General features: G+C 38.9%; 28 protein-coding genes and 1 pseudogene (1 of these 29 running past the window's edge). 3 read left to right on the top strand and 26 right to left on the bottom strand.

The window, feature by feature from the left end:
* From GJS45_RS18435 to GJS45_RS18305, 26 genes and pseudogenes are all read right to left on the bottom strand, one after another.
* Positions 1-5,626 (bottom strand): malectin domain-containing carbohydrate-binding protein (locus GJS45_RS18435; RefSeq protein ID WP_162343342.1); only part of this gene is annotated, 5,626 nt, incomplete at its 3' end.
* Positions 5,627-5,921: 295 nt separating this feature from the next.
* The gene (locus GJS45_RS18430; RefSeq protein ID WP_162343341.1) at positions 5,922-6,746 is read right to left on the bottom strand and encodes a methyltransferase domain-containing protein; all 825 of its coding nucleotides are present in this window, start codon (positions 6,744-6,746) and stop codon (positions 5,922-5,924) included.
* 96 nt (positions 6,747-6,842) lie between these two features.
* On the bottom strand, positions 6,843-9,476 hold the full coding sequence (locus tag GJS45_RS18425; protein ID WP_162343340.1) for a glycosyltransferase family 2 protein: 2,634 nt from the start codon (positions 9,474-9,476) through the stop codon (positions 6,843-6,845).
* Positions 9,477-9,572: 96 nt separating this feature from the next.
* Positions 9,573-10,844, bottom strand: a complete 1,272-nt coding sequence (locus GJS45_RS18420; protein WP_162343339.1) for an ABC transporter ATP-binding protein — start codon at positions 10,842-10,844, stop codon at positions 9,573-9,575.
* 5 nt (positions 10,845-10,849) lie between these two features.
* Positions 10,850-11,710, bottom strand: a complete 861-nt coding sequence (locus GJS45_RS18415; RefSeq protein ID WP_235954858.1) for an ABC transporter permease — start codon at positions 11,708-11,710, stop codon at positions 10,850-10,852.
* Positions 11,700-12,749: a glycosyltransferase family 2 protein gene (locus GJS45_RS18410; RefSeq protein ID WP_162343338.1), complete on the bottom strand. Its 1,050-nt coding sequence runs from the start codon at positions 12,747-12,749 to the stop codon at positions 11,700-11,702. The genes GJS45_RS18415 and GJS45_RS18410 overlap by 11 nt, the downstream gene beginning before the upstream one ends.
* Positions 12,750-12,762: 13 nt before the next feature.
* Positions 12,763-13,737, bottom strand: coding sequence for a glycosyltransferase family 2 protein (locus tag GJS45_RS18405; protein ID WP_162343337.1), 975 nt, complete (start codon positions 13,735-13,737; stop codon positions 12,763-12,765).
* A 9-nt stretch (positions 13,738-13,746) separates the two neighbouring features.
* Positions 13,747-14,577, bottom strand: a complete 831-nt coding sequence (locus GJS45_RS18400) for a glycosyltransferase family 2 protein (RefSeq protein ID WP_162343336.1) — start codon at positions 14,575-14,577, stop codon at positions 13,747-13,749.
* A gap of 38 nt (positions 14,578-14,615) precedes the next feature.
* Entirely contained in the window at positions 14,616-15,197 is a 582-nt protein-coding gene (locus GJS45_RS18395) for a putative colanic acid biosynthesis acetyltransferase (RefSeq protein WP_162343335.1), read from the bottom strand.
* A 65-nt stretch (positions 15,198-15,262) separates the two neighbouring features.
* Positions 15,263-16,453, bottom strand: a complete 1,191-nt coding sequence (locus GJS45_RS18390; protein ID WP_235954856.1) for a glycosyltransferase — start codon at positions 16,451-16,453, stop codon at positions 15,263-15,265.
* A gap of 11 nt (positions 16,454-16,464) precedes the next feature.
* On the bottom strand, positions 16,465-17,637 hold the full coding sequence (locus tag GJS45_RS18385) for a glycosyltransferase (protein ID WP_162343333.1): 1,173 nt from the start codon (positions 17,635-17,637) through the stop codon (positions 16,465-16,467).
* 429 nt (positions 17,638-18,066) lie between these two features.
* On the bottom strand, positions 18,067-19,032 hold the full coding sequence (locus tag GJS45_RS18380; protein WP_162343332.1) for a glycosyltransferase family 2 protein: 966 nt from the start codon (positions 19,030-19,032) through the stop codon (positions 18,067-18,069).
* Positions 19,029-19,982, bottom strand: a complete 954-nt coding sequence (locus GJS45_RS18375; RefSeq protein WP_162343331.1) for a glycosyltransferase family 2 protein — start codon at positions 19,980-19,982, stop codon at positions 19,029-19,031. The genes GJS45_RS18380 and GJS45_RS18375 overlap by 4 nt, the downstream gene beginning before the upstream one ends.
* Positions 19,983-20,027: 45 nt before the next feature.
* Positions 20,028-20,909, bottom strand: a complete 882-nt coding sequence (locus GJS45_RS18370) for a glycosyltransferase family 8 protein (protein ID WP_162343330.1) — start codon at positions 20,907-20,909, stop codon at positions 20,028-20,030.
* Between the two features lie 17 nt (positions 20,910-20,926).
* Entirely contained in the window at positions 20,927-22,153 is a 1,227-nt protein-coding gene (locus tag GJS45_RS18365) for a hypothetical protein (protein WP_235954855.1), read from the bottom strand.
* A 97-nt stretch (positions 22,154-22,250) separates the two neighbouring features.
* The gene (locus GJS45_RS18360; protein ID WP_162343328.1) at positions 22,251-23,486 is read right to left on the bottom strand and encodes a glycosyltransferase family 4 protein; all 1,236 of its coding nucleotides are present in this window, start codon (positions 23,484-23,486) and stop codon (positions 22,251-22,253) included.
* A complete protein-coding gene (locus GJS45_RS18355) occupies positions 23,480-24,283 on the bottom strand; it encodes a glycosyltransferase family 4 protein (RefSeq protein ID WP_202928122.1) in 804 nt (267 codons plus the stop codon). The genes GJS45_RS18360 and GJS45_RS18355 overlap by 7 nt, the downstream gene beginning before the upstream one ends.
* A gap of 290 nt (positions 24,284-24,573) precedes the next feature.
* Positions 24,574-25,716 carry a glycosyltransferase family protein gene (locus GJS45_RS18350; RefSeq protein WP_162343326.1) on the bottom strand — a complete coding sequence of 381 codons (1,143 nt, stop codon included), beginning with the start codon at positions 25,714-25,716 and terminating at the stop codon, positions 24,574-24,576.
* 102 nt (positions 25,717-25,818) lie between these two features.
* A pseudogene (locus GJS45_RS24135) lies at positions 25,819-26,148 on the bottom strand (GT-D fold domain-containing glycosyltransferase).
* Positions 26,149-26,159: 11 nt separating this feature from the next.
* Positions 26,160-27,128: a hypothetical protein gene (locus GJS45_RS18335; protein WP_162343323.1), complete on the bottom strand. Its 969-nt coding sequence runs from the start codon at positions 27,126-27,128 to the stop codon at positions 26,160-26,162.
* A complete protein-coding gene (locus GJS45_RS18330; protein WP_162343322.1) occupies positions 27,121-28,308 on the bottom strand; it encodes a glycosyltransferase family 4 protein in 1,188 nt (395 codons plus the stop codon). The genes GJS45_RS18335 and GJS45_RS18330 overlap by 8 nt, the downstream gene beginning before the upstream one ends.
* A 1-nt stretch (position 28,309) precedes the next feature.
* A complete protein-coding gene (locus GJS45_RS18325) occupies positions 28,310-29,233 on the bottom strand; it encodes a glycosyltransferase (RefSeq protein WP_162343321.1) in 924 nt (307 codons plus the stop codon).
* A gap of 1,043 nt (positions 29,234-30,276) precedes the next feature.
* Complete coding sequence (locus GJS45_RS18320; protein WP_235954853.1) at positions 30,277-31,173, bottom strand: polysaccharide pyruvyl transferase family protein; 897 nt, start codon at positions 31,171-31,173, stop codon at positions 30,277-30,279.
* A 26-nt stretch (positions 31,174-31,199) separates the two neighbouring features.
* Positions 31,200-32,996: an ABC transporter ATP-binding protein gene (locus GJS45_RS18315; RefSeq protein WP_162343319.1), complete on the bottom strand. Its 1,797-nt coding sequence runs from the start codon at positions 32,994-32,996 to the stop codon at positions 31,200-31,202.
* A 97-nt stretch (positions 32,997-33,093) separates the two neighbouring features.
* A complete protein-coding gene (locus tag GJS45_RS18310) occupies positions 33,094-35,454 on the bottom strand; it encodes a GumC family protein (protein WP_162343318.1) in 2,361 nt (786 codons plus the stop codon).
* A gap of 11 nt (positions 35,455-35,465) precedes the next feature.
* Positions 35,466-36,248 carry a polysaccharide biosynthesis/export family protein gene (locus tag GJS45_RS18305; protein WP_235954852.1) on the bottom strand — a complete coding sequence of 261 codons (783 nt, stop codon included), beginning with the start codon at positions 36,246-36,248 and terminating at the stop codon, positions 35,466-35,468.
* A 1,386-nt stretch (positions 36,249-37,634) separates the two neighbouring features.
* Between GJS45_RS18305 and GJS45_RS18300 the strand changes: the two genes are divergently transcribed.
* The 3 genes from GJS45_RS18300 to GJS45_RS18290 all read left to right on the top strand — a co-directional run.
* Entirely contained in the window at positions 37,635-38,114 is a 480-nt protein-coding gene (locus GJS45_RS18300; protein ID WP_162343317.1) for a response regulator, read from the top strand.
* A gap of 67 nt (positions 38,115-38,181) precedes the next feature.
* Complete coding sequence (locus tag GJS45_RS18295; RefSeq protein ID WP_162343316.1) at positions 38,182-41,679, top strand: chemotaxis protein CheB; 3,498 nt, start codon at positions 38,182-38,184, stop codon at positions 41,677-41,679.
* Positions 41,680-41,691: 12 nt separating this feature from the next.
* Positions 41,692-41,915: the 5' portion of a response regulator gene (locus GJS45_RS18290; RefSeq protein WP_162343315.1), read on the top strand. The gene runs 223 nt beyond the window's last position; the window shows 224 of its 447 coding nt (coding positions 1-224); it begins with the start codon at positions 41,692-41,694; its stop codon lies beyond the right edge, outside the window.

Below are 41,915 nucleotides of genomic sequence, written 5' to 3'. Positions count from 1 at the left end.
GGGCCACATTGTAGCTAAAACTTGCCCCTCCACCATGACGCTCTGATCGGTACATGGTATCGTCGGTGGTACCCGATATGTCTGCTATGTTGTTATTGGTATAGGTGGAGCCGCCCACAAAAGAATTATCGGCATCATACACAAAACCGGCACCGGAGGTGAATTGGGGACCTCCCGAATTAATCCCTGACAGGCCTGTGAAATTTTCTCCTTCCACTGTAAGGACGAACTCATCACTCCGATTATAGGTCCCGTCGGTAGCCGTCACCCTTATAGAAATTGTTCCAATACTTGAGATAGTAGGAATTCCGCTAAATGTGCGTGAAGTTCCATCAAATTCTAACCAGGTCGGCAGCGGGTTTCCATCAGAAAGGCTGGCAGTATAATTTAGTCCGCCCGCTTCTGAGTGATAAAAGGTGTTTTCTGCAAATGTAAAATTAAATGCCAGGTTTACCTGAGCACTTTGATCTGGTATTGGATTAGCTACTGTGATCGGATTATAATGGTCAATGGTTCCTGCCTTGATGGGGATGGTTTTGGTACTTGAATGACCAAATTCAATCACCAAATCAGCCTCGATGAGTTCTTCTGTTCCATTGTATGAAATGGTTAATTCATGTTGGGAATTAGCCCTAAGAAGGGAGTTGGTAAGGACACCTGAATGAATGACAAAATCAGTAGTGTTGATTCCAACAATTTTTATTGATCTAATAAAAATTCCGGTATTTCCATTCTCCACATTTAACGTCAAATTTTCACTGATACCAGATTTTAGAAACAGGGTATCCACTGTAGTGATTTCACTGGCTAAAAGAGGGGAGCCTTTTGGTTCATCAAAACCAAAAACTTCCATGTTTTTTTGATTTCCCCCACCACGGGTGGGGGATCCTCCCAGTACATACAGCCCCTTTCCGGAAACGATACCTTGAGTGCCATGCCTTTGGAAATTCATGGGTTTAAGCGATACCCATTCTTCTTTTTGAGGATCATACATTTCAGTGATGGCAAGTGCTGTGGAATTGTCCGGCACTTCCCCCCCGGCCACAATGATTTTGTTCAAATAATTATTTACCGTTGCCGCTGCCCTTGGGGTAGGGATATTTTGATTCACTGGCAAAGTAGACCAGGTATGGGTAGTAAAATTATATACATCCACTTCAGGAATAACCGGTCCGAAAACACCCCCATCACCACCTGATTGTCTTCCGGAGACCACATACATTTTATTTGCTACAACTGTAGAGAAAAAATGATCCCTCGCCCTGGGTGAATTCTCCAGGACAGTCCAGGTTCCGGTGAGTGGATCATATTCATCAAACAAATTCACATATTCTCCATCATGCCCCTTTTTATTTCCGTTTACGATGTAAAATTTATTGTTATACAAAACTACACCAGCAGATCCTCTTTTCCTGTCCTGAGGTATTTCAGGTCCTTGAATCCATTCCTGGCGTACAGGATCAAAAGCCCAAATATGATCTGTAGGAGATTCGACTGGGAAGTTATTGTCTTTAAAAGCTCCGATGACCCAAATTAGACCCTCATATTCGACTGCCTGAAAATGGTTAAAATCAAAAGGACTGCTGTTTTGTAAAGCCTGCCAGGTATCGGTCTGATAATCATAAACGTCCACCTTTTTGGGTTCTTCTCTTCCCCCCAATAAATAAAATTTATCCCCGGCTTGCACAAATGAGTTTTCATGCCTTCCGGTATAATCCTGAGACTCGTTTTTTACCTGCCAGGTCTGCAGGGTAAGCGGAGGAGAAACGGTCCAGGTAAAATCAAAGGATAGGGCGTCTGAATCGGTCCCATCTTCATCATCCAGGGTAATGGTAACCAAATACGGACTATTTGCATAAGCATCTTCGGCAATAGTTCCATACAACGTACCATTTGTTGGTTCGATTACAATTCCCGGAGGCAAACCTTGGGCACTAAAACTAAGGTTACCATCTCCCCCTGAGGCCTCAATAAACAAACTTCCATCCAATTCATCCCCCGGTAAATTGATTCGATTCTCAAGTGGAGTAAACAAAATAGGGGTATGCTCGATCAAGCCAAATAAACGGATGATTTCAATACCATTGATTAACGGGTTTTCAATGGATTTTTGAAAATCAATATTCAATTCGCCGTCTGTGACGGAAACTGGAATCTGTTCCATTCCTCCCACTTTATGTCCAAATTTTGCAGCTAAATCCAATTGACTGATGACAGTTTGACCTTCAACCAAAATATCAAACACCCTTTGGCCAGGTTGGGAGGTTCCGTCATATCCGTTGCCCATGTATAGCTTAACCAGATAATCACCATTTTCTATGGGTATTTGATATTGCATCGATTGAAGGCCACTATACCTTTCTGTACTAAAAATCTGGGCATAGAGCTGGTCGCTGATGTACGATGGAATGGAGGAGTGCCTATTAATGGGATCGAATGTGTTGTTGCTGATTTTACCGGTATTGACACTGAAAAATTCATTACTAGTAGCCCCGGCTATATTATTGGATTTCCAATCGGTGTTAGTAGATTCATCGGCAAGAATTCCCCCTCCAGCATTTATTCTTAAGATGACCTGCTCATCCAATTTGGTGCTGACCGTAAAGGATTGGTCCACGTAAAATCCGTCCTGATCGGTGGCCCTGATCGTTAATTCAGAGGAATTTACTTCATTTGGAAAACCCAGTGTCAAGAAATTGCCGGTAATTACTGCATCAAATACCGGGTTGGAATTATGTAGTATCTGATAAGTCAAATTTTCCACCCCTTTGTTGTCATCAAAGTGCTGATTAAGGTCAATAATTTCATCTGGATCATTGACAATTTTTTCCAGGTCGCCTAAAACCTTGGTGATATAAGGTCTTTCACTGACTACCTCAAAATAGTCCCACACAGCTATAAAATCCTTGGCCCAATCATTGGAAGTGCCAAATATTCCGATAGCCAAAGGAACCGTGGAATTTTGAATGGCTTCTTTGATTAAACCGGTCGTTTGAATCATACCGATGGATACTTTATCTGCATTTCCAAATTTGTAAAAGGGAATGACTGATCCATCTAATGGCTCCACATCAAAACCAATTTCCACCAATTCATCGGAAAGGGGTCTGTTTTCTATGGGAATAGCATACATGATTGGGCTGGCGTCTGGAACGTCCTCTATTTCCTGGGCAGCAACCAGGTGGGTTTCCGTAAACACCAATTTAATAAAATTACTTTGTGTACCATCTCCGATTTGAATACCCACTTCTCCAAGGCCATCAAAATCATACAGAGAGCCTGGGGCAGATAAGCCTAATAATCCGGAGGATATGGTAAACTTTCCTGATTCCAACCCTACATTGACCCCAAACTGGAATCCCTTTTCCTGGTTATTGATAGCCCCGTTGGCGGTTCCTCCTGTCATGGACACCTGAATGGCACCTGCTGCACCGCCATAGATATCTGCAGGCCCGGGTCTTTCCTCTGGTTTATCGAGCCAATCGAGCCAGTTGGGGTTAGGGGCGCCATTATTCATCAATCCCGTTAATCCCAAGCCCAAATATCCGCTTTCCCTGCCCAGGTTGTCTTGTTGAATGGTAAACAATTGGTTATCTACGGGCAAATTCATGGGGTAACCTAATTGAAAAGGATCATTCTCATCCAATATACCATCTCCATCATCATCCAAATCATTCAAATCGGAAATAAAGTCATTGTCATAGTCATTGGGAATGGAAGCTCCTGAACAATAATCGGTACCGTTGTCCAATTCATCTTGATTCGAATACCCATCAAAATCATAATCTGCCGAAGGATCAAAGTTTGGATCTTCCGGTGATAAACAAGACAAATTATCAGTTGGTGTCAATACCATGATACGGCCATCGAAAGTGGCCACCCAAATGGTTCCCGGAAAAATATCATTGTCTCCATTGCAGGAGATACCCAGTGCATTTCCTCCATTGAGATTCCATTTATTGGTTTCCATACTTTCAAGGGAACCATCGGGATTTAAGTTTACCAAATGAAGGGTTCCACCGCTTTTTCCTGCTATCAGTGACCCTTTAATGGCACCTCCAAAATTCGATGCCTTGTATTCATCTATACCGTTACTATTGATTGGAAGAATAGCGACTACACTGGGCTGTGGTCCATTTGGGTTATATAAAGTGGGTGCTATAAAGTCGGCTTCTGCGCCATTAGCCAAAGATAATGGCACGGGAGGCCAATTCACAGGTAGGCTATTGGAGGCATATTCTTCGAAGCCTTCCGTTCCCGGGGCTATGGGCTGTAAAATTTGTGTTCTAAAGTGATCCGTGGGTGAAAAGTCAGGAGTTATATTGGACCAGTTACTATCATCCCCAATAAACTTGGTGTAGAGGCCTGCTCCCCCGGGATTGAAAGGAAAAATGGCTCCCGGTTGATAGGGTTGACCGGGATTAGCTCTTACAGGCGTAGGATGGCCCCCATAAAATGACCCGAATGTATAGGTGTTTAAATCTGAGGTGATCAATATCAATTGATCCTGATTATCCACATACTCTCCGGACGCACTTGGTGTCAGGGAACTGCCTCCCGGCTCATCAGGCAGGTACCGGTTGCTTACCATTTCAGCATTTCCCTCATGTTCTGGTAATCCCCCCCAATTGGTATTGGCACCATTATCCGTGACATATAGGCCATTATTTTCAGTCACTACCAGGTCATACGAATTGCGGTACCCTGCAGAAAAAATCTGTACGGGACCTCCCTCTACCAACATGCCCATATTCAATCCATCATTTCCACCAAATGGGTCGTTTATATCTATGCCATCATAACTGGGATGGTTGGGGTCATAAACAAAATTTTTATTAGGCCTGGAAGGATCGTCTAAGGTGGGTATATCGTATTTAAACATTCGATCAGTGACCGGATCAATTGCTGTAGGGATTGCCTCAATAGCGTCAAGATCAACGCTTAAAATCGCAGCAGAAAGGGCATATTCTGATATATAAGCAAAGTTTTTAGACGGCGCACCGGCATTGGTGAAGCCGCCGCTGGTAACCAAAAGGTAAGGCTTCCCATTGATCATGGTAAATTCCAATCCGTTGGTAGAGTGATTTTCTTCTGATCGGGGAAGTCCCCTGACCAAGTCTATGACTTCCCATTCCGTGCCTGTCCATGTCAATCTGGTGATTACCCCGGAATTGGTATCGAGGACCTTATCTCCACTTGGGCCGCCCCATTTTGGGTCGCTGGAACTGGCATAAATAACGGGGTTGGTAGCTGTGCCTTCTACGGTGATACCGGTAATTTGCCGGTTATTCCTATTGTCAAAGGCTGCTTTCCCATTGTCATCATGGTTGGGGATTTGCTTCACACCATCCAGGACCTCTTCTCCGATTACTTCGTACTTATTAAGCCCCGTTTGATTAATGGTTAAAATCTTTATGATCCCATTTAATTGAGCCGCATATAACCTGCCATCAGGTCCGAATTTTAAGGAAGTCCCCTGGTTTACGGCTGGGAAATTCTTAAAATCCAAAGCAGATTGGTCAAAACTGATATTTTGACCTTGGGATTGCGTTACCACTACTAATCCGAATAACAAAGAGGATAAAATAGTGTAAAAATTCGAGAATAGATTGTTTTTAGTTTTCACTTTCCAAGGAGGTAAAATTTTTACATAGATAGCTGATCAGGTTGGTAGGCCATTGATTTTAAGTCAAATACAGTGATAAATATAAAGAAAATATAAAAACAAAAAAACTTTTTATGTATTTTAAATTCGTTTTTTTAGGTTTAAAAAATATAGTTGATTTATCGGTAAATTTCATGCCAATAACCGGATCCAATTACTTTATAAGTCGGCACCAGGCAGGAAATTACGACTGGGATGCGAACAGTACCAGGATTGGATCATTGTCAGCATCCCTCGAATGAGGTTTCAGCCGGTTTTAAAGTAAGACCCAGCTAAAAAAAAGCGTTTTCCGTATCTTATTGAGGATCGCCTTTCCTAATTGGAATAAATAAATTCTTATACCCATATTTCCATTTCTCCAATGATTTAAATGTTCTTCCAACCACCATAATGAATCATTTAAATGGTCTATTTCATTTTTACATTTTTTTATTTCTTCTTCTAAATTATTAATTCTATAATTCCAGTATTTTGGATGGATTGGATCGTTTCCAAGGTACTTTGGATGGTCGAAATTCATAGACTCGTGTATAACTAGAAATATATTTTGCTTATACCATAAGTCAACCTTTTCATTTTCCCAGATGTATGGACGAATCATATCGTAATACACATACCCGAGGGCTTTAAATTTTTTTTGCCAGTAACCCGGCCATTGCTCGTTGATATGATTTTGGCCTCCCTGATTAGGGATGGCAGATGAGAATAAAATAATGTTACCATGGCTTGTAATGGATCTAATAAAAATATCTGCCGCACTTTCGGGTAAATGCTCCGCTACTTCCAAACAAACTACCAAATCAAATTTTCTTTTGAGATTTAAGGGTTTTTGTAAATCATGTATGATTACCTTGTTTTTTGAAATTACTAATTTTTCCATGTCCATATAGGCGCTTTCAATTCCAAGAACATCTTTAACGCCTGATTCTTGAAATATTTTTAGCCAGGTACCCAAACCACAACCAATGTCAAGTACCGAAGAAGTTTTAAATAGTGATGATAATATCGGAACAATTATTTCTGCAGACCCTGTATTGTAAACCTCTTCCTGGTGAACAAATATTTTTTCTTTTATAATCAATCTAAGGCTTTTTTATATACTATTTATTGATTTTACCATCTTAATTTAATTCCTCCAACTTATTGTAAACTAGTTTATTGTTACTAAACCATATTCTTAATTTAAATCTGGAACTTTATCCAGGTTCGATTCAGAAGTTATCATTTCATATGGTTCGCTTTTCCCCAAATGCTTTACTTTTAACCAAGAAAATAATAATGCCAGAGGACCAACCGTGTTTCCAACTATTTCAATTAAAATCAATACAATTGGGTAGTCGCTTCGACCAATTGCCCTTCGGATAATTTGGGCCAAATGGTGTTTCGGTAGTGTATATAAAATTCGGGGCAATCCCCTCCAATCCTTATCTTTAATTGCGGTCACTAAGTGATAAGAAACGTGACCTTTACTGTAATTATAAAGTTGTCTCCGTAATGCCTTATTGGTCTTTCTGTGCTTGTGCCAAACATATGCCTTGGGGTTATATATTATGGAAGCGCCTTCCTTCAAAATCCTGTAAAAAAGGTAAGTGTCTTCTCCTACCCCAGATGGCATTCCCGGGCCAAGCACCTCTTCTAGCATTCGGATATTTTTATTTTTAAAAACCTCCCTTCGAAACGCTGCATTTGCGCAAGCACCAATATCCCATGTTGGGACGGCCTGATTTCGGAAGCTACCAAACCAATGGGTGTCATATTCTTTTTGCACATATCCCTTGCCCAATCCTCCGTACAACTCAAAGTGGAGCTGGGCATCGTTTTCTAAGGAATGTGGAAGTACATTGCCGGTCACAGCCATTACATCCCCCCGGACAAAAGGTTTCAATAGATCTTCAACCCAGTGTTCAGGCAAAATTACATCATCATCGGTGGTAAGAATAAATTCCCCGGTGCTTGCAAAAATTCCTGCATTCCTTGCATAGGACAACCCTTTCCTTGCTTCATTGACCAATATCACATTCGGAAACTGAGCCACTACCGGAGGTGTCAACCCAGAAGCAGGTTGGTTATCCACCACGACTACCTCCAATCGGTGCGATGTTTCCTGACGACACAAGGAGGTCAAACATTCATACAGATCAGTAGGCCGGTCCAAAGTAGCGATGACTACGGAAGCAGTGGAAGGTGATAGAGGAGAATCGACTGGCCGTTTTCCATCCTCGCCCAGGTCAAAGTGATGAAGGAGAACCTCAGTGGCTTTTCCCCAAATTTCTGATGGGCTTAAATTTAGGGAGGGCTGCAACAATTTTAATTTGAATTCTTTGGCTACCAATTCTGCAATGCGATCTGAACCCAGGATGGTATAGTGGTTCGTTACATCCAGATGACCCAAAAAATTTTCTCCCCATTTAAAAAAAATCCTGGTCTTCGGATAATCTTCAATATCGATTAAGGGCTTAATTGGCTCACTAAGATCAATTATACGGACGGCGGTACCTTTTTTGGTGTTTTTGTTTGGTATTTTGGGAGTTTCATAGAACCGAAACCTTTCCGCACCTGACTGGGAGTCATATTGCTTCGCCACCTTTCTTGCCTTCTTATATAATCCAAATCTAAAGCAGCCACTTATTTCGGCTTTGACCAAGCTGGATGGAATACCTCCAGCTTTAATCTTGCTCACCAGGAGACGGCGAAGTAACCAATTGAACAGGTACCAAAACCAAATTCGGAAGAAACCAAAACGTTGTGCCGGGTATTTTAGAAAAGAACTGGAAATATATCCCAGCAATCCCTTGCTATTATTAGAAATCTGAGTTTTCAACTCCTGGTCGGTTTTTCGGTGGCAATGTCTCACCATAGCTGCAGGTTCATATACTAAGGTGTACCCATGTTTGATAACCCTAAAAAACATTTCCAGGTCTCCCCCACCATTAGTCAGGGTGCCGGCATCCAGTGCCGGATCGAATAGTCCCAACTCCTGAAATATGGATTTCCTGAATGCCATATTAGCCCCAGTCCCAAACTGCCCTGTTCCTAGCAACTGCCAGGGTACTACCTTTCCTTTCACCCTGTGCCATTTTCTCTCAAAGCCTCTCCCAAATCCTCCGTAAGTTTCGAACATTACCTGAGGCTGGGTTTCCAGTTCCGCAGGAACTACCAAGCCGGTTAGGGCCACCACTTCAGGATTACGGGCAAAAAGTCTCCCGAGGGATTTTACCCAATTGGCATCCACCAGAACATCATCATCCGTAAAAGCTAAAATTTCCCCTCTTGCCTCTAGAATGGCCCTGTTGCGGGCCCAGTTCAAGCCTGGATTTTGCTCTCTGATATAGCGAAAGTTTGGATGTTTTGTTTTTATTAAAATCTCTGTGGCATCTGTACTCGGTGCATTGTCAACCACCAACAAATCTAAATCAGGATAATCCAGTAGGCTCATGGCTTCCAGACATCGATCCAGTTGCTCTGTCCTGTCTTTTGTACATATCGCAACCGTTACCAGAGGAAGCTTTACAGCAGGTTCAACCGGTTCTAAGGCTAGTAGGCCTTCCAGACTTAACTCGCCTTGCCTAAGGGGGAATGCCAGACCCTTTTTTAATAAACATTGTATGATCTTTAATTGATGCTTTTCTAGGATATTGGCGATGATACACTTTCGGCTTATCTCATTATTCTTGATGGTCAGCGTGCAGTACCCGACTGGCTGCTTTTCAAAAGTAACCAGTAATTGAACTGCCTTATAATTCTCAAGGCCCTTAATGTCCAAAATTGGCAACGCTAAATCTATTTTCAATACCTTGACAGGATATATCATCGGGAGGGCCTGTTTGGATAATGTATATTCAATAGATAAATAACTGTTTTAATGAGAGTGGGATAGTTTGACTGGAGGTTTAATACCCTATCATATTTAAAGTGGATTTTTATTTGTCCTTTTCATTTTTGCTAATAATTCAACCTGAACCCTGGGACGAATGATACCTTGTCTTGATCCAAAATAAGAAAGCCTTTCCCTAAAATCCTGAATCTCAAAAGTGGTAAGATTTTTAAATTCTAAGATGGCAGGCGCATTGCTTTTATGTATCATCAAAGAAATCGTATATTTGTGCGCATTTAGCAAATCCTCTGGGATTTGCATGGTATAATAAATTTCCCCAACTTCTGCTTTTATAGTCGGAGAACCCAAATCAAATACGCATGTGCCGTCCTGGGTATTTAAAGCGAGACCGACCTCGATATTAAATCCTTCGGTAAAACAAGATAGCTCTATTTGGATTTCAATGGGATCATGTACTAAGATGACTTGGTCTTGTGATTTACCCAGGGCTGTTACGGCCATACTTTTAACTTGAATGGTTGACTCTGCGTTTTCTGGCCTAACCTGAGCAACCTCCTTTTCTTTTAAACTGGCCAGGTAACAGTCCACTACCCGTTGCGTTTCCCCGTTTTCCCGGATTTCACCCTTGTCCAGCCAGAGGGCTTTATGGCATAGGTTTGAAACCACCTGCGCATCGTGACTTACAAATAAAATGGTTCTACCCTGAAGATGGGAAGCCTCTTCCATTTTTTTAAGGCATTTGGTTTGAAATTCCGCATCGCCTACCGCCAACACCTCGTCGACAATCAGGATGTCAGGTTCCAGGTGGGCAGCTACCGAAAACGCCAGTCGCATATACATTCCCGAAGAATAATGTTTGACCGGAGTATCAATAAACCGCTCTACCCCCGAGAAAGCCACTATTTCATCAAAGCACTGTTGTATTTCCTGTTTCTTCATGCCCAGGAAATATCCGCTTATAAAGATATTCTCCCGCCCGGTAAGGTCCCAATTGAAACCTGTGCCGATTTCCAACAGGCTGTTTACCTTTCCTTTACCTCTAACTGTTCCTGACGTAGGCCTTACAATTCGGGATAGAATTTTCAACAAGGTTGATTTGCCGGAGCCATTGCTGCCTACGATGCCTAAAATATCTCCCTGATTGACCTCGAACGAAATATCTTTTAATGCCCATAAGGTATCGCTTTGCGTATTGTTAGGGTAACTTTCTATTGCGAAAGGGTCTTCCTTTTTTTGGACATTCACCGCCCACCACCGGTGCAGGTCTTTTTTAAGGGTACCGGTATTGGTCTGACCTAGTTGATATACCTTCGAAACGTTTTCAACCTTTAAAATAGCTGACATACTAATTATACCACATCAATAAGGTTGTCTCCATGCTTATTGAAGGATGCAAAGCCGATGAGCAGAAAAACAAACGCGCAAATCATACTGTAGGAAAGCTGTACCATGGTAAAAGTGCCTTCACCCAATAGGGCAAACTTAAAGGCTTCAAACAAGGGCGTTAGGGGATTCCAAAAGACTAGCCAGCGGAGGTTTTCCGGGGTGCCGGATACAGGATAGATAACAGGAGTAAGAAACATCAATAATCGTATTCCAGTAGGAATAATATTGCCGAGATCCCGGTACTTAGCGGTCAATAGGGAGCAACAAATACCAAAGGCCAATCCCATTACACCTGTAAATAGAATAATTACAGGAATAGAAAAGGTGCCTGCATTGAAATTAATACTTAGATCGTTAAAAAGTACATATCCCCCAATTAAAATTATCAGAAAAGTAAACTGAATCAAAAAACGCAAACCTTGCACGAATAACACAGAAAGGGGCAAAATGATCCGAGGAAAATACACTTTGCTGAAGAGCTGTATGTTGTCCTGAAAAATTTTTGAGGTGCCGGAAAAGCCCTCACTGAAGAAATTCCATAAAATGATACCAGAAAGGTAAAACAATATCGGTGGTATGGTACCAGTGGAGATACCCACCAATTTTCCAAAGACCGCCAAGTAGATCAACAGGGTCAAGATAGGCTGCAAAAGCATCCAGATAGGCCCTAAAAGGGTCTGTTTATAGTACAATAAAAACTCCCTTTGTACCAGCCCAAATAAGAGGTTTTGATAATTCCAGATTTCTTTCCAATCCCTTCCCCACCACTGGGTTCTGGCCGTGATCGACCATTCCGCCATTTTCTGCTTATCCTTATTGTCCATAATAAAAATAAGTTTTAATCTTTTCCGGAAGCTTTCGCCCCATACATTGCAGTTTATAGGAGGCGTCGGCCTTGATCATTTTGTAATAAATGTTTACCAAATGAGCCAGTATAAAAGGATGTATACTCATGGAAACTATTTTGCCCATATAAGCTTGAATGAAAGGAAAAGGCGGTCGATTTTCAAGGTTCCTATAGACGATTCCCAACAGGCTCTTGGCGGAATTGAATTTGGATTTTTTTAACACCTTTTTTCTGTCTTGCTCAGGCAAATGAATTCTGATCTTATCCAACACAAAAATTAAATCCGAGTGGATTTGGGAGAATGAAGAGTGGTTCCAGGAAATGGATTGAGGATGGGTTCGGTACTGGGCCAATACTTTTGGTGAATAAGCTACGGGATAGGATTTCGCAATCCGGACCCACATTTCCCAATCTTCCCCATAGCTGGTGCCATAAAAACCGCCTAGTGTTTCATACACCTCTCGTTTGACGACCATGGCAGCATATTGGATCCTTTGCTTTCCAGCAATTTTGGTTAACCAATTGGACAAAATTCCTTCCTGATCGGCTTCAGGTTGGTTGGTATGTGTTTTCACGCCAAACTCATTGATAAAGTCATAATTGCTGAATGCGGCACCAGCTTCCGGGTAATCTTTAAAAAGAGCTGTTATCTTATCATAAAAGCCCGGTTTTACCAAATCGTCACCATGCAATAAATGGATAAATTTTCCTTTGGATCTTTTGAAGCAGGTTTCGAAATTTCGCAAGCTACCTACATTTGCTGCTTGCCTGAAATAACCAATTCTTCCTTTTCCTAAATCACTGACGATATTTTCAATATCCGCGTCGGTACTGGCATCATCTACCACTTCTATTTGCATCAGCTCTTCTCCTAAATCCTGACGCAAAACACTTTCCAGGTTCTCTACCAAATAATCAGAACAATTATAGACCGGAATCATTACCGACCATACGGGCCGGTATTGTACTGAATCGAGGGGAGAAATTACGGGTGGTGAAATTGGAATCCTTTCCAAGGTTTAATTTGAATTATTGAATAATTTTTAACTTACTCATTAAAAGCCGTAAAAATCTTTTGTCAAAAATAAGGTAATTAAAAAACACTCCTAATAAATTTTGGTATTTTCTAAATCTTAACGCACTGTTAAAGGTCTCCACTGCCATTCTCGAAATCAGGTCATCTTTGAATTTTTTAAATTCCATCCTTCCATTTTTAGCTACTATTTTATCCGCCCACTTTTCAAGAAAAACACGGGTTCTTTCAAATTTTAATTTGTATTCATTGGAAAGCCTGTCCTCAGAATCAAAGCTGAAATTAGATAAAATTTCTGTGCAGTAACCAATTTTCAATTTATCTGCTGCCCTCAGCCAAAAATCAAAATCCTCATGGTGTCTTAACGTTTCATCAAAATAACCAATTTTTAAAAAACTGTTTTTTTTCACCATTAAGGTAGATGGATTGGTCGGTTTCCATCCAGTCATCAAATGTGACCAAATTTCAGCATCGTAAAAAATCGTATCCCGGATAACCCGCTTATTGTTGACCAAAAGATAGGTGTCACAATATACCATATCTAAACAGGGATTACTTTGAAATAGCTGCACTTGCCTTTGAATTTTTTCCGGTTCCCAAAAATCATCGGAATCCAAAAAAGCGATGAAATCTCCTTTTGCAAGGGAGATGCCTCGGTTTCTTGAATAGGAAAGCCCCTTGTTGACCGGATTTCTGAAGACTTTTATCAAATCACCACAAAAACCATTTGCTTCCAGATACTCTTTGTTTGAAAAATCAGAACCGTCATCTACAATGATAATTTCTAAGGCTTTGTAAGTTTGATTCAGGACAGATTGAATCGCTCTGATCAGTTCTGATTTTCTATTGAGGTTTGGAATGACTACACTTACCTTAGTGTGGGGTAAAACAGTTTTTATCTGAATTTGAGGCTGGAGCTCAATAGAAAGCAACGGTTTGATATAAAAAGTTGAGATTTTAGTTGTTAACATTCCCTGAAATTATTTTTCGATTTCCTTAATTTTACAATAAATTTGAGAAAAGTAAGCAGATTTTAAAATCGCAAATGCCACTCCCCTATACCCGTCTAAAAACCCACCCATTAGAAAAAAACTTCCTAAAAAATAGGACGGTGCAAACCAAAAATAATTTAAACAGCGGTACTTAATTCGTTGGTTAAAATCAAGCAAAGGATTCTCATATTTGTCTTTTTTAAATCTTAAAAACCTTCTTGCTTCCCAATCCGAATATACATTGTGTTTGGTGACATAATGGGAAACCCCTTGATAATCCAGATGATCTATTTTACTTTTTATTTTCCCAATCTTTCCTTCAATAATTGGATGTTCGTGGATTTCCATGTCAAATTTACTCCAATTTTCCTCTATAATCCTTTCGTATTTACCCTGGCCCACTTGAAAAAGGGCCAGTTTTTTTAGTGGGTACCCACCTTTAAGCTTCTTACCCATAAAATGAATATTGTAAGCAAGCAGAAACCCACTGTTAGTTGTTTTAGGGAGTTTTTTTCGAACTTCCATTTTAAATTTTTCATTGATATGTTCGTCTGCATCCAAAAACAATATCCACTTGGTTTGAGGTGTACGATGTTCCAAAAACCAATTTCTTTTTTTTGGATACCTACCGTTCCATTTAAACTCTATTACTTCTACATCTGCCTCTTTTGCTATTTGACTAGTCCTATCCGTACTTCCCGAATCAATTACCACTACATGCTTCGCAAAATCCTTCCCAATTGCTTTCAAACAGCCTGGAAGATTTTTTTCTTCATTTTTAACAGGGATGGCAATGGTAAGGTCAATGGTGCTACTCATTTTTGTTTATTATAAAAATCTGAATGAAAAATTTGTTTTTAAATTGCTTGAGTAGTAGGGTGATGGGTTTTCATTGCACGATTCTTAATGGGTATAGATGGATTACCACGAACAACTGTCCACGGGGCTACATCCTGAAACACAGAAGATCTGGCTCCTACCACACATCCCTGTCTTAGTTTTACTCCAGGTCCGATAAAAGCGTCAGCAGCCACCCAAACCTGATCCTCAATAAATATCGGTTTTAAAATCAGGTTGTGCTTGGGATCGGTGATGTCATGGCTGGACGCGCATAGATACGATTTCTGAGAAATTGCAGTATTTGATCCTATGGAAATTTTACCCTGGTTATAGCAATCCACATAGGGCCCTAAACTGGAATAGGCGCCCATGGTAAGGTTCCACGGTGCCCAAATCTGGACACTGGCGTATACTGTGGCATTCCAACTTAATTTGGCACCAAAGGACTTAAGTATTAATATCCTCCAGGGGTTAAAAAATCGAAACGTAAAAGGCCGAAAAAAAAGGAGATAGGTTATATTCCAAACCAATCGACCCAATTTGTTTTTCAGGCTAAAACTATGATCGTATTTGGAAAGATCAACCGTTATTGTATTCATAAAATTTTATTTTTTGTTTCGGTATTAATTATGTTTAAAAATGAAGATAACAAAAGAAAGCGGATTTAATTATCGGTAGAATTGCCAGTAACACCTTGAACAAATCTTTTTGCCGCAATTTCTATAGAATAGCGATTTTGGTATAACGTTTTGGCACTTAAAGAAATTTTGTTTTTTTCATCGGGGCTTAACCCTCCCCACTTTTCAAATAAGTTTTCTGCACCTTCCAATGTATCTTTTTCTACTATACCCCCTTCACCCATGCTTATTTCCCTCCAAATATTTACCTGGTCGGAAATCAACACCGGCTTACCGCAGGCTAATGCCTCCACGACGGCAATCCCAAAATTCTCCTGATGACTAAGTAAAAAAAAGGCTTCTGCTCCATAAAAAGCTCCCCATTTGGCATTTCCATCTAACATGCCTGGAAATTCTATATGTGATTCTACCTGATTTTTTTTAACCAACCGCTTGATTTTACTTCCGTATTTTGAATTGATACCTGGTCCTGCAACCACTAATCGGGGAATCCTGCCTATTTTTTTTTTATTTTTCTTAAACCAATTGGAATAGGCTATAATGAGTAAATCGACCCCTTTTTTCTCATGGATTCGGCTTAAAAATAGGATATAGTTATTGTTTTTTAAATTGGGACAGAAATTATTAAATGCGGCTTTCATCTCTGGGAGGAACGGTGGAGGGGAAATTATTCCGTAGCCAACGTTTATTTCATTCCTTGGATGATAGCGGGCAAAAGTCTTTCGTGCTAGAAGCAGTTCTTGCTCGCAGGTAAAAAGCAATCCGTCGGATTGATTAACTAATTTTGCTTCAATTAAATACCAATAAAACCAATTACGAATAGCTTTTAATTTTCTATTTGATGCCAACTGAAAATAGGGATCTAACATGCCATGAGGCATGACGAATAGCTTAGGAAGATTTGTTTTATTTTTGCGAATTTTTTGATAAAATTTTGAGACAGCAAATCCGTGATATAACCACAAACCATGGACAATGATGACATCAAAACGGTGATAATTCTTCAGGAGCCATGGGATTAGATCCTTATTATATGACCATGGATTATTTGCTGGTCCCAAGGCATGGAGCAAAAAACAGTCATTTTTTATAAAGTCACAATCAGGAGCATCTGAACTGACCACCTCAGTGTATATACCCCTTTCCATTAACGCTGGAATTGAATTTCTTATGCCTTGGCATGGCCCTCCACTCGCCGGATTCATGCTATCGATCACACGAAGGAACCTCATGATTGGGAAGTGGAAAGAATTTTATAATAAATCTTCTCAATTTTGTTTAAAGAAAGATCCGAATCAAACCTTTTGACATTATTTAACCCTATCTCCACCTGGTGTTTAAGTTCTTCATCATTCATGTTGACTACGTTTTCTATGGTCTTAGCGGATTCTTTTGCCCAAGTCTTAAAAACCTCTTTATTAATAGGCATACGAGAAATATAGTTTGCTGCGCTTCCACCTACCTCAGTCATTGGCAACTCACCGGTAGTAACTACTGGGCAACCTGAGGCCATTGCTTCAGCAATCGGCCAACCAAAACCTTCATCAAGCGATGGGAACAAAAAAAGCTTAGCAGCAATATAGGCTTGCCTGACAAAGAAATCGTTCTTTCCAGTTAAAAAATGGATATCATCTTTAAATTTAGATTTTAAGTAATTATTAATCAAATTAGAATTTGGTTGGGGCCCAATCATTAGCAAAGGCAATTTATGTCTGCTTTCAGCTCGCCAATAATTATATAATTCGATTACCCCTGCTCTGTTTTTATACCATTGATTTCCACCAACATGAAGAAGAAAGCCATTGTTAAGGTCAATCCCTAAATGTATTGACAATAATATTCTTTCCTGGCATTTATTTCCTGGTTTAAATATTGGGTTCAACCCATTATAAACCATATTGGATATAAATATTTTTTCCTCCATAAAATTACCCAAATCACTTTGTGTCTTTTTTGATACGGATATAAAATTTTTGCCTATTTTATATCCCTTTTTAATATATGCCTGGTATATTTTTCCGGTCCTACTGATAGGATTTTCTGGTATTTCCTTTAAGGCAGACCTTTGTGCAAGAAAATCATGACAATGGATAACATGAGGAAAATTTTTAACCAGTGGAACCCAAGGGCCCATTGCCTGGTCACAAAATACATAAAGCGCATTACCTGGAAAAGTCCAGATGCGGATCCTGACGAGGATAGGGAACAAAATATACTGATCTATATATCCTAACCATTTTTTAAATTTAGCCGGAAAGGAGATTTTATAAAAAAAAGGATTTGGCTTCCACACTTGTACAAAATGTCCTCTTTTTCTCATTCCGTCAATTAACATATTTGCAAATCGAGGCATGCTTTGAGAATTCAGGAAATCAGGATGTACAAAAAAAATAATTTTCATAATTTAAAACTATTCGTAACCATTCCATTTGGAAAAGACCTAGGTAATACTGAACTCAATGTAGTTTTGCATTATACTTGCTCCAAGGACCCAATACCTGATTAGTAAAAATACTAACAGTATCTATTTAAACTTTCTTATGGTACCACACCATAAAATAAACAGAACATTCTTGTAAATAATCTTTAACTATTTTTTACCAGATTTGTTCCTTGGCTTCGTAATGAGGGGATAAAACACAAGAAAGTTATACAAATTGAAGAATATGTTATAGCACCTAAGGAGTGAACTGGAAAGTGAGATGATGCGGCTGATGTTATCTGTCCCAACGTACTGTCCGACGCTTAAATATTAATACCTTTTAAGAAATTTAATATCTTTATCAGAAAAGGAAACAATATCCAATCAGAAAAAATTATTCTCAAAATCTCATAAAAATTTTGAAAATTTTAATCTATTCTTTAACGTAGCCAATACATAGTTTGGATCCAAAAAGGAGGCAGCAATAATTTTTAAGAAAAAAATTGGATAATTTTTTGTATAAAATGAGAAACCAGCCTCCCTATGAAACATTTTTGCATAAAAAGCTCTGGATCTGTTGAATTTAACCCAAGACGAATCTTTATTTCTAATGTTCATAAACTCATTGAACGTTATTTCTTCTTTTCCTTTTCGTCTTAATTTTATACAATAATGGACAAATCCGTTCATGTCTACGTAACTATGTCTTAAATTAGAATTGGTTATTGAAGAGGAATGGACACGGTATTTCATCAGCGTGTCCTGGATGATGACTAATTTAAACCCCTTTTCAATAATTCTATTAATGAACTCCACATCTTCACATGGCCAGTATTTTTGTTTAAGCCCACCTGTATTCAGATAGCATTCCTTGGAAGTCAATAACCCAGTAAATGCACATAATATTATTTTATTGTCTTTCAACATCTTATCACAATCCTCTATGCTTTTAAGAAACGGGTAGCGTTGATGTCCAATATTTTTCCCATTATCATTTATATAAAAACAATGACAACTGCTTGCATTTACAAGTGGGTTTTTCTTATGAAAGTCCATTTGCTTTTCTAGCCTTTTAGGCAACATGGGATCATCCGCATCTAAAAAAGCAAACCAATTACCTTTTGCCTTTTCAACCAATTTGTTTGTTGAATTGCATTTACCGGAATTTTTTTCATAATAAGCTTTAATCCTTGGGTCCTTAATAGAAAATGATTGTATGATTTTGGCGGAATTATCAGTGGAGCCATCGTCTAGAATTAAAAATTCAAAATTATCATAGGTTTGACAAAGAACACTTTCAATAGTTTCAACTAAAAATCTTTCTTGGTTATAAACTGGTAAGATAACTGATAAAAAAGGCTTAATCATTTTCATTTTCTCTTAACTTTTAATTTATTGCGTAAAGTGGCCCAAACGAATAGAGGATCTAAAATAACCGACACCAAAAACTGGAAAAAGAATTTTGTATAATTTTTTGAATAGAATGAATATCCTGCTTCTCTATGAAACATTTTTGAATAATAAGACGTCAATCTGATAAATTTTACCCACAGGGTATCATTTTTCCTGATTGCCAAAAATTCCTCGAATTTAATTTCTGGCTGATTTGACCTTCGTAAATAAATACAGTGTTGAACATATCCATAAACATTCACGAAAGTATGCCATCTTTTTTTTGAGGTAATAGAGGAAGCATGAATCCGGTATTTCATAAGGGCGTGTTGAATCACCACCATAATAAATCCTTTTTCAATCAATCGATTAAAGAACTCCACATCTTCACTGGGCCAAAATTGGCTTCTGAGACCCCCTGCCCTTAAATAGCAACTGCGAGAAGTCATTAATCCTGTAAACGCTGCTATTGCGACTTCATTTTTTTTCAATATATTTTTGCAATCTTCTATATTTTTCAAAAAACGAAATTTTTGAGGGCCCAAGAATTTCCCTTCTTCATTTATATAGTCACAGTGACAACTTGAAGCATCAATTTCAGGATTGTTTTTATGAAAGGCTATTTGATCATGGAGGCGATTAGGATACATTACATCATCAGCATCCAAAAATGCGCACCATTCTCCTTTGGCTCTTTCCACTAAAATATTTGTAGATATACATTTTCCCTTATTTGTTTCAAAAAAAGGCTTTATTCTTTCATCTTTTAATGCAAATTTTTTTATAATATCTTGTGAGCCATCTGTGGACCCATCGTCTAAAATTAGAAATTCAAAAATTTTATATTCCTGGTTAATTACACTTTCTATGGTTTCATCAAGAAACTTTTCCTGATTATATACAGGCATAATAACCGAAATTAGTGTTTCCATCGTATTTTTCTTCTTTTAAATATTTGATGAAATTTACTTATAAAATTATCCTCTAATTTTATTTATAACTGCCTTTGTGTATGATCTTCTTATTTTCCACATTCTACGAATGCTGGTTAATGTAAAGCTGCCAAATGCAGAATCCCAATCCTTCCTAGAATATTTTTTCCAGGTAGGATATCCGTTGTGAATGATTGAACCCATTAAATCCCAAGGTTTAGGAGATCCTACAAAATGATAAATCATTTTATCTGATAAACTAGGTTTTGCTTTATGGGCATACCACACACAATTAAATCCATCAGGTAGTTTGGAAAAATTACCGGCGAAATAGGCATTTAAAATTGTCTGATCACATGATAAAAGTTCCATTGGATAATTGCATCCTATTTGGATGCAATTATCCTTTATATTGTTCAGTCGCCACTCTTTTAAGTTAAATAATAAAACCCCAGAATTAAATGAATTTAAATGAGGGGATAATCCTAATAAACCAATGTAAAAATTATTCTCCAAAGTATTACTTAAAGGTCCTCCAATAACTGCTGCTAAAGCATGTCCGTTAAATTCAAATCCTATTAATTCTAAAACATCTAACTCTACTACCAGATCCGAATCCAGATAGAGAACCTGATCTTCATATATCAAATCAGGAAGTAGTAAGCGCCCATATGCTGTCCAGTCTCCATGAAGGGACTTAAACTTCCCAAAATTAGCCTTAGGGTCAAAATCAATAAATTGGCATTTCCCTTCAAATTGTTCTGATAATAGGAGCTTTAAAATTTGATTTTTATCCTTTTGTAAAAGGCCAGCACAAAGAAAATAGAGAATCAAGCAATCTGGTTTGGAACAATTACGGATCAAAGATGTCAAAGTTGTTCCAAGTCCTAATAAACCCAAACGGTTAATACAAAAGGCTATATTCATGTATGTCAGTTAACTTATTATTTTTTTTCCGAATTTCTCAATGAAGCAATCATCAATCCTCCTATCAAGGTTGAAAAACCCAATGAGGTTGGTTGAGCCCATTGGCCTTGGGGAATAATTAACAAAGCAAAACTTAAGAGCATCCATGGCAAATAATTTCCTTGGAACATTTGATTAAATGATGCTAAAGTCAGTTTCAACGCAAACATGATTCGGACTAAGATTATAATAAAACCCATCAGAAAACCTATTTCTCCGATTAACCTCCCCCATTCCCCTTCGGCAATCAAAAAGGTCATCTCTCCAGTCAATAACATACTTCCCACATTGGTACCCATTCCAATGCCATATCCAAAAAAAGGCATGTCTCCTTCTGCACCTTCTAAAATGGCCCCGGCCAAACCGCCCAAATACCTGTCTAATAATACCCCTTCTACGCCCCCCTCAGATGAATTGGCATTTTCGAAGCGTGCCGTAAAAACCTCAGTGGCAGTTTGAAATAAATTTACTTGAGCAAGTATCAATAATAGTAGTGCTAAGCCAATTAATGCCCCTATTGTTTTTCCCAATTGGTTTGGATTTACTAAAGTGATTATAACTGCAAATAGCAGCGTCACCAAAAAAGAAAAAAACAGTGATCTGCTAATGGAAAGGGGAATGGCTACCATCAATGCGAAAGTAGCCCCAAAAAGTACTACGCGATTTATTTTAGCTGAATCAAACCAAAAATACACCAGGTAGGATCCTACAAGGCCATAGAACTGGGTTACACCACTTGTAAAAGAAAAAGTTCCGGGTGGCCTGGAATAGCCCAGGGCACCACTGAAACCGGCCCCTTCAATATCTCCACCCACACCCCTGTTTACCCAAGCGGATTGGGAACTGTAAAACTGCAAAGCGATAAGTACTGCCATGGGAATGGCAATTAATAAGGATATTTTTCCCACTTTGATCACATCTTCCCGGCAAAATACAGCTCCCATCACAAACATTAATGGAAAATGAACGATTAAAATTCTTGCTCCAAACACTGCAACCGGTAAGTTGCCATGTCCCAAAAACAGCGCCGTATAAAAAGAAAAAATGGCAACAATTATTGTTACTCCGATATAAATATTAGGCAATAGGATACCTCGTTGCCAAGCTTTAAAAAGGATAAATATTGCAATGGGATCACGAATCACTAACAACGGTGCGGCTAATCCTGGTAAAAACCATTTTCTTAAAGCACCTTCAAATATCAAAAGAAGGAAATAAGCCCATATCCCATTTTTAAGCAAAACGTTTACATCATCCTTTTTTTGGACTTGTTGTACTACTTTTACCTGCATTTTAAGAAAATCAATAATGATTCAGTATGGCTTGGCTGAGTTCCTTTCCATAAACTTCCCACGGTCTTTTTTTTGCCGCTTCCCTGGCCGCACTTCCGGCCATTTCAATAAGTCTTGGCCGGTGGATTAAGTTTTCTAGGGTAGATTGAAGGGCATGGGTGGAACCTGCCTCCACTATCCAGCCATTTTCCCCATGGTCAATGATATCAGGGCCGGCGGTCCTTTCTGTTGTGATTACCGGAGTCCCTTGAGACATGGCCTCGGTGATGACCAGCCCAAAGCCCTCAAAAAGAGAAGGGAAAACAAAAACATCATGCCCCCTCATTTCTTTTAAGATTTTTTGATGTGGAAGACTACGGATCCAACGGTGCTTGTTAAGGGCCGCATCCAAAGCTGCACATGGTGCTCCTGTTTTGTTCCCTATAATGGTCAGCTCCACCTGCTTCCCCAATGCTTCTACCGCCTCAAACAACTGCGCAATACCTTTCCTTTGCGAAAGCCCTCCCACAAAAAGCAACTTCAAGGGCCTGTTAGAAATATTTGAATAAATTTTTGGCTTAGATACCGGCGGAAACCCATAGGGAATCACGTGAATGGGCGCTAGCTTCCCGGTAAAATCCCCTAAAGTTTGTGCCGTAAAGGTACTGGCGACAAAAATCCTATCGGCCATTTCTAATTCTTTGTCTTTTCGTCGCAGTTTTTCCTCGGAATCATTCAATCCGGTGAGCGTATCTGCCCATTCGGGCCTGTTTGCCCTTTCCTTCTCCAGAAATTTTCTTGCTGATTTCCAATACCCTATTGGTAGGTCGTAGAAACAATTTAAATTTAGCTCCTTGGCTTTATTGAACGAGTGGAAAGCACCATCTTCGTAGGAATATATGCCATTTACACCCTTTCTCTTGGCTTTTAAGAGGGAAGTGGCAATTTTTTGGTCTAAGCTACGGTATACGGCATCCACACAAAAACACCCGGTTTCATGTTGTATCATTCGGGTGAACCCTGCCTTAGCTGCCATCAACCTTCCAAGTTCCCGCCAAGGATGGGTGGATGTACATATGCTGTATTTTTTATCTAAACTTCTGCGTCGCACTTCGGAAAATGGACGTATGCCACCCAGCCGGTACAAAATGCTGCCAGGAAATACTGCAATGGCAGTATGGAATTCCGAAAGTAGCCTTGCATCATAAAAACCATTAACGACTGCCCTGGAATTGGCATTACCGGTAGGATGGGATGCAATCAGCATTTGCTTTTTGTCACACTTTTAATGATGGCTAAATATTTTTGGGCAACAACATCTGGATAATGCGATTGGAGGTGTTCCGCTGAAGCATTTCGTAAATTTTCTTCCAAACTGGGATTATTCAAAATACTTTGTATGGTTTCAACTAGTGCATTTACATTGCCACTAGTGAAGGTAAGTCCCGCCTTGCCCGCCGCACCCGGAAGTCCTCCTCGATCCGATACAATGGGTATGCAGCCACAAGCCATCCCCTCCAGCACCACGTTTCCAAAGGGTTCTGCCCAAATAGAGGGCACCAATAAGATTTTATGTTGGTTGAGACAGTGGACCAAATCTTCTCCCACTAAGTTACCTTTAAAGGTTACATGTGCAGCTATCCCCAATTCATTGGCCAAACCTTCCAAAGGTAATCTTTCGGGACCATCTCCTACTACAGTTAACGCAAGCACTTGAGCAGGATCACTTGTTTTTTGTGTTTCTCGGATTAAAAGTTTTATGGCTCTAATTGCCAGATCTGCTCCCTTATCCGAAACCAACCTTCCTAAAAAAACCAGGCCAAGGTTTTTTTCTACCTCTGGGATTATCCGAAATACCTCGCTCCTATATGGATTCCCGATCACTGTAGCCTTCGGCCATGTCTCTAACCTCACAGCTTCACTCACAGCGATGCTTGCTGCTGCACGTTTAAGCCAATGCATTTTAAATTTATCCTGCCAGCCCATTGAGCCATCCGTTCTTCCGATCCAGGTCCTTAGGGCCACCACCAATGGTTTCTTAATGAATAGGTTAGGCCAGGACATGCGGAGGCAGGGATTATTTTCATAAATTAAATCCGCCCATTGATGAGATGAAAAAATTTGTCGCAATGTTGGATTTCGAATAACTTGAAAAGGAAAAAGTTTAATTCCACTTCCCTCGGTCCAGGTTAATAGGCGGACTTCACAACCCTTATTTTGAAAATGATTTGCTAGAATTTCAGAATTCACCTCTATTCCTCCAATATCTGGATAAAATCGATGTGATAAAAATAAGATATTCACTACATATAGGCCTTTATGGTGATCTGTAGATCGGGTTTTCCCATTAAAATCTACTCATTTTCATTTAAAATTTTCCGGAAGTGATTATGAAGCCTTAGTACTGCATTTTCCGATGAATATTTTACACCAAAATTTTTTTCCTGATTTATAAAGGCTTTAAAATCTAGTTCACGGTGAAAACATGAAATTTCAAGAAAATGGAATGATTGAATATTTCCCTCCTCACAAAGTAAAATTACAGGTAATTCATTGTAAAGCATTGATGCTATACTTCCACTTTTTTGAATCAATTCTACTGGGTAGTCAGACAAACCAAAATCTGCACTTGCCAATATGTCTGCAGCTTCATCTGCATTCAAAAATCCTAAAGATTTGGTTTTTATATTTAATTTATTGGAAAGACTATTGAGAATGACAGCAGTTTTTGAGCTGTTGCTACCCCCTATATGCAAAATAAATAGTTCTTTATTTAGTTGCTCTTTTATTAAACCCGAAAGTGCATTAATTTTATTAATAATACCCTTTGATCGAACAATTTTTCCAAAAAAAACGCCTACAATTTTTCCCTCTAAATCTTCATTAATACGATAATTTACACATCGTATTCCTTTGGGAAGATTACTAAAAATCGGTACTATACTAGATTCATATCCAGCCTTTCTTAGCATATTATGATAAGTGTAATTACTGGTGTCAATAAGATCAAACTTCAACTTTTTTATCAATTTGGTAATAACGAATTTTTGGGACTCTCGTATAAACCACTCTTTTAACGAATGAACCTTTGAATCGGCTATCCATAATTCATGAAACATCACATGCCATTTTCTAGGTTTTTTGGAAATCCCATATAACCAGGAAGGTAAAAAGTAGGGCAATCCCTTCATGTGGAAAGAAAATGGAACAAATTGAAGGCTAATGATATCAGGATCCAATTGGTCTACTAATTGAATTACTATGTTTTGTCTGACCCTCCAGCTTAAATTGGATGATAATCGATAAGTATTAATCTCATTCCTTTTTCCTTTTTTATAGGAGGGGATTAAATCAATTGGAAATTCTTTTTCATTAACGGCGATAATGGAAACAAATTGACCTTGATTAACAAAACCTTCGGCAAGCATTCTGGTATAATCCCCAACTCCGTTTTTTCCTGGTTCAATACTTCCGCAAATAAATAAAGTACTGCTCAATTTAATATATTACTAACTATTTGATCCTTATACTTATCAAGTAAATAAGGATTTAATTCTTCAAATGATTGGTTACTAGAAGATTCATTCACATATTTTCCCTTAAAAAATTTCTTTTGATTTTACTTTATTGAGGATCCAAATATACTCTACATATAAATGCCCAATATCTAAAGCCAAAAATCTTTCTAGGGATAAATCATGTGTTAAGACGGTGGCAGTAGGACCCAATGCCAACAAAATCATTCTATTTTACCATGGCGATTTATTTCAAATAAAATTTTATTATACAACTTAAATTTATTTTTTGAAGGAAATAATTTTTTTTATTTCTTTTGCTTCGTTATACAAATCATCACCTATTTCAGATTTAGTATATTGTCCTTCAACCAATAGAATATTATGATTTGTCCAAATTTTCTTATGGCATATATATTTGATTCTTAGTTTCGTCTGTAAAACCTACCTATTATAACTGCTATGCTAAGGCAAACTTTTCGAAAATGGATCAAACCGCTAGTATGTGCATGTATAGGCCATTTAGCGTTTTCCCAATAGTTTTTCTCCGCAGGACTAGGTACAATTCCTTTAATTATTCGCAACAAAGGGTTTTTCTTCCAGGGTTTTGGTTGGTCAAGAGCATGATACATTAAAGCCGATCCGGATTTAAAACCCATACCTTCTTTACCTACTATACTAATTTCACCACTCCACGCTTCAACTGTTGCATTTAAAGCATCCTGATCAGTTTTTGGGAATGGACTAAATTCTCCTCTGGCTTCCTGCGGTAGGGAGTTGCCATTAAGTGATGAATGGCTTAACCCCCCTATCTCAGTAGCCATCTTTTCTTGAATCGACTTCCAAAGTGATAGAAATAGAACGTATTCCTTGCCTATTCCAAAAAATCCCCCATTTACATAATAAGGCTCTTTAAATTGAAGAAGGATTCCTTTTTCTCTAAAATATCTCCGCCAAACTGCTCTGCGAGGATGATTTTCTGGCATTGGGGAATTCACGTCTTCACATAAGGCCACTCCACATTCAATCCACTTTTCAAATAAAGACCAATGGACATTTATTATGATATCGGGATCGAAATAAAATAATCCCTTAGCTTCTTTGGCAGGTCCTTCATGCAATCGAAGCATGAAGTCAGGCTTATAGTTTGTTAAGTGATAGTCGGTCTCAAGTGGAAGAAAATGAATATGAACACCTTCTGCTACTTTATAGGTTCTACAACCACTCCATTGAAAAGATGGGTTTTCTTTTGCTTCCTTCGCCCACTCCGGTAAAATACCACGAAATCCGGCATAGATGAACCCTTGAAATCCGAAATGATAAAGTGAGTTAGATAATGCGGCCAAGCCATAATGGTAATGACCTTCAAAAAGTGTACATACAGCATTATTCATGATGATTATATTCCGCTTGGTCTTTTATATTATCGTGAGTTATATCAAGAAGAATTCGTTCAAGTTTTCGCTGAAATTCCTGATAATTTAGTCTTTCATCAAATTCAATCCTAGAATTAAGTGACAGTTTAACGTACCTAGATCGATCTTCCCAAACTTTTGTCCATCTGCCGGCGAAGCATTCGGGCGATTCATCAAAGTTCATCAATAATCCATTCACTCCATCCTTAATAATCTCTGAGACTCCACCTGTCTCTCTGCCAAGAGCAGGTAAGGCATAGGCATTTGCTTCACAATAGACACAGCCATAACATTCGGCATGGGAGGGAAGAAGAAGGGCATGAGAGTTGATTAGTAACTGCTCCAATTTTTCAGCCTCTTCTTTGACATCTTTACGAAGAAAACCAAGTTTAACGACAAACCTTTCATCCTGAGGGTCAATTTTAGGTGAACATCCAGCAACAAATAACTTAGCCTTAACCCCTATACGGTTCAGCTCCACCACAAACTTTAAACCATCAGGCCCACCTTTTCTTTCCCAGTCTACACCTAAAAATAAAAAATTGCATGATCCTTGATCTGCGCGCTTGTTTATCCAGTTTCTAACGGTTTTTGAATTTGGTATTTCGATTATATTTGCTCCAAAAGGAATGGTAGTCACTTTATGAGCACCAATTTTATAATCCTTTATAGCGCTTCGGCTTGCCCAGTCAGATGAATATATAGCGGCATCTGCTCTATTTAGTGCTCGTTGATACATTAGGTTGCCTGCTTTAACACTTCTTTTTGTTAAACCTGTAAAAGCAGGATAATAATTCAGCAGTGAAGCGAAGGTGGCATCATGAATTATTATTGATGGCTGCTTAAAAGAGCTATATGCTAAGAAATCCCCATGGATTACGATTACAACATCAGGAGAGAATTCTGCCACCTTATCATCTAATTGTTTTGCTATTCGCTTTAATATATAAGGCTCAACATCAGATAGAAACCATTTTTTAAATAATCGGTGATAATAGCGCCTATACCAATTATAATGCCAAGGCTCCTTGGGGTATTTAAGATCAATATTATATACCGTATGCCCTCCACCCCGCAAATAATCACAAATATGTGCAGGAATTCCTGACCAGGTTTTCATATCAAATGGATCTCCTTTGCTAGCAATTGCTATTTTCATATTATTTGACTTCCACTGTTTTATTCCATGCCATCCTTGCATCGCTAATAGCTTTATGTTCGGCGACCATAATTGATCTAGCTACTCCTCTGCACTTTATCCATTTCTTAAAATAGCGCAACTTTTTTAAAATAAAATTTTCACGATAATCCTTATTATATCCCCATATTTTACCTAAAATATAATGGGAATAAGCATGGCCTTTGGCGATTTCTATCAAATATTTAGAGGCTAATCTTTTTTTAGGAATTAGATGGATTACCTCCAATTCTGGGATTACTCCTGCTAGGTATTGATTTTTACAAGCGTGCAAGGCTAAATCTACATCATCACCTGATAATAACACATTTCCTATACGCCCTAAAGATTTGGTAAACATTCGGTTTCTGTATGAGCTGACATAATCCAAAGCAATACATCTACGTATAAACATTCCTGCACCGTAAGGTATAGCTTTGTTCCAGTTTATTTCACTTGAATAATAACTGCGTTTCTCATCCCTTAACGCTAGCATATTTGAAAAATATTGTATATTTAAAGATGGTTCTTCTTCATATTCGGGTAGAATCTTTCCTGCCCCTAAAACACCTAATAGTGGATTGCTTTCCATAGTCTGTAAAGCGAGTGCCAAGTAATTTTTTTCCAAGCAATTATCATCATCGACAAACAAAATGTAATCTGCGGTCGCTTCGTTAATCCCTCTGATCCGCGCTGGAATTAATCCTAAATTATCTTCTCTTATATAATGATAATCTGGATGCCATAATAGATTAAATCGCTCAGATACAGGAATTTTACTTCCGTTATCTATTATTAAAAGTTCCCAAAAATGTAAATTCAGTGTTTGGTTGCGAAGGTTATTCAAAACTCTAGTCAAATAATCGGTTCTGGGATTATGGGTGCAAATAATTACAGATAATTTCATTTTTTTTTAAATTCGAGTCATTGAAATTTGGCTGAGGAACGCGTTTTATATTTTTCACCCAGGATCTTTAAAAAAGATCCTGGGTGTTATTCCTAATGGTAAAAAAATAGGATAGCGAGGATCGTACTTGTAATACAAATAGTATTTACATAATAGAACGTAATACTTAAGAAGTTTTATATATTTTTATATAATAATTAAAAAATTAGATAACTTCGCTTTTTCCTTTAATTTGAATTATTTGCAAGCCTATTCTAAATATCAACCTTGTAAATTCAAGTCTAACAGTTTAAGGTTCAAAAGGAAGCAAAACCAAAAATTTGTCAATTAAATATATTTTTGATCTGATAATATTATTACGTAGTGCTGGCGTGCTTATGGCATTATATCTCTAACCCACCCTAGTAAAAGAATCCACATTTTCATTTGAAGATTTCTTGAACTTTAGATTAGGATCCATCAAAGTTTCTATATGGATGTCCCAATCCGGCTAACATGATATTTTTTTATCCCATCCATTCAAAAGAGTTAGTGTGTTTTTCCGCCATAATACGCCACTAGTATGCCAATGCATATCCGTTTTTAGAAATCTAATCAAATCATTTTTAGATTTATTGAGATAATTCTACAAGAAACCCGTATGAAAAGATTGCCTATTAAATACCGAAGTAAGAAAACAGTAGTAATTATAATTAGGGTCCTTACATGCGAAATTGAACCTTTTAAGAAGGCAGTCTTCGGAAAGCAAGTCGTTGGAATTTTGGAAAATTATAAATTCTCCTCTTGCCTTTTCTAAACCGGAATTTATCGACTTTACGCTCCTTTTGGTTTTTCATCGGTTATTAATATAAAACGCTAATCTTTTTAAATATATTCTAGAATCTTTGGATTAGCATCATCAATTGACTGATCATCCTCAATTATACAATCCTAAATCCTAAAATCATACATTATTTTATTATTTGTAGATTGATCAATATAATTTTTTATATATTATAAGCTGGCATTATGACTGTTACAATAGGTTTTATTTTATGGTTAAATTATTTATAATTAGACCCGAGAGAAACAATTGTTTGATTATTACACCATTGGACATTTGAAAAGTTTTCTTTTAAAGAAAATAAAAAGATACTTTCATTTTTATAATAAGAATTAGGATAGAAAATAACATCTTTCCCCAACAAAGCTCCAGCAATACAAATATGTAACCTATTAGTTAATATATTTTCATACTTGTTTATAATGCTGAAAATATCGATAACATTTTGTTCAACCATCTTTTCATCTGCCATATTCCCGTCATACAATATCAATAAGGAAAGATCTAAATTATTTTTTGGTCTACTTATGTTAGTTTTTTCAGAATCAATTCTAAACACATTGAGATTTTTTTCAAAAATAATATTAAAAATAGGAGAAAGAACTTGACGTTGATATCGGAACATTCTTAAAATGTATAATCTGAAAAAAATAGGAATGATATTTTTTTTTAGCTTTTCCTTTAATTCGTTAATTGAAATAGAAAAAGCTAAATCCTCCATTAAATAATAGTTGCATGCTGGATTCAAACTATGCACATAGGTAAATGAAACCTCTTCTCTACATATAAGTGTAGCATTGCTACCTAGTTTTTTTATCAATTCATCATTGGAATTAATAGTATGTGGTAACAAAATAAATTCTTTAAATTTGTTCAGATTATCATTTATAAAATTTGCGGCATAATCATACTCTTTCACCAAATTTCCGCCCCCTGCATAAAATACTATTTTATTATTAAGATCCGTTTCCTCAGTAATTATAGTATAGTTTAATCCTAATTGCTTAAATAAGCAATAAGCTCCATAAGCAATCAAAGCATCTCCCCCATTACCTGGATTAGGTTTGTAATAGATATGCTGTCCTTTATATTTGGATAAAAAAATTTTTATGTCCATTATATTGATTTTAGAAATACCTTTGTTCATCCAATTTCCTGCAATTCTACCATCCGTTTAAAGCCAGATGCCCTTTTTTTCAATATTTCAAAAGGGGCTTTGTCTATAATTTCTCCTTTATTCATTAAAACAATTTCGTCCACATTTTTAATGGTAGAAAGCCGATGAGCAATCATGATAATCGTGATTTGGCCTTTGAGGGCATCAATATTAGATTGAATCTCCTTTTCAGTTTCCGAATCCAAAGCGGAGGTTGCCTCATCAAAAATCAGTATTTGCACTTTTTTGAACAATTCTCTGGCTATCGAAATTCGTTGTTTCTGACCTCCACTTACATTGATACCATTGTTTCCTAAAAGCGTTTCTCCTTTGTCAGGTAATTCGTTAACATAATTTAGAATTTGCGCTTTTTGAATGGCATATTCAAATCTATTTATATTTTCCTGAGATTTTGCGGACCACAGGGTTACATTATTATAAATGGTATCATTGAATATAGTGGGATCTTGGGATATATATCCTATAATAGTTTGAAAACTTTTAAGTTTTATTTCTTTAAAGGGTACACCATCTATAGAAAATTTCCCACTGTCTATAGGTAATAGTCCCGAAATGACATTAACAAGGGTAGTTTTACCGCTACCGCTTTCCCCAACAAAAGCAACAGTCTTAAAGGCCGGTATTGTTAAATCAATATTTTTTAAGATAATTTCCTTTCCATAAGAAAACTGAACGTTTCTTAATTCCAGCCCTTCGGAAAGAAATCCCATTTCTATATTTCCAGTTGGCAATTCTTTATATTTACTGAGTTCCTGTTCGAACCATTCCACATTTTCCAGACTTCCGATCATTGCATTAAATCTGTTATAGCTTAATTGAAGAAAGGTAACCGCGGTCAAAGCCCGGTAAAAAAATAATAAACTTACCAAAATTGTCGCAAGTGATCCTCCTAGTACATTTATTTGAAGTAGTATGACTGCACAGACGATAATAATTAATATGGGTTCCCTTAGTGCCCCGGCTATTGCTCCCATATAGCCCATTTTTCTGTTTTCTTTTTCAATGTCTTCAATATTCTGATCTACCTTAGAACCATAAAGGTGTAGAAGCCCCGTGGCTTTTAAATACTTAAAGTTATTCACAAACTGGATGATCAGACCTTGATAACTATTTGCTGCGGTTACCCTAAGTCGGGATGATTCTTTGGTAATCCTATAAATTTCCTTGAATAAAAAATTGAATATTAATCCGCCAACAGATATTAAAATGGCAAATTGAGCATTCATCCAAATTGCAAAGCTCATATAGACCAGGACCATGACTACTTGCTGCATCATATTGATATACTGTACGAAAGCGTTGTAAATAACCGCCAATTCACCAGTCATTATATTTTGGATGCGACCTACATTCGCCGTAACAAAATACTTGTATTGCACTTCAGAAAATGTAGCAATTAAACGTTTTCTGGTTTTCAGCATAAAAAAGCGTCCAGTATCCGTTTCATACTTCATCTTTACAAACTGAATTGCGCCTTTGATAAGGTAAAAAACTACCATCAACCCCAGAATATTGATAAGGGTTACAGGAATATGCAGTGTTTCAACAATCGAATTAGGATTTTGCCCATTAGTACTTACTTCTTTAGCTGATTCTTCTGTGCCTGCGGCGATATCAAACAATGGAAGGAACATCGTTAACCCCATTCCATCCATTAATCCTACACCAACTGTCAACACCACCATTACAAATACCCTATTTCCCATTCTTTTGTAGAAAAAAAGGAAATTTTTAAAATATTTATTTATAAATGAATGGATCATAATTTAAGAGTAGATAACTAAGAAAATTATAATATTCAATTTTAGATTTTTTAACTATAAAGATTTAATGCGTTTTGGCACATGGTCGAATTAGAATTCAAGGCTTTCTATTGGAGAAAATCGGCCTTTTAGGTTCGACATTTATAGGTTTTCCGTTGCTGTTACCATACCCATACCCATATTCATACCCATTTCTTTTACTCGCATCATTCAATACCACCATGGGCTGACTTAACTTTTTACTTCGATACACATCCTCTAAAATGGGCAAATGGGCTTTATACGTATAGCCGTAGCGAACGATAAATAAAGTGGAATCCACAAAAGGGGCAAGACTAAATGTATCTGCTACCTGTCCAATGGGAGGGGAGTCCAGAATAATATAGTCAAATTGATTTCGTAGTGTGGCGATCAGGTCTTTTACCCTGGGACTCATTATCAATTCCGCAGGATTGGGTGGGAGAGTTCCGGCTCCAAGGGCAGACAAACCCTGCACTTTTTCTAATGGAACCAACCCTTCATTTACATCGAGAGTTGGAGACACCAGGAGATCGGTCAACCCCATTGTCGATTTTATGTCCAAATACTCCATAAGCCTGGCTTTTCGAAAGTCAAAATCAACGATCAGTACTTTTTTTCCGGAAAGGGCGAGGGTGGCTCCCAAATTGATACTGCAAAAGGTCTTTCCCTCTCCACTTCTTGCTGAGGTGACCAAAATGACCTTGTTTTCTTTTCCCACATTGGCAAAATGTAGATTGGCCCTGACCAGCCGAAATGTTTCGGCAATGACGGAATGTTCTCCTTCCGTTACCTGTAGGTTGGCTTTTACCTTACTGTGGTAGATTTCCCCTAAAATAGGTGCATTGGTAAGTCCCTCCACATCCTTTCTTTCTTTAACCTTATCGTTAAGCATATCCTTCAGGTAAATGAACCCAAATGGGATTAAAAAACCCAAACTTAATGCAGCCAGGTAGAGAACAGGCTTACTTGCACTAACCGGGGTATTTCCAGCGTCCGGTTCATCAATGATTCGGGAACTGGCCTGGGTGGAAGCTAACGTAAGCCCTGCTTCCTCCCGACTCTGGAGAAGGAACAGGTAAATGGCCTGTTTGACACTTTGCTGGCGATTGATTTCCAATAATTCCCTTTCGATGGAAGGAACGCTCCTTACTTTGGATTGAAACTGCCTGGTGCTGGATCTCAGGTTTGCTAATGTGATCTCCATATTATTTTTAATGGTCCTCAGGTTTTCCCGGATATTATTTCTTAGGTTACCAAGTTGCTCGTCCAGGTTATTGATCAGTGAACTGCCCGGTTGTATGGACCTGAGCATCCGCTGCCTTTCCAGTAGTAGCTCGTTAAATTTGGCCATCAATCCATTTAGTGTGGGCTCATTAATGGTCAATGCGCCTGGAATTAATTTTAATTCCTCCTGATAAACATAATTTTCCAAAGAATTGATGATGTCCATCTGGATTTCAAGATCTTCCAGTTCTTTACTGTATGCACTAGCAGATTGCATGTAAAGTTCGGCATTAGAACTCACATCAGTCAGCTCATTTTCTTTTTTGTAGGTTTCTACATTTTTTTCCACCTCTGAAAGTTCTGTGGACAAAAATTGAATGCGTTCATCCAGGAATTCAATAGTGCTGAGCTGTACCTGGTTCTTGTCTTCAACGGCTTCCTTGTTATACACCTCTACCAGTTTTTCCAATATCAGCATGCTTCTCTTAGGTACCGCATCGGTTAAGCCCAACCTCAACACATTGGATTCCTTGTTGACCAGTTCCACAGTCAACATCTGGCTATACGTTTTGGCCAGGTTTTTAATGTTATGAAAGTAGACGATGATATTCTTATCCATCTCGTTTTCCGTGGAGCCAATGACCGTAAAGCTGCCATAGGGTCGGTTGATTTCCTGACCGAACTTATGGTTGCTCACCTGGGGATTTCCTTCCCCATCAAATTCCGTCAGGTCAAAGCTATTGTCCTCCTTTCCTGCAAGTTTGATGGTTTTTCCATAGGCAGAAGGATCAAGTTTATTAATCAAGAGCGATATCGAAAGGTCATCCTTAAATACCTCTACATCCTTTACATTTCCTTCAATATAATAGCTGGTCTTCAGGTCCAACTCCTCAAATACCCTTTCCATCAGCGAGCGGGAGCGGAGCACAATCATTTCGCTGCCAATGGTTTTGTTTACCCCATAATCTCCCATGCCTCCGGTAATGCCACCCGCTAATACTGATCCGGCCGGATTGTCCTCTTTTATCAAAAGGGTTGTGCTGACGAAGTATTGAGGAGTGATGTTGTAGCGGATATGAAAATAGGTCGCGCTTAGGGTTAATAAACAACAAATCATGAACCAATACCAATACCTCAAGTATTTGTCAATCAGGCTTCGCACGTTTAGTTCCGGGGATTGGTTTCCAAACAATCCGTTCTGTGAATGATTCATGTTGAGCTGGTTTAAAACAGGCCAAACCTCCAGGCTACGAAAGCAATTGAATTCAGAAGGGTTAGGTAGAACATCGTATTTACCCGGCCGGAATTGGCTTGTAAAGCCCTGGCCTTGTCGGGCTCTACATAGATGATGTCGTTTTGCTGCAGGTAAAAATAAGGGGAGTCGAGGATGGCTTTATCATTTAAATTAAGCCTGACCGTGGTCCGTTCTTCCCCCACCTCCCGCATCAGCAAGATGTTCTCTCTTTTTCCAAAAGCTGTCATATCCCCTGCCAGCCCTATGGCCTCAATGATATTGATTTTTTCGGAAGGGACAGGTATGGTACTGGGGTTATTTACTTCACCGACCACTGTGATCCTGAAATTCATGATTTTAATATTGACAATGGGATTTCGGGCTTCTTTTTCCAATAGCTGCACCATTTTATCAGTAGCCTCTTCCAGGGTCAATCCGGCCAGTTGGACCTTACCCAATACCGGGAAGTTGATCTCCCCATTGTTGTCTACCCGATACCCTTGATTGAGCTGGCTGGGGGTATTCCCTTGTCCTTGTGAACTGCCGATACTGGCCAATACGCCACTGTTAAACAATAAATTGGATTCCGGGTTTAAGGTGCTGACGGTGATGCTCAGCAAGTCAATAGGCTGTATGCGTGGTTCCCGTGCATTTTGGATCTTCTCCGTGTTTGATCCCTCCTGGTGAAGGTCACTCATGTAGATCAGGTTTCGGGTGGAACAGGAGCCCAGTATAATAAGCCCTAAAAGCCCGGTAAAAAAAGTCAATTTCATTGATTAAAATTTCAGAAAGTATTAGGTGTTTTGATTTAAAATTAAGCCGAAGGGTTTAGTAGTTTGCATAGCTCCGCCCGGTCAGTCACAAAAACTTCATTTTTGAAGGTTAAACGGGGTTTGGGCAGTTTGTTGGTAGGTCAATTCGTTTAACCGATTATCGATATTTTATTTTATGTTAGCTGTACTTTTCACCTGAGATTGGCTTTATTTTCTATTAGCATAGTCATGTTTTTATAAAAATTACACTTATTCAGAACTGTTCTAAATCACTTATTTTGTATAAAATTTGAACCGTTAAGAAAATAAAAAACCTATAAATTTAGTAAGATAAATCAATCGCTATTAATCTCCCCTAAATTTTTATACAGGTAACCAAATATACAAATGATTTTCACAAACCATAATAAAAAAACATAAAAAGTGTATTTTAAATATTTAAATATGCTTTTTGAAACCATATTTATTAGTTTAAAAATAAATAGAGACTTTAATTTTAGATTAAAAATATAATATTTGAATGCCTGTATTATTTATTAATTGAATAATTTCATTTTAATATAATGTTTTTTCGATCTTCCTTTAGTAGTTTCTTTTCCTTTCTATGCAACTAATTGCCAGGCTTATCTGTAAAAGGTTTTTGTTTACCTGCTCCAAATGTCATGTTTTTACTTTCTTTTACAGACTGCCGCGGGTGCTGGGGCGGTCAGTGAAATACGATTGGGGTCAGATTAGCCCCCTCGCAGTGACGGGAACGTGTCGCCCGATGCCAACGTCGTCATTGCGAGCGCCAGCGAAGCAATCTGAACCGGAGCGCAGACGTAAGGAGTTCGAGAAATGGTCGGTTAAATACGCCTGCTGTGTCCGTCTTCCGACAGGCTGCCGCGGGTGCTGGGGCGGTCAGTGAAATACGATTGGGGTCAAGTTAGCCCCCTCGCAGTGACGGGTCGCGTTTCCAGTGCGCACACCGCGTCATTGCGAGAATTAACATTTTAAAAAACGCAGAAATCGGGATGACGGTATAATTTTGAAGTGATTATATCATATTGAAAACCAAATACTTATAAAATACGTCATCGGTAGCGCTAGCGAAGCAATCTGAACCGGAGCGTTGATGTAAGAATCACGAAAAAGGGCATTTAAATACGCCTGCTGTGTACATCTTCCGACAGACTGCCGCGGGTGCTGGGACGGTCAGTGAAATACGATTGGAGTCAGATTAGCCCCCTCGCAGTGACGATTCTCGCTCCCCCTCTCTCAGTCCCTCCGTCTCTTAGTCCCTTAGTCTCTTAGTCTCTCAGTCCCTAAGTCACCTTACACATTCCCCCAATTAAAGGTATTCGTTTTAATGATAGCAATTGCATGTGAATATTCTTAAATTGATGAATGATTTCACAACACATCCATATCCTTCTTGCCGATGACGACCAGGCCGATTGCCTTCTTTTTAAAGATGCCTTGCAAGAGCTGCCGGTGTCCGCAAGTCTCACTACGGTGCAAAATGGAGAGCAGGTGATGGAGGAGCTAACCCAAAATGGGAAGAAGCTGCCCGATGTGCTGTTCCTGGACATTAATATGCCGCGAAAAAGTGGCTTTGCCACCTTGGGAGAGATAAAACGAAACAATGGGTTGCAGAAACTTCCGGTGATCATGTTTTCTACCTCTTCGGACCTGGAATCGATAAAGAAGGTTTTTAGAGATGCCGCTCACTATTATATCTGCAAACCGGTTGAATTTTCGAATTGGAAAAAAGTCATCTATGAAGCGCTAACCCTGGTAACGGAAAAGGATCACTCCCTGCCGCTCGAAGAAAACTTTATGATTACAGGCGCTTCCATCGTTATTCCCGATAATCCTAAAAAGTAAACAAAGGGTAACCCATGCCAGTGAGATAGCGCTCGCTTTCCAAGACCAGGATAGTACCTGAATACCAATGAAAAAGAACCCATCAAAATCCAGCCGATCCAAACCGCTTCCTGCTTCCAAACGCCATTTCCCCATTGTTGCCATAGGGGCATCTGCAGGAGGTTTGGAAGCCATGACAGAATTGTTACAATACCTGCCGGCAGATACGGGCATGGCTTTTATATATGTGCAGCACCTTAGTCCGGACCACAAGAGCATGCTGACTGAAATTTTGTCGAAGAAGACAAAAATGAAGGTGCAGGAAATTGATGACATGGAGATGATACAGCCCGATAACGTTTTCGTCATTCCCTATGACAAAGGTATTGAGGTGACAGACGGTCAAATAAAATTAATTCCCCGCTCCGACAGCGGTAATGCGATTTCCATCGATGTCCTTTTTTCCTCACTCGCTCAGGCGCAAAAAGAACGGGTGATCGGCATCATTCTCTCGGGTAGCGCTAGCGATGGTACCGTCGGAATAAAAGACATTAAGCATGAAGGTGGGTTAACCTTTGCACAGGACGACTCTGCAAAATTCACCAGCATGCCCCACTCTGCCATCGCAGCAGGCATGGTGGACTTTATTTTATCGCCTAAGGAAATTGCCGAAGAACTGGCACGACTCAGCACACACCCGTTTGTTAAGCACAATGGGGAGCACCCTCTTAGCGACGATGTAATTGAGAATGACAATCCCGATTTAAAAGTGATTCTGACTCAATTATATAAAGCCACCGGTATTGATTTCGGCGAATATAAAATGAATACGATTAAGCGGCGCATCGTTCGCAGAATGCTGATGTATAGGCTAACAGACCTCAACGAATATGCGGAGCTGCTTTCCAAAGAAAACAAAGAGACGGATATTCTTTTCCAGGATCTACTTATTAATGTAACCAGCTTTTTTCGCGATACCGATACTCACAAATATTTACAAAGTGATCTTTTCCCGGAATTGCTGAAACGGAAAAAAGGAGGGGAGTCGCTTCGGATTTGGGTGCCGGCCTGTGCAACGGGCGAAGAAGTGTATTCCATCGCCATGATGTTGCTTGAGATTAGTGAAAGTCAGTCATCCAACACACCCATACAGATTTTTGCAACGGACCTCAGTGTAGAGGCCATTAATAAGGCTCGCGTTGGTACTTTTACCAAGCAGGAATTAGAAACCGTTTCGCCAAAGCGCATTCAGCGTTTCTTTACAAAAGCAGAAGGTAGTTTCCGGGTGAATAAGGCCGTACGGGATATGTGTGTGTTCGCTCCACATAACGTATTGCGCGACCCGCCTTTTTCCCGACTTGATTTTATCAGTTGCCGTAACCTCCTGATTTATTTTGATTCCGCCGCACAGAAAAAAGCGATCAACACGTTTCATTACGCGTTAAACAGCGATGGTTTTTTGATGCTTGGCAAATCAGAAAACATCAGTCACTCAACCCATCTTTTCTCACCCTTTAAAGAGAAGTATAAAATATTTTCGCGCAGAAAAAATTCAGGCGCGCATAGGCTGCCTGAACTTTCCCCGCGTATGAAGCAAAGCATTGAATCTGAGAAAAATACTCCCTCATCCAATCGGAAAAAAGCTCAGGTCAATGTTTCTGTTTCTCAACGAGAGCTGGACGATGCCATTGACGAGGTACTTGTTTCGGAATTCCTGCCGGCTAGTGTGGTGATCAATCACCACCTGGAAATCCTTCAGTTTCGCGGCACCACGGATTTATTCCTGACGCACCCAAAAGGCAAAGCCACGTTCAATGTGTTAAAAATGGCCCGACCCGAAATTTCCTTTGAATTGCGTAAGGCCATTTCCAAAGTCATTAAGACGGAAAACCGCGTAAGTAAATCCGGGATTGAATTGAAAGTAGATGGAGCGGTAAAAGTGATCAGTTTTGAAGTAGTTCCGCTAGACATCGAATGGGACGAACCCTTGCTCCTTATTATTTTCAAAGAACATGAACAGGCAGAACTTTATTCAAAGCAAGCCAACAGCAAAAATGACAATTCGCCTGCAAAAGACAGAAGGATCAAGAAATTAGAACAGGAATTGGCAACCGCACGTGCCGATGCGCTTTCCGTCTCACAAGAGCAGGAGGCATTTACCGAAGAATTGCAAAGTGCGCATGAAGAGGTGGTTTCGAGCAACGAGGAACTGCAAACCGTAAATGAAGAGTTGGAAACGTCAAAGGAAGAAATAGAGTCGACCAACGAAGAACTCATTACCACCAATCAGGAGTTGCAAACCCGCATCGACCTGCTCAACGAATCCTATGAGTATTCCAATGCCATTGTTTCGACCATGCACGATCCCTTGCTTGTTTTAGGGAACGACCTTCGGGTGAAATCTGCGAATAAGGCATTTTACAAAACCTTCGACGTGACCGAAGCAGAAACCGAGGGAGTACTGCTATATGAATTGGGCAACAAACAATGGAACATTCCCGAGCTGCGAAAATTGCTTGAAAAGATTATTCCTAATAATGCTGAGTTCCATGATTTCGAGGTTAAACATACCTTTCTGGATATAGGCGAAAAAATAATGTCTCTCAATGCAAGCCGTGTGGTCCAGAAAACCCATCGGGAAGACTTAATTCTACTTATTATCTCTGACATCACCGAAGTGAGACGCCTGATAGTAGAAAAGGAAAAACGAGATAAAGAATTTCTTAAAAAGGAAATTCGAGATCGAAAGGAAGAGAAATTGAAACTAGAGCATGCCGTTGACAAAAGAACGGAGGAGTTAAAAGTAGCCAATGAATCCCTGGATAGCAGAAATAAGGAGCTGCTGAATATGAACAAAGAACTGGAAGCATTCACTTATGTTTCAAGTCATGACTTACAAGAGCCACTTCGTAAAGTACAAACCTTTACCGGAATCATTTTGGAAAAAGAGGAGCCACATTTATCGGACAAAGGGAAAAATTATTTCCATCTCATCCAACAGGAAACGGTAAGAATGCGTCAACTAATCCAGGATTTGCTTGCCTTTTCCGGTATCAGTGCTGGCGAACGGAAATTTGAATACACCGACCTCAATAAGGTGATAGAAGAAGTGAAAAGGGAGTTTAAAGAGCTGATCGATGAAAAGCGGGCGGTAATAGAAGTGAATGAAATTGGGGAAGTTTACGTGATTCCTTTTCAGTTTCGTCAGCTTATGCATAATCTTATTGGCAACGCGCTCAAGTATTCACACCCGAAAAGGCAACCTCACATAAAAATAACGAGCCGGATTATCCAACGCGGGGAATTAAATTTGGAGGGACTTTCTCCTCAAAAAGAATACTGTCAAATTAGCCTTAGCGACAACGGAATCGGCTTTGAACAACGATTCAGCACCAAAATATTTGAAGTATTGCAAAAGCTTCACGGCAAAGACGAATATGCCGGTACAGGTATCGGACTTGCCATCGTAAAAAAGGTAGTTGACAATCACAATGGGATCATTACCGCAAACAGCGAACTAAATAAAGGGGCCACTTTCAATATTTACCTTCCTACCGGACAGGCAAGCCTGTCTGCGTCTCAATAAACGAAAGTCAATATGGAAAACGAACCGATACATATTCTACTTGCCGATGATGATGAAAACGACCGTCTTATTTTTACAGAGGCATTTGCCGAATTAGAAATCAAAACAGTCGTTGGCACGGTAAAGGACGGAATGAAACTCATGGAAAGGCTCCATGATAGCACCATTCCATTACCCGATCTCCTTTTTTTGGATCTCAACATGCCTCGCAAGGATGGATTGGAATGTTTGAAAGA

It is taken from the genome of Cyclobacterium salsum (assembly GCF_010119245.1).
Lineage (GTDB): Bacteria > Bacteroidota > Bacteroidia > Cytophagales > Cyclobacteriaceae > Cyclobacterium > Cyclobacterium salsum.
Note: the sequence above shows the minus strand (reverse complement) of the source record. Positions and strands in the feature narration are given on the sequence as shown.

Bases quoted from the DNA above. Each gene is read 5' to 3' on its own strand.
- GJS45_RS18360 (WP_162343328.1), bottom strand. From the start codon at position 23,486: ATGCTGATTGCATCCCATCCTACCGGTAATGCCAATTCCAGGGCAGTC.
- GJS45_RS18380 (WP_162343332.1), bottom strand. From the start codon at position 19,032: ATGAAAATGATTAAGCCTTTTTTATCAGTTATCTTACCAGTTTATAAC.
- GJS45_RS18370 (WP_162343330.1), bottom strand. From the start codon at position 20,909: ATGAATATAGCCTTTTGTATTAACCGTTTGGGTTTATTAGGACTTGGA.
- GJS45_RS18415 (WP_235954858.1), bottom strand. From the start codon at position 11,710: ATGGACAATAAGGATAAGCAGAAAATGGCGGAATGGTCGATCACGGCC.
- GJS45_RS18305 (WP_235954852.1), bottom strand. From the start codon at position 36,248: ATGAAATTGACTTTTTTTACCGGGCTTTTAGGGCTTATTATACTGGGC.
- GJS45_RS18310 (WP_162343318.1), bottom strand. From the start codon at position 35,454: ATGAATCATTCACAGAACGGATTGTTTGGAAACCAATCCCCGGAACTA.
- GJS45_RS18405 (WP_162343337.1), bottom strand. From the start codon at position 13,737: ATGTTAACAACTAAAATCTCAACTTTTTATATCAAACCGTTGCTTTCT.
- GJS45_RS18420 (WP_162343339.1), bottom strand. From the start codon at position 10,844: ATGTCAGCTATTTTAAAGGTTGAAAACGTTTCGAAGGTATATCAACTA.
- GJS45_RS18335 (WP_162343323.1), bottom strand. From the start codon at position 27,128: ATGAATAATGCTGTATGTACACTTTTTGAAGGTCATTACCATTATGGC.
- GJS45_RS18395 (WP_162343335.1), bottom strand. From the start codon at position 15,197: ATGAATACAATAACGGTTGATCTTTCCAAATACGATCATAGTTTTAGC.
- GJS45_RS18385 (WP_162343333.1), bottom strand. From the start codon at position 17,637: ATGAAAATTATTTTTTTTGTACATCCTGATTTCCTGAATTCTCAAAGC.
- GJS45_RS18325 (WP_162343321.1), bottom strand. From the start codon at position 29,233: ATGAAATTATCTGTAATTATTTGCACCCATAATCCCAGAACCGATTAT.
- GJS45_RS18300 (WP_162343317.1), top strand. From the start codon at position 37,635: ATGATTTCACAACACATCCATATCCTTCTTGCCGATGACGACCAGGCC.
- GJS45_RS18355 (WP_202928122.1), bottom strand. From the start codon at position 24,283: ATGTCCTGGCCTAACCTATTCATTAAGAAACCATTGGTGGTGGCCCTA.
- GJS45_RS18330 (WP_162343322.1), bottom strand. From the start codon at position 28,308: ATGAAAATAGCAATTGCTAGCAAAGGAGATCCATTTGATATGAAAACC.
- GJS45_RS18425 (WP_162343340.1), bottom strand. From the start codon at position 9,476: ATGATATATCCTGTCAAGGTATTGAAAATAGATTTAGCGTTGCCAATT.
- GJS45_RS18295 (WP_162343316.1), top strand. From the start codon at position 38,182: ATGAAAAAGAACCCATCAAAATCCAGCCGATCCAAACCGCTTCCTGCT.
- GJS45_RS18315 (WP_162343319.1), bottom strand. From the start codon at position 32,996: ATGATCCATTCATTTATAAATAAATATTTTAAAAATTTCCTTTTTTTC.
- GJS45_RS18400 (WP_162343336.1), bottom strand. From the start codon at position 14,577: ATGAGTAGCACCATTGACCTTACCATTGCCATCCCTGTTAAAAATGAA.
- GJS45_RS18375 (WP_162343331.1), bottom strand. From the start codon at position 19,982: ATGGAAACACTAATTTCGGTTATTATGCCTGTATATAATCAGGAAAAG.
- GJS45_RS18320 (WP_235954853.1), bottom strand. From the start codon at position 31,173: ATGGACATAAAAATTTTTTTATCCAAATATAAAGGACAGCATATCTAT.